The 41,851-nt window shown below is 73.3% G+C and carries 41 protein-coding genes and 1 pseudogene; 26 read left to right on the forward strand and 16 right to left on the reverse strand.

What is annotated here, in order from left to right; translation table 11 throughout:
- Positions 1-222 precede the first annotated feature (222 nt).
- On the reverse strand, positions 223-1,452 hold the full coding sequence (locus ACFWEG_RS13145; RefSeq protein WP_387213306.1) for an NADP-dependent malic enzyme: 1,230 nt from the start codon (positions 1,450-1,452) through the stop codon (positions 223-225).
- Between the two features lie 600 nt (positions 1,453-2,052).
- Here ACFWEG_RS13145 and ACFWEG_RS13150 point away from each other — a divergent pair.
- The 6 genes from ACFWEG_RS13150 (at position 2,053) to ACFWEG_RS13175 (ending at position 6,881) form a co-directional block, all read left to right on the forward strand.
- A complete protein-coding gene (locus ACFWEG_RS13150) occupies positions 2,053-3,006 on the forward strand; it encodes an ABC transporter substrate-binding protein (RefSeq protein WP_387213309.1) in 954 nt (317 codons plus the stop codon).
- Positions 3,007-3,033: 27 nt separating this feature from the next.
- Positions 3,034-3,990, forward strand: a complete 957-nt coding sequence (locus ACFWEG_RS13155; protein WP_387213312.1) for an amino acid ABC transporter permease — start codon at positions 3,034-3,036, stop codon at positions 3,988-3,990.
- Positions 3,987-4,748: an amino acid ABC transporter ATP-binding protein gene (locus ACFWEG_RS13160; protein ID WP_387213316.1), complete on the forward strand. Its 762-nt coding sequence runs from the start codon at positions 3,987-3,989 to the stop codon at positions 4,746-4,748. Before ACFWEG_RS13155 ends, ACFWEG_RS13160 begins: the two co-directional genes overlap by 4 nt.
- 175 nt (positions 4,749-4,923) lie before the next feature.
- Entirely contained in the window at positions 4,924-5,517 is a 594-nt protein-coding gene (locus ACFWEG_RS13165; protein ID WP_387213318.1) for a CGNR zinc finger domain-containing protein, read from the forward strand.
- 87 nt (positions 5,518-5,604) lie between these two features.
- Entirely contained in the window at positions 5,605-6,636 is a 1,032-nt protein-coding gene (amrS, locus tag ACFWEG_RS13170; RefSeq protein ID WP_387213321.1) for an AmmeMemoRadiSam system radical SAM enzyme, read from the forward strand.
- Complete coding sequence (locus ACFWEG_RS13175) at positions 6,633-6,881, forward strand: radical SAM-modified peptide, FtsH ternary system-associated (protein ID WP_387213324.1); 249 nt, start codon at positions 6,633-6,635, stop codon at positions 6,879-6,881. The genes amrS and ACFWEG_RS13175 overlap by 4 nt, the downstream gene beginning before the upstream one ends.
- Before the next feature lie 10 nt (positions 6,882-6,891).
- Here the strand turns inward: ACFWEG_RS13175 and ACFWEG_RS13180 are convergent, their stop codons facing one another.
- On the reverse strand, positions 6,892-9,378 hold the full coding sequence (locus tag ACFWEG_RS13180) for a hypothetical protein (protein ID WP_387213327.1): 2,487 nt from the start codon (positions 9,376-9,378) through the stop codon (positions 6,892-6,894).
- A 109-nt stretch (positions 9,379-9,487) separates the two neighbouring features.
- On the opposite strand from ACFWEG_RS13180, the gene ACFWEG_RS13185 reads away from it, so the two are divergent.
- From ACFWEG_RS13185 to ACFWEG_RS13205, 5 genes are all read left to right on the forward strand, one after another.
- The gene (locus tag ACFWEG_RS13185) at positions 9,488-10,258 is read left to right on the forward strand and encodes a hypothetical protein (RefSeq protein WP_387213330.1); all 771 of its coding nucleotides are present in this window, start codon (positions 9,488-9,490) and stop codon (positions 10,256-10,258) included.
- A gap of 98 nt (positions 10,259-10,356) precedes the next feature.
- On the forward strand, positions 10,357-11,658 hold the full coding sequence (locus ACFWEG_RS13190; protein ID WP_387213333.1) for a hypothetical protein: 1,302 nt from the start codon (positions 10,357-10,359) through the stop codon (positions 11,656-11,658).
- Positions 11,655-12,335 (forward strand): hypothetical protein, encoded by a 681-nt coding sequence (locus tag ACFWEG_RS13195; protein ID WP_387213336.1) that lies wholly within the window; start codon positions 11,655-11,657, stop codon positions 12,333-12,335. Before ACFWEG_RS13190 ends, ACFWEG_RS13195 begins: the two co-directional genes overlap by 4 nt.
- A 54-nt stretch (positions 12,336-12,389) precedes the next feature.
- Positions 12,390-12,608, forward strand: coding sequence for a hypothetical protein (locus tag ACFWEG_RS13200; RefSeq protein ID WP_387213339.1), 219 nt, complete (start codon positions 12,390-12,392; stop codon positions 12,606-12,608).
- On the forward strand, positions 12,605-13,297 hold the full coding sequence (locus ACFWEG_RS13205) for a hypothetical protein (protein ID WP_387213342.1): 693 nt from the start codon (positions 12,605-12,607) through the stop codon (positions 13,295-13,297). The genes ACFWEG_RS13200 and ACFWEG_RS13205 overlap by 4 nt, the downstream gene beginning before the upstream one ends.
- Positions 13,298-13,322: 25 nt before the next feature.
- Here ACFWEG_RS13205 and sodX read toward each other — a convergent pair whose 3' ends face one another.
- Complete coding sequence (gene sodX / locus ACFWEG_RS13210; protein ID WP_387213345.1) at positions 13,323-13,757, reverse strand: nickel-type superoxide dismutase maturation protease; 435 nt, start codon at positions 13,755-13,757, stop codon at positions 13,323-13,325.
- A gap of 196 nt (positions 13,758-13,953) precedes the next feature.
- Between sodX and sodN the strand changes: the two genes are divergently transcribed.
- Positions 13,954-14,349, forward strand: a complete 396-nt coding sequence (gene sodN, locus ACFWEG_RS13215; RefSeq protein WP_387213348.1) for a superoxide dismutase, Ni — start codon at positions 13,954-13,956, stop codon at positions 14,347-14,349.
- Positions 14,350-14,356: 7 nt separating this feature from the next.
- On the opposite strand, the gene ACFWEG_RS13220 is transcribed toward sodN, so the two are convergent.
- Positions 14,357-14,908 (reverse strand): site-specific integrase, encoded by a 552-nt coding sequence (locus ACFWEG_RS13220; protein ID WP_387213351.1) that lies wholly within the window; start codon positions 14,906-14,908, stop codon positions 14,357-14,359.
- Positions 14,909-15,187 carry a hypothetical protein gene (locus ACFWEG_RS13225; protein WP_387213354.1) on the reverse strand — a complete coding sequence of 93 codons (279 nt, stop codon included), beginning with the start codon at positions 15,185-15,187 and terminating at the stop codon, positions 14,909-14,911.
- Between the two features lie 359 nt (positions 15,188-15,546).
- On the opposite strand from ACFWEG_RS13225, the gene ACFWEG_RS13230 reads away from it, so the two are divergent.
- From ACFWEG_RS13230 to ACFWEG_RS13240, 3 genes are all read left to right on the forward strand, one after another.
- A complete protein-coding gene (locus ACFWEG_RS13230) occupies positions 15,547-16,674 on the forward strand; it encodes an ABC transporter permease (RefSeq protein ID WP_387213357.1) in 1,128 nt (375 codons plus the stop codon).
- Positions 16,671-17,387, forward strand: a complete 717-nt coding sequence (locus ACFWEG_RS13235) for an ABC transporter ATP-binding protein (RefSeq protein WP_387213359.1) — start codon at positions 16,671-16,673, stop codon at positions 17,385-17,387. Before ACFWEG_RS13230 ends, ACFWEG_RS13235 begins: the two co-directional genes overlap by 4 nt.
- Positions 17,388-17,449: 62 nt before the next feature.
- Positions 17,450-18,061, forward strand: a complete 612-nt coding sequence (locus ACFWEG_RS13240) for a TetR/AcrR family transcriptional regulator (RefSeq protein ID WP_387213362.1) — start codon at positions 17,450-17,452, stop codon at positions 18,059-18,061.
- Between the two features lie 499 nt (positions 18,062-18,560).
- Here the strand turns inward: ACFWEG_RS13240 and ACFWEG_RS13245 are convergent, their stop codons facing one another.
- Both ACFWEG_RS13245 and ACFWEG_RS13250 read right to left on the reverse strand, forming a co-directional pair.
- Positions 18,561-18,980: a peptidoglycan-binding protein gene (locus ACFWEG_RS13245; protein WP_387213365.1), complete on the reverse strand. Its 420-nt coding sequence runs from the start codon at positions 18,978-18,980 to the stop codon at positions 18,561-18,563.
- A gap of 148 nt (positions 18,981-19,128) precedes the next feature.
- Complete coding sequence (locus ACFWEG_RS13250) at positions 19,129-19,917, reverse strand: hypothetical protein (RefSeq protein ID WP_387213368.1); 789 nt, start codon at positions 19,915-19,917, stop codon at positions 19,129-19,131.
- A 106-nt stretch (positions 19,918-20,023) separates the two neighbouring features.
- Here ACFWEG_RS13250 and ACFWEG_RS13255 point away from each other — a divergent pair, with 106 nt between their 5' ends.
- Positions 20,024-20,938, forward strand: coding sequence for an NAD(P)-dependent oxidoreductase (locus ACFWEG_RS13255; RefSeq protein ID WP_387213371.1), 915 nt, complete (start codon positions 20,024-20,026; stop codon positions 20,936-20,938).
- Between the two features lie 262 nt (positions 20,939-21,200).
- Here the strand turns inward: ACFWEG_RS13255 and ACFWEG_RS13260 are convergent, their stop codons facing one another.
- Positions 21,201-23,231: a M4 family metallopeptidase gene (locus tag ACFWEG_RS13260; protein WP_387213374.1), complete on the reverse strand. Its 2,031-nt coding sequence runs from the start codon at positions 23,229-23,231 to the stop codon at positions 21,201-21,203.
- Between the two features lie 595 nt (positions 23,232-23,826).
- Positions 23,827-24,726: a GNAT family N-acetyltransferase gene (locus ACFWEG_RS13265; protein ID WP_387213377.1), complete on the reverse strand. Its 900-nt coding sequence runs from the start codon at positions 24,724-24,726 to the stop codon at positions 23,827-23,829.
- A gap of 117 nt (positions 24,727-24,843) precedes the next feature.
- Here ACFWEG_RS13265 and ACFWEG_RS13270 point away from each other — a divergent pair, with 117 nt between their 5' ends.
- Positions 24,844-25,464, forward strand: coding sequence for an O-methyltransferase (locus ACFWEG_RS13270; RefSeq protein WP_387213380.1), 621 nt, complete (start codon positions 24,844-24,846; stop codon positions 25,462-25,464).
- 56 nt (positions 25,465-25,520) lie between these two features.
- Here the strand turns inward: ACFWEG_RS13270 and ACFWEG_RS13275 are convergent, their stop codons facing one another.
- A complete protein-coding gene (locus tag ACFWEG_RS13275) occupies positions 25,521-26,930 on the reverse strand; it encodes a family 2B encapsulin nanocompartment shell protein (RefSeq protein WP_387213383.1) in 1,410 nt (469 codons plus the stop codon).
- 288 nt (positions 26,931-27,218) lie between these two features.
- Here ACFWEG_RS13275 and ACFWEG_RS13280 point away from each other — a divergent pair.
- The 3 genes and pseudogenes from ACFWEG_RS13280 to ACFWEG_RS13290 all read left to right on the forward strand — a co-directional run.
- Positions 27,219-27,449 (forward strand): annotated as a pseudogene (locus ACFWEG_RS13280) (hypothetical protein); the annotation flags it as partial.
- Positions 27,450-27,722: 273 nt separating this feature from the next.
- Entirely contained in the window at positions 27,723-28,313 is a 591-nt protein-coding gene (locus ACFWEG_RS13285) for an N-acetylmuramoyl-L-alanine amidase (protein ID WP_387213386.1), read from the forward strand.
- Positions 28,314-28,444: 131 nt separating this feature from the next.
- Entirely contained in the window at positions 28,445-29,365 is a 921-nt protein-coding gene (locus tag ACFWEG_RS13290) for a 1-aminocyclopropane-1-carboxylate deaminase/D-cysteine desulfhydrase (protein WP_387213389.1), read from the forward strand.
- Here ACFWEG_RS13290 and ACFWEG_RS13295 read toward each other — a convergent pair.
- Positions 29,344-30,942, reverse strand: a complete 1,599-nt coding sequence (locus tag ACFWEG_RS13295; protein ID WP_387213392.1) for a Na+/H+ antiporter — start codon at positions 30,940-30,942, stop codon at positions 29,344-29,346. The two genes, ACFWEG_RS13290 and ACFWEG_RS13295, sit on opposite strands and share 22 nt — an antisense overlap.
- A gap of 51 nt (positions 30,943-30,993) precedes the next feature.
- Here ACFWEG_RS13295 and ACFWEG_RS13300 point away from each other — a divergent pair, with 51 nt between their 5' ends.
- The 3 genes from ACFWEG_RS13300 (at position 30,994) to ACFWEG_RS13310 (ending at position 33,039) form a co-directional block, all read left to right on the forward strand.
- Positions 30,994-31,254 carry a UBP-type zinc finger domain-containing protein gene (locus tag ACFWEG_RS13300; RefSeq protein WP_387213395.1) on the forward strand — a complete coding sequence of 87 codons (261 nt, stop codon included), beginning with the start codon at positions 30,994-30,996 and terminating at the stop codon, positions 31,252-31,254.
- A gap of 271 nt (positions 31,255-31,525) precedes the next feature.
- Positions 31,526-31,939, forward strand: coding sequence for an anti-sigma regulatory factor (locus tag ACFWEG_RS13305; protein WP_387213398.1), 414 nt, complete (start codon positions 31,526-31,528; stop codon positions 31,937-31,939).
- Positions 31,936-33,039: an RNA polymerase sigma factor SigF gene (locus ACFWEG_RS13310; RefSeq protein WP_387213401.1), complete on the forward strand. Its 1,104-nt coding sequence runs from the start codon at positions 31,936-31,938 to the stop codon at positions 33,037-33,039. Before ACFWEG_RS13305 ends, ACFWEG_RS13310 begins: the two co-directional genes overlap by 4 nt.
- A gap of 88 nt (positions 33,040-33,127) precedes the next feature.
- Here ACFWEG_RS13310 and ACFWEG_RS13315 read toward each other — a convergent pair whose 3' ends face one another.
- Positions 33,128-33,556: a hypothetical protein gene (locus ACFWEG_RS13315; RefSeq protein WP_387213404.1), complete on the reverse strand. Its 429-nt coding sequence runs from the start codon at positions 33,554-33,556 to the stop codon at positions 33,128-33,130.
- Between the two features lie 102 nt (positions 33,557-33,658).
- Between ACFWEG_RS13315 and ACFWEG_RS13320 the strand changes: the two genes are divergently transcribed.
- Complete coding sequence (locus ACFWEG_RS13320) at positions 33,659-34,636, forward strand: diacylglycerol/lipid kinase family protein (protein WP_387213407.1); 978 nt, start codon at positions 33,659-33,661, stop codon at positions 34,634-34,636.
- Positions 34,637-34,954: 318 nt separating this feature from the next.
- A complete protein-coding gene (locus ACFWEG_RS13325) occupies positions 34,955-35,212 on the forward strand; it encodes a WhiB family transcriptional regulator (RefSeq protein WP_004937597.1) in 258 nt (85 codons plus the stop codon).
- A gap of 182 nt (positions 35,213-35,394) precedes the next feature.
- On the opposite strand, the gene ACFWEG_RS13330 is transcribed toward ACFWEG_RS13325, so the two are convergent.
- Entirely contained in the window at positions 35,395-36,861 is a 1,467-nt protein-coding gene (locus ACFWEG_RS13330; RefSeq protein WP_387213421.1) for a sensor histidine kinase, read from the reverse strand.
- 574 nt (positions 36,862-37,435) lie between these two features.
- On the opposite strand from ACFWEG_RS13330, the gene nagB reads away from it, so the two are divergent.
- Complete coding sequence (gene nagB, locus ACFWEG_RS13335) at positions 37,436-38,221, forward strand: glucosamine-6-phosphate deaminase (protein WP_387213410.1); 786 nt, start codon at positions 37,436-37,438, stop codon at positions 38,219-38,221.
- A gap of 131 nt (positions 38,222-38,352) precedes the next feature.
- Here the strand turns inward: nagB and ACFWEG_RS13340 are convergent, their stop codons facing one another.
- From ACFWEG_RS13340 to ACFWEG_RS13350, 3 genes are read right to left on the reverse strand one after another with little or no spacing between them, the layout of a single operon-like run.
- Complete coding sequence (locus ACFWEG_RS13340; protein ID WP_387213412.1) at positions 38,353-39,846, reverse strand: glycoside hydrolase family 3 protein; 1,494 nt, start codon at positions 39,844-39,846, stop codon at positions 38,353-38,355.
- A 7-nt stretch (positions 39,847-39,853) separates the two neighbouring features.
- Complete coding sequence (locus ACFWEG_RS13345; RefSeq protein ID WP_387213415.1) at positions 39,854-40,753, reverse strand: carbohydrate ABC transporter permease; 900 nt, start codon at positions 40,751-40,753, stop codon at positions 39,854-39,856.
- On the reverse strand, positions 40,750-41,763 hold the full coding sequence (locus tag ACFWEG_RS13350) for a carbohydrate ABC transporter permease (RefSeq protein ID WP_387213418.1): 1,014 nt from the start codon (positions 41,761-41,763) through the stop codon (positions 40,750-40,752). The genes ACFWEG_RS13345 and ACFWEG_RS13350 overlap by 4 nt, the downstream gene beginning before the upstream one ends.
- Between the last annotated feature and the right edge of the window lie 88 nt (positions 41,764-41,851).

A 41,851-nucleotide genomic window follows, 5' to 3' on the forward strand; every position in this document is an offset into this window, starting at 1 on the left:
ACACACCCCCCCCCCCCCGCCCCCCGCGCCCGCGCGGGCGCTGCCCGTGCAACGGGGGCGAAGCCCCGAAACCACTCGGCGCAAGCCGCACCAAGGCTCGACGCGGGCCGGCAAAAAACTCAGCCCGGCCGGCGTTTGAGGCCGCCGGGCGGAGCCCGGTACCCGGGCCGGAGGCCCGGAAGGGGGGCGGGGCGGAGCCCCGCGGCCCCCCTCCCGGTGGGGCTAGCGCCGGGCCACACCCTCCGCCCGCGCCGCCGCGGCAACCGCCGCCGTCACCGCCGGCGCGACCCGCTCGTCGAACGGCGAGGGAATGACGTAGCCCGCACTGAGCTCGTCCCCCACGACATCCGCCAACGCGTTCGCCGCCGCGATCTTCATGCCCTCCGTGATCCGCGACGCCCGCACCGCGAGCGCCCCCGCGAAGATCCCCGGGAACGCGAGCACGTTGTTGATCTGGTTCGGGTAGTCCGACCGCCCCGTCGCGACGACGGCCGCGTACTTGTGCGCGACATCCGGATGCACCTCCGGATTTGGGTTCGCCATCGCGAACACGAACGCGTCGGGCGCCATCGACGCGACCGCCGCCTCGGCGACCGTCCCGCCGGACACCCCGATGAACACGTCCGCCCCGGCGAGCGCCGACTCCAGCGACCCGGTGAGCCCGGCCTTGTTGGTGACCGAGGCCAACTCGCGCTTGACGTCCGTCAGATCGTCCCGGTCCGCGCTGACGATCCCCTTGCGATCGGCGACGGCCACGTCACCAAGCCCCGCGGCGAGCAGGAACTTCGCGATCGCGACCCCCGCCGCACCCGCGCCGGAGATGACCGCGCGAAGCTCGCGGAGCTCGCGCCCCGTCAGCTTCGCCGCGTTCCGCAGCGCGGCCAGCGTGACGATCGCCGTCCCGTGCTGGTCGTCGTGGAAGACCGGGATGTCGAGCCGCTCCTGGAGCCTGCGCTCGATCTCGAAGCACCGCGGCGCCGAGATGTCCTCAAGGTTGACGCCCCCGAAGGACGGCGCGAGCCGGACGACGGTGTCGATGATCTCGTCGGTGTCCTTCGTCGCGAGCGCGATCGGGACCGCGTCGACGCCGCCGAACTGCTTGAAGAGGATGGCCTTGCCCTCCATCACCGGGAGGGACGCCTCGGGACCGATGTCCCCGAGGCCGAGGACGGCCGTGCCGTCCGTGACGACCGCGACGACCTGCGACTTCCAGGTGTAGTCGTGGACGAGTTCCGGATTCTCCGCGATGGCGCTGCACACCTTGGCGACGCCGGGCGTGTAGGCGAGGGACAGGTCGTCCTTGTCGCGGACCGGGACGGTGGCCTGGACGGCCATCTTCCCGCCGCGATGGAGGGCGAACGCCGCGTCGAACGGTTCGTCCGCGCCCACGGACGCCGCACCGTCCGTCGCCGTGCCGTTGTCGCTGCGAGGATTGACGATCTCCGCTGCCACTTGTGTGACCCCTTAAGTCATGAACTGCAGTTGAGGGTGGACCACTCCTGGTTGAGGGGTGGGCGGGCACCGCGTACGCACCGCTTTCGTGAGCCGCACATGGGTCCGTACGCGACGAGCGCGCCGCACACGCGCTCTGAGCCCCGGATGAGGGGTGTAAGGATCTGTTCTACCTGACGGGAGCGTCCCCGGACGAGCCCATATGCCGCCCGTCACATCGGCCGCCCCCGCGCGGGGCCCCCTCCGGTGATCTTCCGCTCCGCCCGGCCGGCGGCGCTCCCGGCCCCCGGTGACATGACTCATAGCGGGATATCTGGACAAGTCCACCGACCGGAGGATCATCGTCCGGATCGTGGAGCGGACCACAGATCCTACGGTCGCCGGAGCCTCCCGCCACAGAAGGTGCCGCCGTCGACCGCCCTGCGCACACAAGCCCGTTGGCACGGCCGGACCACCCGTTACCCGATTTTGACATCGGTGAACCCTTGAATGACCACGTCCGAATGGCAAGATGCGGTAATCACACACGGTTGCGGCACTCGATGGTGCGTCCGCGACCGGGCTGCAACTCCTCAAACACCCTGCCGGAGGACCCAGATCATGCGCGCAAGCACCACCCGTCGTTCGACCGCCTCGCCCCGCACCACGCTGCGGGCCCGGGCCGCCGCGGTCGGCGCGCTCGCGGTCGCCGGCTCCCTCCTGCTGTCCGCCTGCGGCGACCAGACGGACGCGGCCAAGGAGAAGGACACCAAGCCGAGCAAGGGCGGCGACAAGACCGCGGCCGCGCCGCTCGCCGACAAGCTCCCGAAGGCGATAGCCGACGCGGGAGTCGTCAAGGTCGGCTCGGACATCAACTACGCGCCGATGGAGTTCGACGAGGGCGGCAAGCCCGCGGGCGTCGACGTCGACATCGCCGCCGCCATCGGCAAGGAGCTCGGTGTCGAGTTCAAGTTCGAGAACGGCACGTTCGACAACCTGATCCCGTCGCTCGACACCGGCCGCTACGACGTGATCATGTCCGCGATGAGCGACACCAAGGAGCGCCAGGCGAAGGTCGACTTCGTCGACTACTTCAACGCCGGCGTCTCGATCCTGGTCAAGAAGGGCAACCCCAAGGGCATCCAGTCCCTCGAGGACCTGTGCGGCAAGACGATCGCCTTCCAGCGCGGCACCGTCAGCGCCGACGTCGCCAAGGCGGCGAACAAGGACGCCTGCAAGGACAAGAAGATCAAGACCCTCACCTTCGACACCGACACCGAGGCGCTGCTCCAGGTCAAGCAGGGTCGCGCGGTGGCGGACCTGAACGACTTCCCGGTCGCCGCGTACAACGCGAAGACCTCCGGCGGCGGCAACGACTTCGAGGTCGCCGGCGACCAGATCGACGAGGGCCCGTACGGCATCGCCGTCAGCAAGAAGAACGGCGAGCTGCGCGACGCCGTCTCCGCTGCGCTCGACGCGATCATCGCCAACGGCGAGTACGCCAAGGTCCTGGAGAAGTGGAACGTCAAGCAGGGCGGCGTCGAGAAGGCCGTCCTCAACGGCGGCGCCGAGTAATCCGCGGATCGCGCAAAGGTACTTCCTGTGACTGAGAAGCACGTGACGGAACCGGCCGGCACCCCGCCGGCCGGTCCCGGCCCCGCCAAGACCGACGCCGCCGGCGCAGTGCCGCCGGAGGCCATCAAGGCCGTCCCGCTGCGGCACCCGTGGCGCTGGGTCAGCGCCGTGGTGGTGCTCGGACTGCTCGCACTGCTCGGCACGGCGTTCGCCAACGCCGCCATCGAGTGGGGCGACATCCCCGAGTACCTGTTCTCCGCGCGGTTCGCCGAGGCGGGTCTGAACACCCTCGAGATCACCATCCTCAGCTTCGCCATCGGCCTGGTCCTCGGTGTCCTGCTGGCCGTGATGAAGCTGTCGAAGAACCCGGTGATCTCGCTCTTCGCCAACGGCTACATCTGGCTCTTCCGCGGCACCCCCGTGCTGCTGCAGCTGCTGATCTGGTACAACCTCGCCCTGATCTTCCAGGTGATCAACCTGGGTCCGATCTACAAGAACGAGATGACCGAGTTCATGACGCCGTTCGTGGCGTCGCTGCTCGGCCTCGGCCTGAACCAGGCCGCCTACATGGCGGAGGTCGTCCGGGCCGGCATCCAGTCCGTCGACGAGGGCCAGACCGAGGCGGCGCAGGCGCTCGGCCTCAGTTCGAGCAGGACGATGCGCCGCATCGTCCTGCCGCAGGCGATGCGTGTGATCATCCCGCCGACCGGCAACCAGTTCATCGACCTGCTGAAGACCTCGTCGCTGGCGTCGGTCATCACGTACACCGAGCTGACCCAGATCTCGAAGACCATCTCGTCCAGCCAACTGAACGTGATCGAGATGTACTTCGTCGCGGCCGTCTGGTACCTGTTCTTCACCAGCATCTTCAGCATCGGCCAGTTCTACATCGAACGCCACTACGCCAAGGGGTCGGTGCGCAACCTGCCGCCCACGCCCTGGCAGAAGATCAGGGCGAGCATGACCGGGAGGGCTGCCGGATGACGGCGATGGTGAAGGCCGAGGGCGTCCACAAGTCCTTCGGCACGGCGCACATCCTCAAGGGCATCGACCTCGAGGTCGCCCCCGGCGAGGTGTTCTGCCTGATCGGCCCGTCGGGCTCCGGCAAGTCGACCTTCCTGCGGTGCATCAACCACCTGGAGCAGGTCAACGCCGGCCGGCTGTACGTCGACGGGCAGCTGGTCGGCTACCGGCAGAAGGGCGACAAGCTCTACGAGCTGAAGGAGAAGGAGATCGCGGCGCAGCGCAAGGACATCGGCATGGTGTTCCAGCGCTTCAACCTCTTCCCGCACATGACGGCTCTGGAGAACGTCATGGAGGCGCCGGTCCAGGTCAAGGGCGAGACCAAGGCGGTCGCCCGTGAGCGGGCGCGCAAGCTGCTCGACCGCGTCGGCCTGGCCGACCGCGCCGGCCACTACCCCTCGCAGCTCTCCGGCGGCCAGCAACAGCGCGTGGCGATCGCCCGCGCGCTCGCCATGGAGCCGAAGCTGATGCTGTTCGACGAGCCGACCTCCGCGCTCGACCCGGAGCTGGTCGGCGACGTCCTGGACGTCATGCGCGGCCTGGCGGAGGACGGCATGACGATGGTCGTCGTCACCCACGAGATGGGCTTCGCCCGCGAGGTCGGCGACAGCCTGGTCTTCATGGACGAGGGAGTCGTCGTCGAGGCCGGCAACCCGCGCGACGTGCTCACCAACCCGCAGCACGACCGCACGAAGGGCTTCCTCTCGAAGGTGCTCTGACATGCTCCGCAGGGGGCGGTACGGGATGCCCGTGCCGCCCCCTGCGTCGTGTCCGCGACCGCGGCCCCGTCCGCGCGATCCCGGCCGCGGCCCCCTCGGCCGTAATACCCTGGTCGGAACTACGACCGTTACGCGGGCCCGACGGCGCCCGCGACCGCCGCCGTGAGGACTGACCGTGATCCTGGCCTCGTACTCGGACCACGCCGTGCGCCTGGTCAACACCGAGGAGCCCGCGCGGGGCGCCGACGCCCTGACCTCGGTGGACGCCGTGCGCGCCCTGTTCGGCGGCAACGCGTCCGCCGCCCGCCGGGCCACCGACTCCGACGTCACCCGCTTCCGGGGCGTACGGGCGCGGCTGCGGGCCGTCTTCGAGGCGGCCGACGCGGGCGACGAGACGCTCGCCGTCGACCTGCTGAACTCGCTGCTCCTGGAGTTCCCCGTCAGCCCGCAGATCTCCGGCCACGACGCCCGCCGCGAGGACGGCCGGCCCGACTGGCACATGCACCTCGCCGACCACCCCTCGAACGCGACCGCGGGGTACGCGGCGATCGCCGCGATGGGGCTCGCCTTCCACCTCACCGAGCACGGCGTCGACCGCCTCGGCCTCTGCCAGGCCGCGCCCTGCCGCAACGCCTACCTCGACACCTCCGCCAACCGCTCCCGCCGCTACTGCTCCGACCGCTGCGCCACCCGCGCCAACGTGGCGGCGTACCGGGCGCGCAAGCGGGCGGAGGGCGGCGGGGCCGACGAGGACGCCGGGCCGCGATGAGCGCCTGACAGACCGCGGACCGCGCCGTTACGCTGCCTGGAGGTGGGCCCGCGGGAGCGCCGGGGGACGGCGAGTGGGGGCGGCGCGATGGAGCAGCTGTGGCAGGACGCCGATCCGGCCTTCACACAGGTCACGGCCGCCGGAGTCCGCTGCGTGCTCTGCCCGTTCCGCTGCCGGCTGCGGGACGGCGAGAGCGGGGCCTGCCGGGTGCGGCGGCGCAACGGCGGGCGCGTGCAGACCCTCACCCGGACGACGACGGTGCACCACCTCGACGCCGTGGAGCGCAAGCCGTTCTACCATTTCCGGCCCGGCAGCGCGGTCCTCACCCTGGCCCCGCCGGGCTGCTCCTTCCGATGCGACTACTGCGTGAACCACCGGATCTCCGGCTACGGCCGCGAGCCGCGCGCCCGGGGCCTACCGCCGGTCGAGCCGGTCGACGTGTCCGCGATGGTCCGGCGGGCCGCGGAGTCGTCCGCCGCCGTCGGACTGTCGTACTCGGAGCCCTCCCTCGCCCCGGAACTGACCCTGGCGCTGGCCGCCGAGGCCCGTCCGCTCGGGGTGCCGGTCGTCTGGAAGAGCAACGGCTTCCTCACGCCGGAGGCCGCGGACCGGCTCGCCCCGGCCCTCTCGGCCGTCAACGTCGACGTCAAGGCCGCGGCGGAGGCCCCGCACCTGCGGCTCACGGGCGCGCCGCTGGCGCCGGTACTCGACACGCTCCGGCGGCTGCGGGAGCACGGCGTGTGGCTGGAGGTCACCACCCCGCTCATCCCGGGCAGCAGTGCGAGCGACGACGAGCTGCGCGCGATCGCGGACTCCGTCGCCCCGGTGGACCCGCGCATCCCGTGGCACCTCGTGCGCTTCACCCCCACCCACCGGATGACCGACCACCCGCCCACCGGCCCCGACCGGCTCGCGCGGGCCCGGGAGATCGGCCACGCGGCCGGTCTGCGGCACGTGTACGTGGAGCGCGCCCTGGGCGCGGAGGGTCGGGCGACCCGCTGCCCGCGCTGCGCGGCGACGGTGGTCGAGCGGGACGTGTGGTCCCTCGCCGCGACCCGCCTTGACGGCTCCGGGCGCTGCCCGGAGTGCGGTACGACGGTCGGAGGAGTGTGGCGATGACGGAATCCGCGCCGGACGGGGCCCGGGAGCCGGGCCCGCCGGCCTACCGCTTCGTGGAGTCGCTGCCGGACCTCATCGACGCGGCGGAGTACGCGCGGCACCCCGAAGGACGGCTGGTGAGGCTGCGGCTGACCTGGTCGGCGGAGGGTGTGGAGATCCTCGGGGACGCGTTCCGGCCGGAGGTGCTCGAGCGCCTCCTGGAGGGGCTCGGTCCCGACGAGATCGAGCAGATGATGTGCGGTTGACCCGCCCGGCCTACAGCTCGGCGAGCACCGCGTCGATCACCGCCCCGAGCCGCTCCGGTGCCGGATCGGGGGCCAGCGTCCAGGTGTCGCGCTCACCGGATGCGGTGGGCGCCCCGGAGTAGTGGACGCGGATGGTGAGCAGCCCGGGGAGCGGAAGCCTGCGCTGGTGCGGGTGGGTGAGCAGGACCGGCCGCGGCGGCGCGCCCGCGCCGGCCCCGAGCCGCCGCAGCGCTCGTGCGGCGTGCCGGGCCGCCCGTTCGGGGTCCGGCGGGGCGGGGGGCGCGGGCGCCCAGAGGCGGCGCAGACCCGCCGTGCCGGTCAGCGGGACCGGCCGGTCGAGACCGTTCAGTTGCAGGAGTTCCACCGCGCGGCCGGCCTCCGCCAGCGCCTGTGCCAGTCGGTGCGCGCAGACACGCAGGCAGGTGCCCACGTCCCCGTGCGCCGCGGGTCCGGTGTCCAGGACGAGGACGGCGTCCCCGGCGGCCTGGGGGGCCGCCGCACCGCGGGTGCGGTAGAGCAGCGCGCCCTGCTCCTGGAGGGTGGCGCGGATCGCGGCGGGCAGGGCGAGGTGGCTGGGCAGCATCCGGTCCGGCGGGCCGTGGCGCACCAGGTCGGACGGGGCGCCCGCCGCCGTGGGGCCGGTGACGTCGTCGCCGGGGGCCGCGGCGGGCCGGCGCAGCCAGGGCACCGGGCGCCGGCCGTCGCGGTCCCGGCGCGGGGCGCCGAGGGCGCGGGCGACCCGGTCGGCGAGGCCGGGGTCGCGGGCCACCGCGTCGGGGCCGAGCAGCCGGAGTGCCGGGAGGAGCTCGGCGCGGGTCCGCTCCAGGGCGGCGGCCAGCACGCCGGTCCCGGGCGCTCGCTCCGGCACGCCCTGGGCCGAGCCGCCGAGGCCGCGCTCGAGGGCGGCCCGCAGGACCTGGCCGGGCACGCCCGGAGGCGCGGCGCAACGGGCGTCGGGCGGGAGCCGGGTGGCGGTGACGGCCGCGAGGGCGGCGCGGGCCTCCGCCCGCCAGCCCAGCGCCGCGAGTTCCTGAGCGGCCCGGCTGCCCCAGAGCAGCTCCGCCGGCCGCCCTTCCCCGGCCCCGGTCGGCGGGCCGACCAGTGAGTGGAGGGCGACGAGGGCGGAGAGCGGCGCCGCCGCCTCCGCCTGGGCCGCCGCGCTGCCCAGCTCGGCGAGCCGCGGCCCGGGCAGGGGCAGCGGTCCGGCCGGGGCGCCGGGCTCGGACAGCGGCCACAGCAGGGTTCCGCCACCGCGGTAGGTGATGGCGATCCGGCGCCCGTCCGGGGACCAGCGGACCGACCACACACCGTCGGCAGGCTCGGGCGGTTCGAGGACGAGGACGACGGCCGCCTCCGCCACGTCCCAGATCTGCACGACCGACGTGGACAGGCCGGGCCCCGGCGCGGCGAGCAGGGCTCCGTCGGGCGACCAGGCGAGCGCCGGGGCCCAGCCGACCCCGCCGGGCGCCCCGAACTCGCGCCGGATCCGCCAGTCCCCGGTGTCCCAGACGACGATCGACCCGCCCTCGGCCTGCGGTGTGGCCGCCAGCCGGGTGCCGTCCGGTGACCAGGCGACCCGGGTGGCAAAGGCCCCGGTCGGCATCCTGAGCCGCGGCCGGGTCAGGGTGAACTCCGGCATCCGCCAGAGCAGCACCTCGCCCTGGGTGCCGGCCGCGAGGAGCCGGCCGTCGGGCGACCACCCCGGTCTTCCCACCCGCCCCCGGACGAACCGGCTCACGGGTTCCGCCGCCGCGGGCGGCTCCCCGAGCGTGTACAGGTAGAGACGGGCCGGCGCGGGACCCGCCTCGGGCACGACGAGCAGGCCGCCTCCCCGGGGGCACCACACCGGCGCCTGCCCGCCGGGCACCTCGGTCAGCGGCCGCCCGGTCACGGCGTCCAGGACCGCGAGGGGAGCGCGCCCCTGACGGGACGCGACCGCCACGGCCGCTCCGGGTCCCCCGGCGCGCAGCGGATCTTGGGCCTCGGCGGACGCCTCGACGTCGAACGCCCCCGCCGGCACCTCCGCGGACCACGTCTCGTCCGGCTCCGCCGTGTCGTGGCGGACGAGGCGCCCCGGCCGGGTCTCGGCGACCGCGGCCCCACCGCTCAGCCAGGTGAATCCCGGGGCGGGCGCCGAACCGCCGCCGAGGCCGCGCGGTGGCCCGGCCCGGCGCGCGGTGGAAACGGACCCGTTGGCGGCCCGCCGGCCGACGGACCCGCACATGACGGCCACCCAGCGCCTGAGCTCCGCGTCCGTGCGGTGGCCCGGAGTGGGCGTGACGGCGTCCGGGAGATCCCACAGCGCGTACCCGGGGGTCCCGTTCGCTTCGCTGCGGACCAGCAGCCGGCCGGCGGCGCAGACGTGGAAGTCGGCCGCGCGGCGCGGCGCGGCGGCAATCTCCTCCAGGCGGTCCAGCTCCAGGTCGAGGACGAGCACCCCGCCGGCGTGGGCGGCGGCGAGGTACCGGCCGCTCGGGCTGAAGGCCAACCCGAGCACGGGTGGAAGGGGCGTCGGCGCGGGGCCGTCCGTGCCCGGGGCGTCGACCAGGTGCACGCCGGCCGCGTCGGCGAAGGCGAGCGTCCGTCGGTCGGGTGACCAGGCGACCGTGTGCAGTCCGGTGCGGGCCGCGCGGCCCGCAACCGGTCTGGTGCGGGGGGTGGTCGAGGCGGAGCGGGACCGGGCCTTCCGGCTCGGCCTGCCGGTCGACGAGGTCGGGCTGATGCTCGTGGCACGTTCCGTGGGGCTGCCCGGCGAGCAGGCGTTGACGGGGATCGTCGGCCGGCCGTCGGCGGAGGCCCCCGTGGAGGTGGTGCTGGCGAGGGTCCCGCGGGTCACGGCGGTCGACCCGCCGCTCGGCGGGCACCTCCTGGAGCTGTGCCTGCACCGGCGCGGCCGGCGCGACAGCAGGCACCGGATCGCCGCCGTGCTCGGCGACCACCGCTTCCTCACCGACGCCGTGGCGGCCGCCTCCGGCGGGCGGACGCACACCGCGATCACGTACTACGGCTGGCTCCTGCAAATCCTGACCGGCTCGCCGGTCGTGCAGCGCAAGGACGTCGAGGACGTGATGCAGCTGGTCGGATACCGGCCGCCGCCCGCGCTCGTGATCGCGATGCGGAACGCGAGCAGGGGCTCCGCCGCCGCGGCCGTCGACGCGATCGCCGCGGCGGAGTACTACCGGCACCACCAGTCGCCGCCCCCGGCCCCGCCGGCCCGTCCTGTGATCCCGCCCCTCCCCGCGTCCCCGCCCGACCAACCGCAAGGGCCCGCCCCCGCGGCCCCGCCCGCGCCGGATTCCCACCGGTCCGGGCCGTCCCGTCCCGACGCGCCGCGGGACCACGACCACGGCGGTCCCGCCGGCCGCCCGCACGACTGACCGCTCATGCGCCGCCGGGGGAACGGTGGCGTGCACCGTGAAAGGCAGACGGAGTGACGACCACACCACCTCCCGCGCAGCCGCCTGACGACCGGGCCGTGTCGCCCGATCTCCTCGCGGCTGCGCACGACCTCCAGCAGCTCGCGCGGCAGTCGCCGAGCAGGACGGGGCGGAAGGTCCTGTCCGGACTCGCCGGGGACGCCGCGCTGAACGCCCGGGCCTTGGTCGGGGTCGACCTCAACGAGGTCTATCCGCCCCGGCTGCTGGTACCGGACGCGCCTCCCCGCTACCGGAACCGGATCGGCTGGCTCGGCGTCCTGCGCGACGTCTTCGTGTTCGCGCCGATCGTGCTGACATGGCTCTCACTGCTCGAGGCGTTCCGGGACTACTCGGAGGGCGAGACCTTCCTCGACCAGTGGCGGGACGGCTTCGGCGTGTGGGCCGTCGGGGCCGTCGTGGTGCTCATCCTGCTGGTCATGCTCATCACTGTCGCCCTGCACTGGCTGCGGCTGCGCGACCGGCAGATCTCCTCCAACGCGAAGCTGCGGCAGCGGATCAGCGAACTGCTCGTGGTGATCACCGCGGAGATCGCCCGGCCGGTCGAGACGCCGACCGGCCCGGCGCCGTCCGGCGTACTGGTCCGCACCGCGGCCGAGATCACCGAGGCGACCGACCGGCTGAGGACCGTCCTGAACGACACCGCCGAACGGCTCGAGAAGATCTTCGGTCCGGGCCCGGAGTCCGGTTTCACGACTGCCCTGAACGGTTGGACCGCCTCGGCGAGTTCGCTCGAGCGGATGGGGAAGTCCCTGACGGTCCCGCACAAGCTCGTCCAGGACTTCGCGGCCATGCGGGCGGCGCTCAAGGAGGACGAGGCGGCCACCCTGCAGACCCTGAAGGACCTGATCGCCGAACTGACCCATGCCACCGACACGTCGGCCGAGTCCGGCCGCAACCACGTCGTGGTCTCCGAGGTGGTCATCGGGTTCAGCCGGCAGTTGAACCAGTCCCTCGACCGGTTCGTCGACCGCTCCGAGCTGCTCGACCGGTACATGCAGCACATGGCGGTGACCCTGAACCGGCTCGATCCCCGTCTGGCGCAGTCGGCGCCCGGCCCGGGCCCCTCCGCCCACCGCGACCCGATGGACGACGGCTTCGACATGGCCGCCGGCCGCGGCGGCGTCCCGCGCCAGGACGTGCCGGGCACCTCGGGGGGCAGGGGCCGGGACGGGGCGTCCGCGGAGCCGCCCGGACTCCGGCGGCGGGCGACCGGCGCACCGGCGGACCCGTACGCCACCGAGCCGCATCCGGCCGACGACCCGGTCGCGGGCGAGCGGCCCTCCGACTCCGGCGACGCCGCGGAGTCCGGTGACTGGTACCCGCAGCCGGGGTCCCGGTGAGCGCCCCCGCCTCCGCCGACCGCTCGGCGGACCGCGCCGACCCCGCGGACGACTTCGACCTCGACGACCCGGCGGAGGGGCGGCCGTCCTCGATCCCGGCCCGGTACCTCGCCGGCTGGCTCTTCGCGGACCTGTTCCTCGTCCTGTTCGTGCTGGTGCTCGGACTCGACACCCCGAAGCCGGAGCACCCGCCGCCGGTCGGCCCGACCCGACCGCCGGCGACGGCGGGCGACGCGCCGGGGAGGGTCCTCGTGGGCGGGATCGACCCCGAGTACCAGGGTGTCCCGGTCAGGCTCTCGCCGAACGCGACCGCCCTCGCCCAGGAACGCGGGGCCCTGACCCGGCCGGACGCCGCGAAGGTGATCAGAGCCGTGCGGGAGGAGGTCGCGCTCAGCGGCGAGGGGCGCAAGATCGGCATGCTCATCACCTTCGGCGGAGCACCCCAGTTCCAGGAGAACGCCCGCACCCTCGCCCGGCACACCAATGCGGCCCTGCTGTCGGGGGCGCCGGACCTGTTCTGCGCCGGGAACGTCGGTGACCGGCCGTTCTGGGACGGCGATCCCCTGGACAACCGCGAGAAGTCCCCCCTGGACGCCGTACGCGTCGACGTGTACTACGCCAACTCCTGCGACGCGGCGGCCCCCTCGGCCTCCCCCGGCGCCGGAGGTCCGCGCTAGCCAGTGCACGGCCGGCGCCGAACCCGTCCCGAACACACGACAGAAGGAGCAGTCATGGCAGTGGAGGAACCGCCGGTGGAAGGCGCCGTCCGGCTGAACGCGGCCCGGGAGGTGGAGCGGTACGACGGGCAGACCTGGCGTCCGTACCGGCAGGTGTCCGACGAGGATCCGTTCAACAGGTCCCTGTTCCGGGGCGGCTCAGGGCAACCCGGGGATCCAGCGGCGGGCGGCGGCGCCGGGGCGGACGGGGCCGGGCAGGAGGACCGGAAGTGAGCCTCGACGCCGTCCTCGCGGGGCCCGACCCGGCCGGCGGCGGAGGCGCCGCCGGTGCGGTGGGCCCCGGAGCGTCCCAGGCGGCCGCCGCGGTGAACGACATGCGCGCGGTCGCCCGGTGGTCCCTCGCGACCACCGGCGCCGTGGGCGGCGTCCTGCTCGGAGGGCTCCCGATCGCTGCCGTGGGCAAGATCCGCGGCGCCGCCGACGGCTGGCTCGCCGGCGGGGGCCTCGCCCTCGCGCTGGTGGGCATCTGCGCGGCCCTGTGGGCGACCGGCAACGTGCTCACCCCTCGGTTCGTCACCCTGCGCTCCCTCCAGGAGCGGCCCGCGAAGGGGCTGCGCGCCGAGATCGCGGCCGCCCCGGCCGTCTTCCTCGGCGGTTTCGGGACCGACCCCGCCGCCCTGGCCACGGCGTACGAGGACCACGCGAAACTGGTGCGCGTGTTCGGCGAGCGGCTCGACCGCGCGACGGACGAGGCCGAGCGGGCGGCCTGGGCCGGGGCGCTGGCCGACGCACGGGCGAACGTCGCCGCGGTCACCGCCCGCGGCACCGCGCTCCTGGAGCTGGTGCACGTGTGGCACGTCCAGTACGCGCTGCGCCGGGCCCGGATCCTCACGCTGCTCGCGTCGATCCTGGTCGTCGCCGGCGCGGTCATGTTCCTGCTGGCCACCGACGGCGGCGGCTGAGCCGGGCGGACCGCAGCGCAAGCCCCTATCCCGGCGTCCGCCGCCCCCGGGCGGTGACGCGACGGGCCGCCACCGGCCGCACCGCGCCGAACGCCCAGGCCGCGAGGGCGAGCGGGGTGGGGCGCTCGCGCCGCGCGGGGGGCGGCCGGAAGCGGACGAGCACCCGGCCGAGCACCAACTCCCGCGGGACGACCCCGTAGTCCGTGCTGTCCCCGCCGGCGTACGGGTTGTCGCCGAGCACCCACCAGCCGCCCGGCCGGCGTTCGACCGCGCGTTTGACCACGAGCAGGTCCTGCTGGAACGGGTGCCGCAGCACCACCACCGCGCCGGGCCGCACCTCCGCGCCGTACCGCACGACCAGCCGGTCGCCGTGCCGCAGCGTCGGCACCATCGACGGCCCGTGCACCTGCGCGAGCCCGAGTTGCGCGCCCGGCCCCCGGCCCTCGGCCACGTCCTGCATCAAGCCACCTGCTCCCAACCCGTCAGTCCTTCTCCGCACGGCCCGTCCTGAGCCGTACCCACCCGCGCGAGCCCCTGCACGGGTCCTGGTACGACCCGGGACTTTAGGCGTAGGCCCATGGGGGCACTCGCGAAAAGAGGTGCCCCACGGAGTAATGTCGCACCTGAGAAGACGATCACGAGGAAGGAACAGCTGCATGCTTTCCCGCCTGTTTGCCCCCAAGGTGACGGTCAGCGCCCACTGCGACCTGCCGTGCGGCGTGTACGACCCGGCCCAGGCCCGCATCGAGGCCGAGTCGGTCAAGGCCGTCCAGGAGAAGATGGCCGCCAACGACGACGCGCACTTCCAGGCGCGGGCCACCGTCATCAAGGAGCAGCGCGCCGAGCTCGCCAAGCACCACGTCTCGGTGCTCTGGAGCGACTACTTCAAGCCCCCGCACTTCGAGAAGTACCCCCAGCTCCACGTCCTGGTCAACGACACCCTCAAGGCCCTCTCCGCGGCCAAGGCCTCGACCGACCCCAAGACGGGCGAGAAGGCGCTGGAACTCATCGCCGAGATCGACCGCATCTTCTGGGAGACGAAGAAGGCCTGATCTGTGGCTAGGCCGTCTGACCTGCTGTTTCGCCGGTCAGGCTCCCTACCGGTCCGCACCCGGTCCGCAGGCCGCCGAGCACGGCGTCCATGACGGCCCGGGTGCGGTCTTCTTCGCCCGGCCACAGGTGCGCGTAGATCCGCAGCGTGATGACGGCGGACACGTGGCCGAGAACCAGCTGCACCTGCTTCACGCTCGCGCCGCCGGCGATGAGCGCGGACGCGTAGAAGTGCCGCAGGTCGTGGGTGACCAGGCGCGGCAGCCCTACGGGCTTGCGGCCCTCGCGCGCGGCCGTCTCGTCCTCCTCCGCCTGGAGCGTTTTCCGCGCAGACTTCATTCGGTCTTCCAGCGCCGGTAGTTGAGCGGCTCCCTCCTCCATCGTGAACAGCCACTCCGTGGAGGGACGCGCGGCCAGGTGCCCGAGGAGCGCGTCGGTGACGACCTCCCCGACCGGAACCGTCCGCCGGGACTTCGCGGTCTTCGGCGGACCGACCTTCCCCGACTGGAGCCGCTGCCGCTCCACGCGGATGCTGCCCGCCTTGAAGTCGACGTCCGCCACCTACAGGCCGAGCAACTCCCCTATGCGCAGACCCGATCCGGCGAGCGTGACGACGGCCGCGCGGATGTACGGCGGGATCACCCGGGCCATCGCCTCGACCTTGGCGACGGTCGGCGGGGTGACCTCCTCGTCCGGCATGACCGGAAGGGTGATCCGGCGGCACGGGCTGGAGGCGACGACCTTGTCGTCCACGGCCGCCGTCATCATGCGCACGAGGACGTCGTGGACGTTCCGGACGCTGCCGGGGCCGAGCTGGTCGGACAGGTGCTTGAAGAGCACCTGTATGTCGTTGCGGCGTATCGCCGCCAGTGTGCCCCTTGCATCTTCACTTCGAGCTGGCCTGATACAGGGTGAAGACGGCCTGGACGAGTGCGGTGATGCCGGTGGTCGAGCATCGGATCTTGCGGCGTACGCCTCGTGAACGATCAGACCGGTAGACGGAGCTGGCCCCCATCCCCTGAGGGGCCTCGACTTCGGGCGACAGCCCCGCCGGGAGCGGCCGACGGCGCACATCACACATCGTACCGACGGTCGCGTCGATAACATTCGATAAGATGCCGACGGTCGCGTCGTCAAGCGTAGGCAAAACGGCGCTGTGCCCCGTCGTACCCTCATCCCCTCATCGCACGGAGAGCCCTGTGTTCCTTGCCCTACGCGATCTGCGCTTCGCACGCGGTCGCTTCGCCCTGATGGGCGCGGTGGTCGCGCTCATCGCCGTGCTCGGCGTGCTCCTGTCCGGACTCGCCTCCGGTCTGGCGGACGCCGGCATATCCGGCCTGCGCGCGCTGCCCGTGACGCACATGGCCTTCGACGAGAAGGCGACCAGCGAGCAGTTCTCCCGTTCGACCGTCGAGCAGGAGGACTGGGAGGCGTGGTCCAAGGCGCCCGGCGTGGAGCGCGCGGAGCCCTTCGGGAGCACCCTGGCCAATGCCCAGGTCACCGAGGGCGCCAAGAAGGGCGAGCAGGTCAACCTCGCCGTCTTCGGCATGGCACCGGACTCCTCCCTCGCGCCCAGGCCCGAGCAGGGCGAGGGACTGAAGGAGGGCAGCGGGGACATCGTCATCACCCAGGAGCTCGCCGATCTGGGCGTCCGGGTCGGCGACGTCCTGACCGCCGACAAGAGCGCGGTGCGGCTGAAGGTCGTGGGCCTCGTGGAGGAGTCCGTCTCCTACGGCCACATCGGCATCGCGTACACCGACCTCGACACCTGGCGGCACCTGCACTACGGCCTGCCGGGTGAGCTGCCGGAGGCCGCGAGCCGGCAGGCCACGGCCGTCGCCCTGACCCTCGACTCGAACGCCGACGTTGCGGCCGTCGAGAAGGCGACCGGCACCCGCGCCGACACCAAGGAGGCCACCTTCGACGCGTCGCCCGGCTACGCGGCCGAGTCGAGCACCATGGCCCTGATCAAGGGATTCCTGTACGCCATCTCCGCCCTGGTCGTCGGTGCGTTCTTCACCGTGTGGACCGTGCAGCGCAAGGCGGAGATCGCTCTGATGAAGGCGCTCGGCGCCCCCACCGGGTACATCCTGCGCGACGCGCTCGCCCAGGTCGTCGCCGTGCTCGTCGGCGCCACCGCGGTCGGAACCGCCGTGGGCCTGGCCCTGGGCAGCATGATGATCGGAAAGGCCCCCTTCTCCCTCTCCGCCCCGGCCATCGCCACCTCCTCCGGCCTCCTCATCGCCCTCGGGACCGTGGGCGCCTTCGTCGCCGTCCGCCGCATCACCGCCGTCGACCCCCTGACCGCTCTGGGAGCCTCCCGATGACCACACCCGCCACCGACCACCGGGCCACCACGGACAGCGCGGGCTCCGGCGGACTGCGCCTGGACGACGTCACCCTCACGATGGGGGACGGCGACGCCGCCGTCACCGCCCTCGACCACGTGGGGCTGACCGTCGCCCCCGGCGAGTTCGTCGCCGTCGTCGGCCCTTCCGGGTCCGGGAAGTCCAGCCTCCTCGCCGTCGCCGGCGGCCTCCAGCGGCCGACCTCGGGCACCGTGCACATCGCCGGCACCGAGCTGACCACCCTGTCGGACAAGGAGCGCACCGCCGCCCGCCGCCGTCACATCGGCTTCGTCTTCCAGCAGTCGAACCTGCTGGCCTCCCTCACCGTCAGGGAGCAGCTCCTGCTGCCCCTGCACATCGACGGCCGCCTCGACGCCGCTGCCCGCAACCGGGCCGACGAACTCATCGAGGCGGTCGGACTCGGCCACCGGGCAGGCTCCCGCCCGCACCAGCTCTCCGGAGGCGAACGGCAGCGCGCGGGTCTGGCCCGCGCCCTGATGACCTCGCCCGCCGTCCTGCTGGTGGACGAGCCCACCTCGGCACTGGACCGTGTGCGTTCGGCCGAGGCGGTACGGCTGATCGCCGAGCAGACCCACGAGCGGGGCACGGCGACGGTCATGGTCACCCACGACACGGCGATAATGGACGCAGCCGACCGGGTCCACGAGATGGTCGACGGCCGCCTGTCCTGACAGGCAGCCGCGGGCCGGAACCTCCTCCCCGGCCCCGTCCGCCCCTCCAGGAGTCCACCCGCATGCCGAAGATCAACGCCTCCACCGTCGCCGAGCACCGCGCCCAGCAACGCGAGGCACTGATCGATGCGGCGATCGACATCCTGGTCAACGAGGGCGCCGCCGCCGTCACCCCGGCGGCGGTCGGCGCCCGCGCGGGCCTGGCCCGCTCCAGCGTCTACCAGTACTTCGACTCCTCACCGGCCCTCCTGTCGACCATCACGGAGGAAGCCTTCCGGCGCTCCAACGAGGCACTCACCCGCGCCATGGCCGGCGCGAACGGACCGCTGGAACGCGTCGAGGCGTTCTTCAGGGAAAGCCTCCGCCTCGGCGCCGAGGGCGCCCACCGGCCCGCCGCTGCCCTCGTGAACGCCGGCCTGCCCCCTGCCTGCCAAAAACGGCTGATGGAACTCCACCTGGAGCAGGTCGAACCGTTCCGCACCGCCGTCCGGGAGCTCGGCGTCCCCGAGCCCGCGCTCACTGCCGACCTGATCGCCGGAATGCTGCACACCGCCCTGGCCGCCGTCGAGAACGGCACCCCCCTCGAAACGGTCACACAGCGCACCCTCACCCTCGTGCGCCGCTGCCTCACCCAGGCCGGTGGCACGGTCCGCGCACCGGAGGAAGGGGCCTGAGGCCCTCGTGCCGCCGAAGCACCTCGGCCGACCACGGCACGGCAGGCCACCGACCCGGCCCGTTACTTGGAGACCAGGAAGGCCTGACCTTCGACCGGTTCCCCTCGCACCCGGCCCGCCTGCCGCCGACCTCGGTGGCTGCCGCGGGCCGGGTGTCGTCGTGTGGGGGGCCGCGTCGCGACGGTCGGGGTGGCGTCACCCCTGACGATCGTCGGGGTTCGCCCCCCACCTTCGGCCCGGGTGCCGGCCCGCTCGCCCTCCCAGCGTCGGGACATGACATCACGACGGACCGAATTGACCCCGGCCAACAGGCTGTTGACCACCGCCGCCCTGCTAACCGCGACCGCCGGCACGCTCGCCGGGGCCGTGGAAGGGGCGCGCAACTGGGCTGGATGGCCCAGCGCCGCCAGCACCCCGTCCACCGACCTCATCCGCATCACGCCCCCGACGGTACGGAAGTCGCGGCAGGCGGAACACTGCCGAAAGTCGAAGTCCGCGCTCAGCAGACGAAGGACGGCGCGGCTGCCCAGGCGATCAGGTAGGACCAGGTCTCGGGGCCGATCAGGCCGTCCACCGTGATGCCGGCGCAGTCCTGGAAGCGGCGGGTGGCGGCGTCGGTGACCGGTCCGAAGTCGCCGTCCTCCGGGATCGTGCCGCCGCTCAGCGAGAAGTTGAGCAGGCACTGCGCCTGTTGCACTGCGGGCCCGGTGGCGCCCTCCTGGATGCTCGGCGTGCTGCCCGTGTACGTGCACGGGGACGTCCGGTCGGCGGCGGGCGGGGGCGTCGGCGGCGCGGGCACGGGAGTGCCGGGCCGGGTCTCGGTCCTGGTCTTCGTCTCCGTCTCCGTGACCGTGGCCCTCGGCTCGACCGGCGTCGACGAGGCCGACGAGGACGGCGCCGACCGGCTGGACCGCGGCACACTCACCTCACTCGCCGTCTCCGCCCCCGCACACCCGGCACACAGCGCGACCACCAACACCCCCGCACCCACAAGCGCCCGCACGAACCATCACCTCCTGGCTCCCCTTCCAGCGTCCGCCCGTGCCCGTTCGGCCGCAACCCGCCTCTCAGTTCACCGGAGACGTCGCCTCCACCCGGTGGGCCTCGAGGCCGGGCGTGGCCAGGAGGGCGGTGATGAGGGCGGGGGTGCCGCCGATGTAGGTGCTGAGGAGGTCGACGTCGCCGCCGAGGCACCAGGCGTGGTCGGCGGGCCACCAGAGGTCGGGGAGTTCGAGGAAGTGGTGGGGGTCGTCGCCGGGGGTGGGGGCGTCGGTGAGCCGGCCGGAGAGGAGGATCTCGTCGCGGCCGGGGGTGGGGAAGGTGGGGGTGCCGGGGGGCCAGGTGAAGGTGCCGTAGCCGTCCCAGAGGCCGTACCAGCAGCGGTCGGGGGTGGTGGTGTGGCGGGCGAGGACGGGGAGGAGGGCGCGGGCGACGTCGGGCGGGGTGGGGCCCTCGGCGGGGTGCTCGTCCCAGACGCCGGGGAGGCTCGCGTCGCCGTTGAGGTAGTCCACCGGGTCGGCACAGCCGATGAGTTCGCCCCACGTCGTGGTGCCGGTGACCGTCCGCCCGTAGGCCGCGGCGGCGGTCGCCCAGGTGACGGGTCGCTCGTCGAGCGCGGCCGGGTGCAGGATGCGCGCGTACGCGGCGAAGCCGGGCGCGCATACGGCTGTGACGGTGCCGAAGTCGCTGCCGGGTCCGTAGGGGACGGCGTCGCGGGCGAGCCGGTCGGCGGCCGACAGGTCGTCGATGCGGACGCGCAGGCGGCCGTAGCGCTCGGGGACGGAGGCCGGGTCGAAGGCGGTCCGGTCAGCGTCGGGGTAGGGCGGCTCGTAACGGCCGGGCACGGTGAACTTCATGGCAGCAGCCTGCCGGGGCGGCCGCCCCGCCACCACCCCGCGCCGCACGACGTGCACCCCGCGATGCGTCGCACCCGCGCCGCCCCGGCCTCGTAGCCTCGGACTCATGACTGACGACACGACAGGCGCACCGACCACCGTCGCCGTACTCGGCACCGGGATCATGGGATTCGCGATGGCCCGCAACCTCGCCCGGGCGGACGGGTTCGAGGTGCGGGCGTGGAACCGTACGCGCGCGAAGGCCGAACCGCTGGCCGCCGACGGGGCGCGGGTAGCGGACACCCCGGCGGAGGCGGTGGAGGGCGCGGACGTGGTGCTGACGATGCTGTACGACGGCCCGTCGGTACGGGAGGCGATCGGGCAGGCGGCGGGCGCGCTGCGCGAGGGCGCGGTGTGGCTGCAGATGAGCACGGTGGGGGCGGACGGCGTCGGGCCGCTGGCCCGCGCGGCGGTGCAGCACGGGCTGCTGTTCGTCGACGCCCCCGTGCTCGGCACGAAGGAGCCGGCCGAGCAGGGGAAGCTGACGGTGCTGGCGGCGGGCGACCCCGCGGCCCGCACGAGCGCCGACCGGGTCTTCGACGCGATCGGACAGCGGACGGTCTGGCTGGCGGGCGACGCCGCGGACGGCCCCGCGTCGCGGCTGAAACTCGTCGTCAACAGCTGGGTGCTCGCGCTGATCAACGCGACCGGCGAGTCCGTCGCGCTGGCCCAGGGCCTCGGCGTCGACCCGCGGTACTTCCTCGACGCGGTGGCCGGCGGCCCGCTGGACGCCGGCTACCTGCGGGCGAAGGCGGAGACGATCCTCGCCGGTGACTTCCCGCCCAGCTTCGCGGTGAGCGCGGCCCGCAAGGACGCGGGGCTGATCGCGGCGGCCGCGCGGGAGGCGGGCGTACGGGTGGACCTCGCGGAGGCGGCGGGCGAGCGGCTGCGCCGGGCCGAGGAGCAGGGCCACGGCGCGGAGGACGCCTCGGCGGCGTACTTCGCGAGCTTCCCGGACGGGGCGCCGCCCGCCGCGCGGTGACCCCCGGCAGCGGGGTCCGCGCGGCGACGGGGCGCCGAACCCGACGCGGGGCCGGGTCGGGGGGCCCGACCCGCGGCTCGGCGGAACCCCGCACGCCACGGCCCCACCCGCCACGCCACAGCGAGTCACGGCACCCCGTGCCACCGCACCCGCCCCGCACCATGGACCGCACACATGGACCGCGCCCGACCCCGGAACAGCACGGGGACGGGCGCGGCTGGTTCTCATGCGTCCGGCACGGAGCCGGCTCGGGACGGACCGGTCAGAACGTCAGCTTCCAGCCGTTGATCCGCCCGGTGTCCTGCGCGGCGACGTCGCGGACCTGGAGCTTCCACGCCCCGTTCGCGACCTCGCTGGAGGCGTTGACCGTGTACTGCGCCACCACGTTGTCGGCCGAGTCCGAGGAGCTGGAGTTCTTCAGTCGGTACGCCGTGCCGTCCGGCGCGACCAGGTCGATGACGAGGTCGCCGCGGTAGGTGTGCGTGATGTTGACGTCCACCTTCAGCGCCGCCGGGGCGTTGCCCGTCCGGCCCGTGACGTTGATCGTCGAGGTGACGGCCGCGGCCGGCGAGTCGGGGATGTTGACGACGGTGGTCGACTCGTAGACCGTGCCGCCGCCACCGCCGCCGCCCGAGCGGGTGCCGACGTTGACCCCGGCCCAGGCGTCCTGGACGGCCTTGTACTCGGTGCTGGTCGTCCCGTACAGCTCGCCGGCCACCGCGAGCGTGCCGGTGCGGGCGGCCGCGTAGTTGGTCGAGGAGGTGAACTTGGTGGTCAGCGCCTTGTACCAGATCAGCGCGGCCTTGTCCCGGCCGATGCCCGCGACCGGCAGACCGTCCGAGGTGGGCGAGTCGTAGGCGACGCCGTTGACGGTCTTCGCGCCGCTGCCCTCGGACAGCAGGTAGAAGAAGTGGTTGGCCGGGCCGGACGAGTAGTGGACGTCGACCGAGCCGATCCCCGAGTACCAGTAGTCCTTCGACGAGCCGTCCTTGCTCGGCTTGTCCATGTACCGCAGCGGGGTGCCGTTGCCTCGGATGTCGATCTTCTCGCCGACCAGGTAGTCGCCGGGGTCCGAGGTGTTGCCCGCCGCGAACTCGACGGCGGCGGCGAAGATGTCGCTGGTCGCCTCGTTCAGGCCGCCGGACTCGCCGCTGTAGACCAGGCGCGCGGTGTTGGACGTGACGCCGTGGGTCATCTCGTGCGCCGCGACGTCGAGCGAGGTCAGGGGCTTGGCGTTGCCGCTGCCGTCGCCGTAGGTCATGCAGAAGCAGCTGTCCTGCCAGAAGGCGTTGACGTAGTTGTTGCCGTAGTGGACGCGGGAGTACGCGCCGACGCCGTCGCCCCGGATGCCGCTGCGGCCGTGGACCTCCTTGAAGTAGTCCCAGGTCTCGGCGGCGCCGTAGTGCGCGTCGGCGCCCGCGGTCTCCAGGTTGGCGGGCTGGCCGTTGCCCCAGACGTCGTCCGGGCCGGAGAAGAGGGTGCCGGTGCCGGAGGTGCCGCGGTTCAGGTTGTACGTCTTGTGCCCGCCGCGCGCGCCGTCGGTGAGGTTGAACGTGGACCCCGACTGGGTCGTGCCGAGCGTCACCTGGCCGCTGTACTGGGTGTTGCCGGTGCCCTGGTGGACGGCCTGCCACTCGTACAGCTTGGCGCCGGTGGAGGCGTCGGTGACGACGTGCAGCTCGTTGGGCGTGCCGTCGTGCTGGAGGCCGCCGACGACGGTCTCGTAGGCGAGGACGGGCTTGCCGGTGGCGAGCCAGACGACCTTGCGGGGCGCCCGGTCGGCCTCGGTCTTCTTCGAGCCCTCGGCCGCGGCGGCGCCGAGCGCCTGCTTCTCGGCGGCGGCCGGCGCCACCTCGGCGGTGGTGTCGACGCCGGTGAGCTGCGCCTTCGACGCCTTGGTGACGGTCTGGGCCGTGCTCCCCGCGTCCTCGGCCACCACCAGGTCGCCGCCGAGGACCGGCAGCCCGTCGTAGGTGCGCTCGTAGCGGGTGTGGGTGGTGCCGTCGCGGTCCTGGACGACATCCCGGACGACGAGCTTCTCCTTCGCGCCGAGGCCGAGGCGCTCGGCGGTGGCGGCGCGGTCGGCGTCGGCGGCCTTGATCAGCGCGGCGCGCTGGGCGGGGCTCAGCGGCTTGGGCGCGGCACCGGGGTCGGCCGCGGCGGGGGCCGTGGCCGGACCCGCGGGCGGGGCGGCCTGCACGCCGCCTGCCTGCAGGCCGAGGGCGAGCATCGCGGTCGCGGTGAGCAGGACTCCGGTGGCGGCGGCCGGTCTGTGACGGGGGAGGTTACGCACGCGAACTCCTTCTGCGCGGTGGGGGCCGGACGGAGTGGGACCCCGTCCGGGGCAGAGCGTGGGGGGTGGTGCGTGGAACGGTGCTGAGATTGGCACCAGATCCGGGCTGCTGTCAGGACCGCGTCAACAGGTTGGCCGGATTTCGTCCGCTGCTCGTGGCCCGCTGTTCGCATTGCGGACGCATTGCGGCCTCGTGAACGGGATACGGACCCGCCCCGGCGCGGACCGCCGGCGCCCCGGGACGGGAGCGGTCGGACGGCGCGGGCGGGGCCGGCGTCCGGGGAGGTCAGCGCGGGGTGCGAGCCGCCGCCACCAGCGGCGACGGCACCCGGTGACAGGGGCGGCGGAGGCTACGGGACGACGTCCCGCGCATGTCGCCGCGGTGACGGCGGCACCCGGTGACGGTGGCCCCCAACCGTCCCCCCGATCCCGGTCGCCCCGTGCGCGCCAAGGGACGTCCGGGGTCGCCGGAAAGTTCCGACCGGCGTCCGGAATCACGGCCTCCGTGGCTGGATCCGATCGGAACCCGCCCGGTGGAAAGGCTTGCCTTCCGGCGGGATCCGCGCCCGCGGCCCCTGAAGGCCGCACCGCGGCGTCACCCCAGGGACAGCTGGTACTCCAGCGACGTGTGCGTGGGGACGTATCCCAGCGCGTCGTTGAGCGCCCGCATCCCGGTGTTGCTGTCCGCGGTGTCCGTCAGCAGGCCGGTGAGGTCGGGCTGCTCGCGCAGCGCCCAGCGGACGGACGCGGACTTGAGCGCGCGGGCGAGCCCGCGGCGGCGGTGCCCGGGCAGGACCGCCGTGCCGTAGTGCTGCGCGTCGCCCGTCCGCTCGGCGGGGACGACGAGCTCGGTGAAGCCGACGATCGTGCCGTCGCTCTCGTCCACCGCGGCGACCGTGTGCAGGAGTTCGCCGCGGCGGGCGATCACCTCGGCCGCCTCACGGACCCGCTGCTCGTCCCAGACGACGACGCCGTAGTCGGTGTCGTCCATCGGCATGTCGTCCATGGCGCGGCGGGAGGCGGTGAAGGTGGCGGCGAGCTCGTCGGGGACGGTGCCGGTCCAGGAGACGAGCCGGTAGCCGGGGGTCGGCAACTCGGCCGGGGCCGGGGACGGGAGCGGGAGGCGGGCGTAGGTGAGGGCGAGCACGCGGCGGAAGCCGCGGGCGGCCAGGAAGCGGTCGCCGGGGCGACCGGACCTGGTCTGCGCGACGAGACTCCGCCGGCCGTCCTTCCGCGCCGCCTCGACGGCCGCGGCGAGCAGCCGGGACCCGACGCCGCCGCCCCGCTCCGCGGGGTGGACGGTCAGCTCCAGCTCGGCCAGGTGCTCCTGCCCCGCGCGGTCGAACAGCCGCAGCCGGGCGAGCCCCAGCGGGTGTCCGCCGTCGGGCGCGGTCGCGAGCCAGGTGAGCCGGCGGCCGGGCTCGGCGTCGGTGAGCTCGACGAGGGTCAGGGGGCGTGCGGGCGCGGGACCGCGGTCCTCGGTGGTTGTCGTCACGGGCCTCCTTCTAGTCCGCGTCTCCCCGGCCCCACAAGCGAATTCGACCTCCTGACGGGCGCGGTGCGCCTGCGGTAGGAAGGGGCGGACGGATCTTCCGGCCCGAGGAGCAACGCGATGTACGACGACATACCCGCCCGCCGACCCGCCGCCCTTGACCGGATCCGCGCGGCCGCCGCCTCCGCCGACTTCACCCTGTCCAGCGAGGTGCGCACGGGTGCGCTGCTGGCCACCCTCGCCGCGACCCGCCCCGGCGGCCGGTTCCTCGAACTCGGCACCGGCGTGGGCGAGGGCACGGCCTGGCTGCTCGACGGCATGGACGCGGACGCCCGCCTGGTCAGCGTCGAGCGCGACGCCGCCGTCCAGGACGTCGCTCGCGCCGAGTTCGGCGACGACCCGCGGGTCGAGCTCGTCACCGCGGACGGCGGCGCGTGGCTGGAGTCCTACGCCGGGCCGCTGTTCGACCTGGTCTTCGCCGACACCTGGCCGGGCAAGTTCAGCTGCCTCGACCGGGCCCTGGACCTCGTCGCCCCGGCCGGCGTCTACCTCGTCGACGACCTCGCCCCCGCCGCCGACTGGCCCGCGGACCACGCGGCCTCCGTCCGGCACCTGCTGGCGGCGGTCGAGGGCCGGCCGGACTTCCACACCGTACGGCTCGACTGGTCGTCCGGCCTGCTGCTCGCGGTGCGGACCGGCGCGGGGGGCGGCGACGCCGGGGCGGATTCCGGCCGCGGCTGACACGCGGGACTCCTTCCGGCGCGGCCCCCTGACCCCGGTGGGCCCCGACCGCCGGCCTACCTCCACCGTCCGATCTCGACGTTCTCCAGCACCCCGAGCGCGTCCGGGACCAGGACCGCGGCCGAGTAGTACGCCGTCACCAGGTAGGAGATGACCGCCTGTTCGTTGATCCCCATGAACCGCACCGACAGGCTCGGCTCGATCTCGTCGGGGATGCCGGCCTGGCGGAGCCCGATGACCCCCTGTTCGTCCTCTCCGGTGCGCATGCAGATGATCGAGGTGGTGCGGGCGTCGCTGATCGGGATCTTGTTGGACGGGAAGATCGGCACCCCGCGCCAGGCGGGGATCCGGTGCCCGCCCATGTCGACCGACTCCGGGACGAGCCCGCGCTTGTTGCACTCGCGGCCGAAGGCGGCGATGGCGCGCGGATGGGCGAGGAACAGCTTGGACCCGCGGCGGCGGCTGAGCAGTTCGTCCATGTCGTCGGGGCTGGGGACGCCGTCGTGGGGCTGGATGCGCTGCTCGTACTCGCAGTTGTTCAGCAGGCCGAACTCGCGGTTGTTGATCAGCTCGTGCTCCTGGCGCTCCTTCAGCGCCTCGACGGTGAGCCGGAGCTGCTGCTCGGTCTGGTTCATGGGCTGGTTGTAGAGGTCCGCGATCCGGCTGTGGATGCGCAGGACGGTCTGGGCGACGCTCAGTTCGTACTCGCGCGGCCGCGCCTCGTAGTCGACGAAGGTGTGCGGGATGTCGGCCTCGCCGCTGTGGCCGGCGGAGAGGTCGATGGCGGCCTCGCCGTAGCGGTTGGTGCGCTGGCCGGGCAGGGCGCGCAGGGCGGCCAGGTGCGCGTCGAGGCTCGGGGCGCGCTCGGCGAGGTTCGTGACGTCGGCGCGGGAGAGGACCAGGACCGTGCAGGCGGTGCGGGCGCGGGCGGTGTACTCCCAGATGGCGTCGGGGTCGAGCAGCGCCTGTTCGCCGAAGTAGGCGCCGTCGGCGAGGACGCCGAGCACGGCGTCGTCGCCGTAGGGGCCGGAGCCGACCTTCTCGACCTTGCCGTGGGCGAGGAGGTGGACCTCGTCCTGGGCGCTGCCGAAGGAGGCGATGACCTGGCCCGGTTCGATCTCCCGCTGGACGCAGCGGCGGGCCAGTTCCGCGAGCACCTCCTCGTCCTCCAGGTCGCGCAGGGCGGGCAGTTCGCCCAGCTCGGCGGGGATCACCTCGACCCGGTCGCCGGTCTTCACGAAGGTCACCCGGCCGTCGCCCACCGAGTAGCTCAGCCGCCGGTTCACCCGGTAGGTGCCGCCCTGCACCTGGGTCCACGGCAGCATCTTCAGCAGCCACCGGGAGGTGATCTCCTGCATCTGCGGGGCGGACTTGGTGGTGGTGGCCAGGTTTCGGGCGGCGGCGGATCCCAGGCTCTGCTGGGGCCGACCCTGCTCGGTGCCGAGCTCTTCTCCAACGGCGGTCATCGTGCTCGCGTCCTCTCGGTCGTGCGCAATGCGGTGCTGCGGGGTGCGGTCGTGCGAGGTCCGGTCGTGCGGGGTGCTGCTCCGAACCCTTCCATTGCGGAGCGTGCCGACACCACTACACAAAGGGATGGGAATGGATCTTCAACGGGCGGGGTAGAGCGCGCTTTTCACGGCGCAAGGGCCTCACCGACCGGCCGCTCCCCGCGGTCCGCGGCCGGCGGGGCGGGAACCCCGTGATCGGCCCGGGCGTTCACGGAGCACGGATCACCGAACGACAGGAGACGTCCGATGGCAGGCTTCCTCGACCGCGCCAAGGAGCAGGCCCAGCGCGGCCTCGCCCAGGGCAAGCAGAAGTACGACGAGGTCCAGACCCAGCGCGCGGGCGGCGACGCGCTGAAGAAGCTCGGGGCGGCCTACTACGCCGAGCGGCACGGGACCGGCAGCCCGGCCGCCACCCAGCAGGCGCTGGCCGCACTCGAGGCGCACATCGCGACGCACGGGGACGGCGTGCTGCGCGGCGGTTCGTCCGGCGGCCCCTCCACCGGTCCGGGAGCCGGCCCCTCCACCGGTCCCGGCAACAACCCCTACGGCCACTGACCCGGACGCGCCGACCGGGCCTCGGCGGGTGACGGCCGGGGCCTGACAACTCTGCGGTACGGAAGTGGAGTTCGCCCCGGCGTTCGAGGTGCCCTCCGGGGCGTGAACGGGTGGGGCCCACGGGGTTTCAAGCGCCCCCTTCCGGTAGAAGCGAAGGGCAGGCGCCCGTCCACTTCCTCGCGAAGGAGTCCGTCCATGGCCACCCCCATGTCGGCGAGCAGTTTCCTCAAGGCCCTCAGGAACGAGGGCGTGACCGTCGTGGAGGTCGGTGCCTGGCGCACCCACAACCGCAACCACAAGGGCCCCTGGGGCCCGGTGAACGGCGTGATGATCCACCACACGGTCACCAAGGGCACGGCGGCGACCGTCCGCATCTGCCGGGACGGGTACGCCGCCCTGCCCGGCCCGCTGTGCCACGGCGTGATCGCCAAGGACGGCCGCGTGCACCTGGTCGGCTACGGCCGGGCGAACCACGCGGGCCTCGGCGACGACGACGTGCTGCGCGCCGTCATCGCCGAGCGCGCCCTCCCCCGGGACAACGAGGCGAACACCGACGGCAACGCGCGCTTCTACGGCTTCGAGTGCGAGAACCTGGGCGACGGCAAGGACCCCTGGCCGGCGGCCCAACTGGAGGCCATCGAGCGGGTCTCGGCGGCGATCTGCCGCCACCACGGGTGGAACTCCCGCTCGGTCATCGGCCACCTGGAGTGGCAGCCGGGCAAGGTCGACCCCCGCGGTTTCTCCATGTCCTCGATGCGGGCCCGCGTCCAGGACCGGCTGTCGTGAGGCGCCGACACGGCTGAGGCGGGCCGCACGCCCGCCGCTCGGGCACGCCCGCCCGGCAGCGCCCGCCGCCGGGCGCGCGCACCCGACCCGCGCCCGGGGTGCGCGCACCCCACCCGGGCGACAATGGCCCCGTGCGCCCCACCCCCGCCGGCCTCCGCCCCCGACTCCCCTCGCCCCTGACCGAACTCGACGACCCCCGCTTCACAGCCCACGGCGTCCGCCTGCTGCTCAAGCGGGACGACCTGATCCACCCCGCGCTCAGCGGCAACAAGTGGCGCAAACTCGTCCCCAACCTCGACGCCGCCGCCGGCCGCACCGTGCTCACGTTCGGCGGCGCGTACTCCAACCACCTGCGCGCCACCGCCGCGGCGGGGCGGCTGCTGGGCTTCCCCACGATCGGGGTCGTGCGGGGCGAGGAGCTGGCCCACCGCCCGCTCAACCCCTCGCTGGCGCGCTGCGCCGCCGACGGCATGCGGCTGCACTTCACCGACCGCACCGCCTACCGCGCCAAGACCCTCCCCGCCGGCGTCGACCCGGCGGAGCTGTACGTCGTCCCCGAGGGCGGCAGCAACGCGCTCGCCGTACGCGGGGCCGCCGAGCTCGGCCGCGAGCTGCGCGACCGCACCGACGTGGCCGCGGTCGCCGTCGGCACCGGCGGCACCCTCGCGGGCCTGGCCGCCGGCCTCCGCACCACCCAGCGCGCCCTCGGCGTCCCCGTCCTCAAGGGCGGCTTCCTCGGCGCCGAGGTCCGCCGCCTGCAGCGCGAGGCCTACGGCGGCGGGCGCGGCGACTGGCGGCTCGACGAGCGCTTCCACGGCGGCGGCTACGCCCGCACCACGCCCGGGCTCCGGGAGTTCGCCCGCGACTTCGGGGACCGGCACGGCCTGCCCCTCGAACACGTCTATGTCGCCAAGCTCCTGCACGCCCTGACGGTCCTCGCCGGCGAGGGCGCCTTCCCGCCCGGCACCCGGGTGACCGCGGTCGTCACGGGAGCCCCCCAGCCCTGGGACACCGCCGGGGCCGCCGCGGGTCAGCCCGTGCCCTCCCGGTAGGCCGCCGCCTCCTCCAGGTCGAGTCGGCGCAGCAGCGTCCGCAGCATCTCGTCGTCGATGCGCCCCTGGTCGCGCTGCCGGACGAAGGCCGCCCGCTCGGTGTCGATGACCTCCCGCGCGAGCCGCCGGTAGGTGTCGTCGGCGGACTCCCCGGTGACCTCGTCGACCGTGCCGAGCCGCTCCCAGACGGAGTTGCGCCGCCGGTCGAGGACGGCCCGGAGCCGGTCGACGAGCGGCGGCGGCAGCGTGTTGCCCTCCGCGGCGAGCAGCTCGTCGAGACGGACGGCGGCCGCCGTCGAGGCGTCGTTCTGGGCCTGCGCCTCGGTGAGCGTCTCGGCGCGCACGTCCCGGCCGGGGATGCGCAGCAGGCGGATGAGCGGCGGCAGGGAGAGCCCCTGGACGACGAGCGTGCCGAGGACGGTGGTGAAGGTGAGGAACAGGATCAGCTCGCGGGCCGGGAAGTCCCCGCCGCCGTCGACGGTCGCCGGGATCGAGAAGGCGATCGCCAGCGAGACCACCCCGCGCATCCCCGCCCAGCTGACGATCAGCGGCCCCTGCCACCCCGGGTCGGGCTCCCGCCGGCGGATCCGCTTCGACAGCAGGCGGGGCAGCCAGGTGGCGGGGAAGACCCACACGAACCGCACGACCACCACGAGGACGAACAGGGCGACCGCGTACCACAGGGCCTCCCCGCCGCCGTAGCTGTCGAGCCCCTGCAGCACGTACGGCAGTTGCAGGCCGATCAGCGCGAAGACCGCCGACTCCAGCAGGAAGGCGACCATCTTCCAGACCGCCTCCTCCTGGAGCCGGGTCGCGAAGTCGACCTGCCAGGAGCGGTGCCCCAGGTACAGCGCGACGACGACCACCGCGAGCACCCCCGAGGCGTGCACGTGCTCGGCCGCCGCGTAGGCGACGAACGGGATGAGCAGGGACAGCGTGTTCTGGAGCAGCGCCTCGCTCAGGTGCGTGCGCAGCCAGTGCAGCGGCACCATGAGCAGCAGCCCGACGGCGACCCCGCCGAGGGCGGCGACCGCGAACTCCTCGATCCCGCCCGCCCAGGAGGCCCCCTCCCCCACCGCCGCGGCGACGGCCACCTTGAACGCGGTGATCGCGGTGGCGTCGTTCACCAGGGACTCGCCCTGGAGGATCGTCGTGATCCGCGACGGCAGCCCGATCCGGCGGGCGACGGCGGTGGCGGCGACCGCGTCCGGCGGCGCGATCACCGCGCCGAGCACCAGCGCGGCCGTCAGCGGCAGGTCCGGCACGAGCAGGTAGAGCGCGTACCCGACGACGACCGTCGCGAACAGCACGTAGCCCACCGACAGCATGAGCACCGAGCGGGCCTGCCGGCGCAGGTCCAGGTACGAGCTCTCGGTCGCGGCCGTGTAGAGCAGCGGGGGCAGCAGCAGCGGCAGCACGATCTCGGGATCGAGGGTGTACTCGGGGACCCCGGGCAGGTAGGAGACGGCGAGCCCCGCGGCGACGAGCAGCAGCGGGGCCGGCACGGTCGTCCGGCGCGCCGCCCCAGCGACGACGGCGCTCCCGGCGATCAGCAGTAGCAGTGGCGTTGCGTCCATCCCCCGTGCACCATCCCGTCAACACGAACCGGTCGTCGTAACCTGTCAATCATGAACGACTGCCGTCACGTCGCCGCGCTGCCGCACCCCGAACCGGCCCCGCTGACCGACACCTGCCCGGAGTGCCTGGCGGTGGGCAGCCACCCCGTGCAGCTGAGGCTGTGCCTGACCTGCGGGCACGTCGGCTGCTGCGACAGCTCGCCGTTCCGGCACGCGACGGCCCACTCCGAGGAGACGGGCCATCCCGTCATGCGCAGCTTCGAGCGGGGCGAGAGCTGGCGCTGGTGCTTCGAGGACAACGCGATCGTCTGAGTCCGCGCCGCCGCCGGGTCCCGGCGCACGGGCCGGGGCGGGATCACGGGACGTGACGATTGGCCCGCCGGGAGGGTGGGTAGGGCAACCCTTCCCCCGGTTCCTCCGACCGGTACCCGCACACCCCTAGCCACGTTCCGTATATCTGGGCTTACCATGAGTGACAGTCCGGGTCGGGGGTCCCGGGACGGAGGAGTCCGGGGCGCGGTAGCGTCACCGCTGCACGGCCGCACAATCCCCCGAACTTGTCTGTACCACCTTGGAGGTGAGGGTGTCCCAGTTCGCAGGAGAGCCCGCGTCCCAGGACTTCGTCGAAGTCCGACTGCCGGCTGCCGGTGCCTACCTCTCGGTCCTGCGCACGGCCACGGCCGGCCTCGCGGCGCGCCTGGACTTCACCCTCGACGAGATCGAGGACCTCCGCATCGCCGTCGACGAGGCCTGCGCGATCCTGCTCCAGCAGGCCGTGCCCGGCTCCGTGCTCAGCTGCGTCTTCCGGCTGGTCGACGACTCGCTGGAGGTGACGGTGTCCGCGCCCACCACCGACGGCCGGGCCCCGGAGCGCGACACGTTCGCGTGGACGGTGCTCTCGGCGCTGGCCGGCAAGGTCGACTCCACGGTCGGCGAGGACCGGACGGTCTCGATCAGCCTGTACAAACAGCGCGGCGCGGGACCCGGGCCGGCGTGAGCGACGGGGAGGGGGCGGTGCGCGGCACGGACCGCGGCCCGGGGGTGCGCCGGGAGACGGCGGGTATCCCCGAGCAGAAGGCCCGGCCGCATCCCGAGGACGGGGAGCAGCAGGCGTCGGGGCAGCACTCGGAGCGGAGCCGGACGGGCCACACGATGACCGATGAGAAGACGGACGTGAAGCCGGGCGGGGCCCAGGAGGCCGGGCCCACGGCGGACGCGGAGGCGCGCGAGACCGAGGCGCTGGAGGCCGAGGCGGAGGCCGTGGTCGCCCAGGCGGCCGAGGAGCGGGCCGCGGAGCCCGAACCGGACCACGCCGACGCGGACGACGCCGCCGACCTCAAGCGCGACGAGCGCAGCGGCGCCCGGCTGCTCTTCTACGAGCTGCGGGAGCTGCCCGCCGGCTCCCCGGAGCGGGCGGAGCTGCGCAACCGGCTGGTCCGGATGCACCTGCCGCTGGTGGAGCACCTGGCCCGCCGGTTCCGCAACCGCGGCGAGCCGCTCGACGACCTGACGCAGGTGGCGACGATCGGCCTGATCAAGTCGGTGGACCGCTTCGACCCCGACCGGGGCGTGGAGTTCTCCACGTACGCCACCCCCACCGTCGTGGGCGAGATCAAACGTCATTTCAGGGACAAGGGCTGGGCGGTCCGGGTGCCGCGCCGGCTGCAGGAGCTGCGGCTGTCGCTGACGACGGCGACCGCGGAGCTGTCCCAGCGGCACGGCCGCTCCCCCACGGTGCACGAGCTGGCGGAGCGGCTCGGCATCTCGGAGGAGGAGGTCCTGGAGGGCCTGGAGTCGGCGAACGCGTACAGCACGCTGTCGCTGGACGTCCCCGACACCGACGACGACTCCCCGGCCGTCGCCGACACCCTGGGCGCGGAGGACGAGGCGCTGGAGGGCGTGGAGTACCGCGAGTCCCTCAAGCCGCTCCTGGAGGACCTGCCGCCGCGCGAGAAGCGCATCCTGCTGCTGCGGTTCTTCGGGAACATGACCCAGTCGCAGATCGCCACCGAGGTCGGCATCTCCCAGATGCACGTCTCCCGGCTCCTCGCCCGCACCCTGGCGCAGCTGCGCGAGCGGCTGCTCGTGGACGAGTAGGCGCAAAGCCGCCGCCGAGAGCGGCACGCTGGAACGGGAAGGGGCCCGGCGGCATCGCGCGCTGCCGGGCCCCTGACGTCCGCGCGGCTCAGGTCTCCCGGCGGCCGATGCCGAGCGCGTGGGTCGTCGTCGGGTTGAGCACGGTCACCAGGACGGCGACCGCGGCCAGCGCGAGCAGGATCCCGACCGGCAGCAGCACCCCGCCGCCCTGGACCAGCGACCAGGACACCGGCAGCGCGACCAGCTGCATGATCAGCGTGGGTCCGCGGCTCCAGCTCCGCCGCAGCCGCAGGCCGCGCGCGGCGACCAGGGGCAGGACGGCGAGGGCGATCATCGTCAGCCCGCCGGTCTCGGCCTGGCGCGGGCTGTCGGGGTCCCCGACCAGCCCCATCACCAAGAGGTACACGCCCCAGCCGGCCAGCGCCAGCCCCTCGGCGGCGCACACCGCGGCCGCGACGGCCAGGCGTACGGGGGTCTCGACACGGCCTTCGGGTGCGGGATTCGGTGCAGCGCTCACCCGGCCAGGGTAGAGCCTCCGGGGACGATCACCGGGTCCCGCCCCGCGGAGCGCCCCGGCCCTGGCCGCGGCGGGTACTTCCCAGTAGGTACCCTGCCTCCCATGCGCGCTCTTCTCGTGGTCAACCCCGCCGCCACCACCACGAGTGCGCGGACGCGCGACGTGCTCATCCACGCGCTGGCCAGCGAGATGAAGATCGAGGCGGTCACCACGGAGTACCGCGGCCACGCCCGCGACCTCGGCCGCAGGGCGGCGGAGAGCGGCGGACCGAACGGGATCGAGCTGGTCGTGGCGCTGGGCGGCGACGGCACGGTCAACGAGGTCGTCAACGGGCTGCTGCACCACGGTCCCGACCCGGAGGGGCTGCCCGGCCTCGCCGTGGTCCCCGGCGGCTCGACGAACGTGTTCGCCCGGGCGCTCGGGCTGCCGAACGACCCCGTCGAGGCGACCGGCCAGCTCCTGGACGCCCTGCGCGAGGGGCGCGAGCAGACCGTGGGCCTCGGGCTCGCGGAGGGCACCCGGGGCACGGAGGACGAGGCGGCGCCGGCCCGCTGGTTCACCTTCTGCGCGGGGCTCGGTCTGGACGCGGGCGTAGTGGGCCGGGTCGAACAGCAGCGGGAGCGCGGCAAGCGTTCGACGCACGCGCTCTACCTCCGCCAGGTGATGCGGGCCTACGTCTCCGATCCCCACCGCCGGCACGGCGTGATCACCCTGGAGCGGCCGGGCCACGACCCGGTGACCGACCTGGCGCTGTCCATAGTGTGCAACACGTCACCCTGGACCTATCTGGGCAACCGCCCGGTGTACGCGACCCCCCGCGCGTCCTTCGACACCGCCCTCGACGTGCTCGGACTCCGCAAGCTCTCCACATCCGCGGTGACCCGCTACGCCACCCAGCTCCTGACCTCCACACCGGAGCGCGGACCGCACGGGAAGCACGTCGTGCCGCTGCACGATCTGACGGACTTCACCTTGCATTCCAAGGTCCCGCTGCCCTTCCAGATGGACGGCGACCACCTGGGGCTGCGGAAGAGCGTGACGTTCACAGGCGTTCGCCGTGCACTGCGTGTGATTGTGTGAGTGTGAAGGACCTATGTCCTTTATCTCGAACGTACGTAGCGCCCTCCACCCCATGGAAGTACCGCTGTGACCCAGTCGACACCAGGGAATCTAAAAAAACTTCCCTGAAGGGGTTGTATCCACGGCTGAGGTTTGCGAATCTCTTTGTGGCGCTCGGGACGGCCCGCCCCATCGGCCTCCCTGAGCACCGGAATCCCACCCCAAGGCAAGAGGACCCGCCAGTCCGTCTGGCAGTCGGCCCTTCCCTTACCGGGGGATTCGTGAAAGCGTTCACATTCACAAGCAACGTGCATGTAATACCAAGGAGAGGTAGCAGCCATGGACTGGCGTCACAACGCCGTTTGCCGCGAGGAAGACCCGGAGCTCTTCTTCCCCATCGGCAACACCGGTCCTGCGCTGCTGCAGATCGAGGAAGCCAAGGCCGTCTGCCGCCGCTGCCCCGTCATGGAGCAGTGTCTGCAGTGGGCGCTCGAGTCCGGCCAGGACTCCGGCGTCTGGGGTGGCCTCAGCGAGGACGAGCGTCGCGCGATGAAGCGCCGCGCCGCCCGCAACCGGGCGCGCAACGCGACCGCCTGACACCCCGCGCGACCTGAGCCGACCGGCGCGTGCACCTCGCACGCTCCTCCCGGTCGGCTCCGCCTCGACAACGCAGCGCGCAGTACCCCACAGATGCGCATCGCGCCGCAGGCACTTCGCCCCGGACCGCACCACGGTCCGGGGCTTATTGCCGTCCCGGGCCGGTCACCCTGCGTGACCGGCTACTTCTCGACCCGCACGGGCACGTCGAGCACCACCTGCGTGCCGCGCCCGGGCGCCGGCACCATGTCGAAGCTGCCGCCCAACTCCCCCTCGACCAGGGTCCGTACGATCTGCAGGCCCAGGTTGCCCGAGCGCTTGGCGTCGAAGCCGTCGGGCAGCCCGCGGCCGTCGTCCCGGACGGTGATGAGCAGCCGGCCGTCCTTGCGGTCGCCGCCGCGGACGGCGGACACCTCGACCCGGCCCGGCTGCCCCTCGGCGAAGGCGTGTTCGAGGGCGTTCTGGATGACCTCGGTGAGGACCATGGAGAGCGGGGTGGCGACCTCGGCGTCCAGGATGCCGAAGCGGCCGGTGCGGCGGCAGGTGACCTGGCCGGGCGAGATCTCGGCGACCATCGCGAGCACCCGGTCGGCGATCTCGTCGAACTCGACGCGCTCGTCGAGGTTCTGCGACAGCGTCTCGTGCACGATGGCGATGGAGCCGACCCGCCGCACGGCCTCCTCCAGCGCCTCGCGCCCCTTGACGGAGTCGATCCGGCGGGCCTGGAGGCGCAGCAGGGCGGCGACGGTCTGCAGGTTGTTCTTCACCCGGTGGTGGATCTCCCGGATGGTCGCGTCCTTGGTGATCAACTCCCGCTCCCGGCGGCGGAGTTCCGTCACGTCCCGCAGCAGGATCAGCGAACCGATGCGCGTGCCCTTGGGTTTGAGCGGGATCGCCCGCAGCTGCACGACGCAGTCGTTGCCCTCGACCTCGGTGCCGCGCGGCGCCCAGCCGCTGGCCAGCTTGACCAGCGCCTCGTCCACCGGGCCGCGGGACGGCGCGAGTTCGGCGGTCGTACGGCCCAGGTGGGTGCCGACCAGGTCGGTGTTGAGGCCGAGCCGGTGGTAGGCGGAGAGGCCGTTGGGCGAGGCGTACTGGACGACGCCCTCGGCGTCGAGGCGGATCAGGCCGTCGCCCACGCGCGGCGAGGAGTCCATGTCCAGCTGCTGGCCGGCGAACGGGAAGGCGCCGGCGGCGATCATCTGCGCGAGGTCGGAGGCCGACTGCAGGTAGGTGAGCTCCAGCCGGGAGGGGGTCCGCACGGAGAGCAGGTTGGTGTTGCGGGCGATGACGCCGAGCACCCGGCCCTCGCGCCGGACGGGGATCGACTCGACCCGTACCGGCACCTCCTCGCGCCACTCGGGGTCGCCCTCGCGGACGATCCGGCCCTCGTCGAGCGCCGCGTCCAGCATGGGGCGCCGGCCGCGCGGCACGAGGTGGCCGACCATGTCGTCCTGGTACGAGGTCGGGCCGGTGTTCGGACGCATCTGGGCGACGGAGACGTAGCGGGTACCGTCGCGGGTCGGGACCCACAGGACCAGGTCGGCGAAGGAGAGGTCGGCGAGCAGCTGCCACTCCGAGACCAGCAGGTGGAGCCAGTCGAGCTCCGCGTCGCTGAGTGCGGTGTGCTGGCGGACGAGATCGTTCATGGAGGGCACACGGGCGAGCGTACCCGCCGCCGTCCGCGCGGGATCCCGTGGTCGCGCGGGCCCGGGAAGACCCGCGGGCCACGGTGCCTGGACGGGACCCTCAGCCCGTCCGGCACCGCAGCCCGGAGTTCTCTGCGTCGACCGCCCGGGCGTGCGGGCCCGCACGGTCGCTTGGAGGGGCCCGGCGCAGTCAGGGCAGAGAGCGCGCGGACTCCTCGGTCCACCTCCCTGTGCGGGAGAGGCGGAGGCCTTTCACCAGCATTGTGGACTAGACCATTCCCCGCTGTCCATGTGTCGGACGGCATCGGTTCCTGGACGATCGATCAACGAAGATCGATCAAACGCGGTCGCCCACGGTCGGATTCTCCAACGGACCGGCCAGGAAGGCCAGAGGCGGGACGGGGTCGACTTCGGCCATTCCCGCCCGCCGCGCACCCCCGGGACACCCACCGGCCGGCCCGCCCGCACACCCACCCGGACGGGCGTCCCGGCCGGGCGGCACAGACCGACCTCTGCTAGATTGGTCTATACCACAGGTTCCTTTCCAGACCTCCCCAGATCGGCAGGCCCCAGCGTGGAAGTTGTCATCGTCCCGGACGCCACCGCAGGCGGCGAGATCATCGCCGAGGCCGTCGCCGGTCTTCTGCGGCGCAAGCCCGACGCCCTGCTCGGCGTGGCCACCGGCTCGACGCCGCTGCCCATCTACACGGCGCTGACCGCCAAGGTCTCCGGCGGCGAGGTGGACGCCTCGCGCGCCCGCGTGTGCCAGCTCGACGAGTACGTGGGGCTGCCCGCCGGACACCCCGAGTCCTACCGCTCGGTGGTGCTGCGCCAGGTCGTCGAGCCGCTCGGACTGCCCGGGACGTCGTTCTTCGGCCCGGACGGCACGGCCGAGGACGTGCAGGCCGCCTGCGAGGAGTACGACCGGGCGCTGGCCGCGGCCGGCGGCGTCGACCTGCAGATCCTGGGCATCGGCACCGACGGGCACATCGGCTTCAACGAGCCGTGCTCCTCGCTGCGCTCCCGGACCCGGATCAAGACGCTCACGGAGCAGACCCGGGTCGACAACGCCCGGTTCTTCGACGACGACATCGACCAGGTGCCGCACCACGTGATCACCCAGGGCATCGGGACCATCCTGGAGGCCCGCCACGTCGTGCTGCTCGCCACCGGCGAGGGCAAGGCGGAGGCCGTGGCGCAGACCGTCGAGGGCCCGCTGGCCGCGCTGGTCCCCGCCTCCGCGCTCCAGCTGCACCCGCACGCGACCGTCGTCGTCGACGAGGCCGCGGCGTCGAAGCTGAAGCTGGGGGACTACTTCCGGGCGACGTACGCGGCGAAGCCGGAGTGGCAGGGGCTGTAGGGGCCGCGCGGCGCGCCCGCGGGCTTCGAGGGGCCTCAGCACCCGAGGCGCCCTGCGGCTCCGGGGGCCGTACGCCCGCACGACGAAGGGCCGGACACCGCGCGGTGTCCGGCCCTTCGCGCTGCCAGGGCTCAGCCGGCGACGACCGCCTCCGCCGCCGCCTGCCCGCAGACGCGGGACGCGCCGTGCGTGGTGACGTACAGCGCGCCGCGGGCCGGGGCCTGCGGTACGCCCATCTCGACGACGACCGTGTCCGGGCGGGCGGCGGTCAGCGCGTCGAGCATTTCGGCCATCCACGGGTGGCGGTGCACGTCGCGGGCGACGGCGACGATCCGCCGCTCCCCCGCCGCCGCCAGGACGGCGTCGGCCCCCGCGGAGCCGTCGGTGTACGTGCCGCCCCCGGTGCCGGGGAGCAGGACGGCCAGGTCGGCGGTGATGCCCCAGGGGGTCTCGTCGCCGACGGCGATGTTCGCCTCGGGGCTGAGCGTGGCGACGTACGGGGTCCCGGTGACGGGGACGGCTCCGTCGGCGCGGACCACGGTGGCCGCGCGCCGGGCGGCGACGAGGCCGATCTGCTCGCGCGCCGGCTCGGCGGCGGCGGGCGCACGCCCGGCCGTCGCGGTCCAGCTCGCCAGCGCGCGGACGCGCGCGGCCGCGTCCGCGAGCCGCTCCTCGGGCAGCTCGCCGTCCCGCACCGCCCGTACGAGCGCGTCGCGCAGCAGTAGCACGGTGCCCTCGTCGGCGAGGCCGCCGCCGACGCAGATGGCGTCGGCGCCCGCGGCGATGGCGAGCACGCTGCCGCGCTCGATGCCGTAGGTGCCGGCGATGGCGTTCATCTCCATGCCGTCGGTGACGATCAGCCCGTCGAAGCCGAGCTCCTCGCGGAGCAGGCCGGTCAGGATGCGCGGGCTGAGGGTGGCCGGGCGGGTCGGGTCGAGGACGGGCAGCAGGATGTGCGCGCTCATGACCGACTTGGTGCCGGCGGCGATCGCGGCCCGGAAGGGCTGCAGCTCGCGGGCGTACAGCGTCTCCAGGTCGGCGTCGATGCGCGGCATCGCGTGGTGCGAGTCGACGGCCGTGTCGCCGTGGCCGGGGAAGTGCTTGGTGCAGGCCGCGACGCCGGCGGCCTGGAGGCCCTCGACGTAGGCGGCGGTGTGCCGGGAGACCAGCGCGGTGTCGGCGCCGAACGAACGCACGCCGATCACCGGGTTGTTGGGGTCGGAGTTGACGTCCGCGGACGGCGCCCAGTTGAGGTTGACGCCGCACTCGGCCAGCCGCCGGCCGAGCTCGTGGGCGACGGCGTACGTGAGCGCCGTGTCGTCGACCGCGCCGAGGGCGTGGTTGCCGGGGAAGGACGAACCGCCGTTCACCTCCAGGCGGGTGACGTCGCCGCCCTCCTCGTCGATCGCGACGAGGATGTCGTCGCGCTCGGCGCGCAGCCGGGCGGTGAGCGCGGCGAGCTGCTCGGGGGAGGCGATGTTGCGGCCGAACAGGCCGACGGAGGCGAGGCCGTCGCCGACCTGCCGCAGCAGCCAGTCGGGGGTGTCGGTGCCGACGAAGCCCGGCTGGAGGACGGCCAGCGCGTCGCGGGTGAGGGTGTCGGTGGCGGGTACCAGCGTGGTCATGGCGGCGTTATCCCTTCACGGCACCGGAGGTGAGCCCCGTGGCCATCTTCCCCTGGATGATCATGAAGAAGATGACGACGGGGACGGCGATCATCGTAGAGGCGGCCATGAGGGCGCCGTAGTCCGTTCCGCGCTCGGTGGTGAAGGTCATCAGCCACACGTTCAGCGTGTACTTGGAGTTGTCGTTGATCAGGATGTACGCGAACAGGTACTCGTTCCAGGCGTTGACCAGGGCGAAGATCGACGCGGCGGCGAGCCCCGGGGCGAGCAGCGGGAGGATGACGCGGCGGAAGGCCTGCATGCGCGTGCAGCCGTCGACCATCGCCGACTCCTCCAGCTCCACCGGGATGTTGATGACGAAACCGCGGATCATGATCGTCGCGAACGGCAGCGTGGAGACCAGGTAGACGACGATGAGTCCCCAGTACTCGTCGATGCCGCCGATCGCGTTGAGCTGGAGGTAGATCGGGATGAGCATCGCGGTCGGCGGCAGCATCTGGACCAGGATCATCACCATGATCAGGGCCTTGCGCCCCCAGAACCGGAATCGTCCGATGGCCAGCGCCGCGAGCGTCGCGATGATCATTCCGCCGACGACCGCGGTCACCGAGACGATCAGGCTCGACTGCACCGCGGTGGCGAAGTTCTCCTGCTTCACGGCCCGCGCGAAGTTGTCGAAGGTGATCGACGACGGCCACAGCGTCTGGTCGTACGAGCGGATCTCGTGGTTCGGCCGCAAGGACGAGACGACGAGCCAGTAGACCGGGAAGGCCATGACGCCGGCCGTGATCAGGGCCAGCACGTTGTAGTGCAGCCGGGCCTTGCGGCGGTCCGGTCGCAGCACCTGGGCGGCGGTTCCGGCCACGGGGGCGTCCGCCACGGTGTTCACAGGTGTGGAGGTGCTCATTCGACCTCTCCCGTCTTGATCAGCTGGCGCAGGTAGTACACCGCTACGCCGGACAGCATCAGGACCGTGATCAACGCGATCGCGCTGCCCTGGCTGAAGGAGGTGGACGCGAACGCCTTCGAGAAGGAGTAGAGGCCGAGTGTCTCGTACTCGGGCTCGGGCTTGTTGCCGCGGAGCAGCCAGATCTGTCCGAAGACGTTGAAGTCCCAGATGACCGAGAGCGTCGTCACCATGATGAACACCGGCTTGATGACGGGCCAGGTGACGAAGCGGAAGACTCCGCCCACGGAGGCCCCGTCGAGCGCCGCGGCCTCCTCCAGCTCCTTGGGGACCTGGGTGAGGGCCGCGTACATGGTGATCACGACGAACGGGACGGCGCCCCAGACGACCAGCAGGGTGATGACGCCGAAGCCCTGCCAGGGGTCGAGGAACCAGTTGTGGCCCAGCCACGACTCGTCGCCGGTGACGTCGGACAGCAGGGTGTTGATCAGGCCGTAGTCGGAGTCGGCGAACCACCGGAAGACCGAGGCGGCGACCATCAGCGGCAGCGACCAGGCGGCGATCAGCGCGACGGTGAGGGTGAGTCGTACCCAGGTGGACAGGCGCAGCATCATCAGCGCGATGAGCAGTCCGATGCCCATGGTGAGCACGACGCAGACCGTCATGAAGACGACGGTGCGGCCGGTCACGGACCAGAACTCGGGGTCGCCGAGGATGTTGGAGAACTGCTCGAAGCCGACCCAGGGGGTCTCGCCGTTGCCCCACAGCGCCGCGCGGCCCATGTCCTGGAACGACATGACGACGGTCTTGCCCAGCGGATAGACGTAGACGGCGGCGATGGCGACGATCGCCGGCAGGATCAGGAGGTAGGGGAGGAGCTCGCCCCTTCTCCGCTGCTTCCGCGGGCGGGGCGCGACGGCCCCGGCGGGCGTCTGGGGCCCTCGCTTCCCGGGATCACGTGGGGCGGATACCGGAGGTGGCCCGGCGGCCTTGGTGTCGGCGGCAGTCACGTGGCTGACCTTCCATCGGGATCCCGGGGCTGCACCGGGGATCACGGCGTTCACAGAGAAGTGGCGGGGGCCCGGTCGGTGCCGGGCC

The sequence above is a fragment of the Streptomyces sp. NPDC060194 genome (genome assembly GCF_042728285.1).
GTDB lineage: Bacteria > Actinomycetota > Actinomycetes > Streptomycetales > Streptomycetaceae > Streptomyces.

Bases quoted from the DNA above. Each gene is read 5' to 3' on its own strand.
- ACFWEG_RS13175 (WP_387213324.1), top strand. From the start codon at position 6,633: ATGACGGAATCCGCGCCGGACGGGGCCCGGGAGCCGGGCCCGCCGGCC.
- sodN (WP_387213348.1), top strand. From the start codon at position 13,954: ATGCTTTCCCGCCTGTTTGCCCCCAAGGTGACGGTCAGCGCCCACTGC.
- sodX (WP_387213345.1), bottom strand. From the start codon at position 13,757: ATGCAGGACGTGGCCGAGGGCCGGGGGCCGGGCGCGCAACTCGGGCTC.
- ACFWEG_RS13255 (WP_387213371.1), top strand. From the start codon at position 20,024: ATGACTGACGACACGACAGGCGCACCGACCACCGTCGCCGTACTCGGC.
- ACFWEG_RS13300 (WP_387213395.1), top strand. From the start codon at position 30,994: ATGAACGACTGCCGTCACGTCGCCGCGCTGCCGCACCCCGAACCGGCC.
- ACFWEG_RS13325 (WP_004937597.1), top strand. From the start codon at position 34,955: ATGGACTGGCGTCACAACGCCGTTTGCCGCGAGGAAGACCCGGAGCTC.
- amrS (WP_387213321.1), top strand. From the start codon at position 5,605: ATGGAGCAGCTGTGGCAGGACGCCGATCCGGCCTTCACACAGGTCACG.
- ACFWEG_RS13345 (WP_387213415.1), bottom strand. From the start codon at position 40,753: ATGAGCACCTCCACACCTGTGAACACCGTGGCGGACGCCCCCGTGGCC.
- ACFWEG_RS13240 (WP_387213362.1), top strand. From the start codon at position 17,450: ATGCCGAAGATCAACGCCTCCACCGTCGCCGAGCACCGCGCCCAGCAA.
- ACFWEG_RS13320 (WP_387213407.1), top strand. From the start codon at position 33,659: ATGCGCGCTCTTCTCGTGGTCAACCCCGCCGCCACCACCACGAGTGCG.
- ACFWEG_RS13340 (WP_387213412.1), bottom strand. From the start codon at position 39,846: ATGACCACGCTGGTACCCGCCACCGACACCCTCACCCGCGACGCGCTG.
- ACFWEG_RS13200 (WP_387213339.1), top strand. From the start codon at position 12,390: ATGGCAGTGGAGGAACCGCCGGTGGAAGGCGCCGTCCGGCTGAACGCG.
- ACFWEG_RS13235 (WP_387213359.1), top strand. From the start codon at position 16,671: ATGACCACACCCGCCACCGACCACCGGGCCACCACGGACAGCGCGGGC.
- ACFWEG_RS13270 (WP_387213380.1), top strand. From the start codon at position 24,844: ATGTACGACGACATACCCGCCCGCCGACCCGCCGCCCTTGACCGGATC.
- ACFWEG_RS13295 (WP_387213392.1), bottom strand. From the start codon at position 30,942: ATGGACGCAACGCCACTGCTACTGCTGATCGCCGGGAGCGCCGTCGTC.
- ACFWEG_RS13330 (WP_387213421.1), bottom strand. From the start codon at position 36,861: ATGAACGATCTCGTCCGCCAGCACACCGCACTCAGCGACGCGGAGCTC.
- ACFWEG_RS13250 (WP_387213368.1), bottom strand. From the start codon at position 19,917: ATGAAGTTCACCGTGCCCGGCCGTTACGAGCCGCCCTACCCCGACGCT.
- ACFWEG_RS13150 (WP_387213309.1), top strand. From the start codon at position 2,053: ATGCGCGCAAGCACCACCCGTCGTTCGACCGCCTCGCCCCGCACCACG.
- ACFWEG_RS13275 (WP_387213383.1), bottom strand. From the start codon at position 26,930: ATGACCGCCGTTGGAGAAGAGCTCGGCACCGAGCAGGGTCGGCCCCAG.
- ACFWEG_RS13285 (WP_387213386.1), top strand. From the start codon at position 27,723: ATGGCCACCCCCATGTCGGCGAGCAGTTTCCTCAAGGCCCTCAGGAAC.
- ACFWEG_RS13160 (WP_387213316.1), top strand. From the start codon at position 3,987: ATGACGGCGATGGTGAAGGCCGAGGGCGTCCACAAGTCCTTCGGCACG.